The organism is Janibacter terrae NBRC 107853 (genome assembly GCF_001591405.1).
Lineage (GTDB): Bacteria > Actinomycetota > Actinomycetes > Actinomycetales > Dermatophilaceae > Janibacter > Janibacter terrae.
The window spans coordinates 1-54890 of record NZ_BCUV01000010.1 but is presented as its reverse complement, the minus strand read 5'-3'; the positions used below and the strand labels follow the sequence as shown (position 1 = coordinate 54890).

The window sequence follows — 54890 nt, the reverse complement described above, 5'->3', positions numbered from 1 at the left end:
CTCGGGGTCGGTGCCCGAGCGCTGGGCCGCTACAGCGGAGCCAGCAAGGTCGCCACGACCGCTCTCTCGCTCGGCGCCGACCCGCTCACCTCGGCCGCTGTCGGCGCCGCCGTCCACCTCGGGCGTACATCCACCACGCCCCGCGCTCCGCAGGTCCAGACACCCCGGCACCGACCTGCCCCCACTAGCCCCAACCCGACCACGGCACCCAGCTCACGTCCCACACCGACGCCAGCACCCAACTCGACCCCCTCACCGACGTCGCTGCCGAAGGTCAAAGCCCCTGACCTCAGCGAGCAGAAGATCCGAGACATCGACAAGGCCGACCGGCTCATCGCTGCCATGAAGGAGCGACAGGCCACCCGCAAGGAGCCCTTCGGGGCCTCCCACGGCGCTGCCCTGCGCCTGGCCGCGATCAAGGAGGCGTCATGAGTCGCCCCGGACCTCATCAAGGCCTCCCGACCGTGCGCCTCCGCCGCGGCCCGGTCGTGACCGCCCTCGTGTGCCTCGCGCTGCTCCTGACCGTGATGCTGCTGCTGGGACGCGGCGACGAGTCGGGGCCACAGCCGACCCACTCGGCGCAGCCGTCGTCGACCCCCAGCCCGAGCCTGGGACCATCGAGATCCCCCCCCCACCCCGGGACCTCAGAGCCGCCCCGCAGCGCCACCAGCCCGGCCAGCGGGCACGACCACGACCGGATCGACCCGTCGGCCGTCCAGTCAGCCAAGAAGTCCGCCCGAGGAGCACCCGAGCGGGCCGAGCAGGTCATGCGCCTGCTCGCCCAGTCCCCGCAGCTCGGGTACTCGACATGGTGGTCACGCACCGAAGGTCTGCTCTCAGCGCAGGGCCGCAACGAGATGATCGGCATCGACCCCGAGCGGGTCCCCTTCCGGAAGGTCACCGGCCGGGCCCACCTGATCCTTGGCGAGGACTCCGGCGCAGACGACGGGCACGGAGACGAAGAGGTCGCTGTCCTGGTCCCCACCGACGTCGGCCAGTGGACCGTCCTGCTGACCACGGACCGCGACGACGGCACCTGGCGGGTCTCCTCGATCCGGGCCCCCGAAGGCGTCCACTGATGCAGCCCAAGCACGTCGCGATGATCGTGGCACCGCTGCTCGTCGCCGTCGTGGCCGTCCCGGTCGGCATCGCCATGGCGGCCATGGCGTTCTTCAGCGCCTCAACGTCCGCGGCCCACGCGATGGAGGGCTGCGACACCGTCGGCCAGGACGTCGTCCTGGCCAGCGGCGGGCCCGCTCGAGCGCCCATCGCCGGCACCTTCCGGTACGGCTCGCCCTTCGGGCAGCGCTTCCACCCCGTCCTCCAGGTCTGGCGGCTGCACGCCGGCGCCGACCTGACCACCGTCCCCTCCGGCGGGAAGATCGTCGCCGCCAAGGCCGGCAAGGTCGCCACAGTGGTCCACGGAGACCCCGGCGCGGGGAACTTCGTCGAGATCGACCACGGGGGCGGGATCCGCACCCGCTACTTCCACCTGGCCAGCATCAGCGCAACGCAGGGCCAGCAGATCAGCGCCGGAGGAGCCGTCGGTGTTGAGGGCACCACAGGCCTGTCCACCGGCAATCACCTCCACTTCGAGGTGCACCGCGGCGGCCAACCCGTCGACCCCATCGCCTGGCTGAAGCAGCAAGGCGTGAAGATGCCCCCGCTAGGAGGGACCGCGACCGCAGCCTCCGTCTCGACCTCAGACCCAGACTCAGCTGCTGACATCGAGGTCGTCACCGCGGACGTCAGCTCCGGCGGCGAAGACCCAGCCGACGCACCCAAGGGCAACGCCCGATCCCTCGGCCGGTTCAACGCCGACCAGGTCAGGGTGGCCATGGAGATCATCCGCGCGGCCAACACCCGCGGACTCGACCAGTGGAGCGCCACCGTCGGGGTCATGACCGGCATCGGGGAGTCCGACCTGCGCGAGCTCGATCACGGCGACATAGCCGGCCCTGACAGCAGAGGGGTCTTCCAGCAGCGGACCAGCTGGGGGCCCCTCAACAAACGCATGGACGCCTACTCCTCGGCTCTCCTCTTCTTCGACGCCCTGGTCAAGGTCAAGGGGTACCGCGACCTCTCCCCGACGTTGGCCGCCCACCGCACCCAGGGCAACGCCGACGCCAACCACTACGCCAAGTCCTGGAACGAGGCCGTCACGCTGGTCTCGCAGATCACCGACGACCCGGCGCTGGCCGCCGCCCTGGCCAAAAGCGACGGAAGCGCTGCTGGCTGCGATGGGGAGCAGGTCGTGCGGGGAATGCCGGGCGCCCCCGGGAGCTGCCAGGCCTCCGGCAGCAGCGCCGAGAAGGGGCTCCAGCCCGTGGCGTTGAGGGGCCTGCGCTGCACCAGCGGGTCCTTCGACTGGGTCGAGACGATGTACGGGGTGGGGGAGCGGCAGGGACCTTCCGACCACGGGTCCGGGATGGCTGTCGACTTCATGATCCCCGCCTACAGCACGCCCGCCGGCCGGGAACGAGGCTGGCAGTTGGCGCAGTGGACCCGCAAGCACGCCCAGGAGCTCGGCGTGAAGTACGTGATCTGGGACGTCAAGATCTGGTCGGTCGACCGAGACTCCGAGGGGTGGCGGCCGTACACCCGCTACGCCCCGACCTCGGGGGACACCCTGCTCCACAAGGATCACGTCCACGTCAGCTACCAGTAGCCCGCCCCGACCCTACGAAGCCCCCGCCGGCGATCTGCCACGCGGGGGCTTTCGCGATCCCGGGGCGTTCTGCACGGCTCCGCATCTGCAGCCGCCTATGCCGTGCCATCAGCGCAGTCCTCTGCGTGAGCACCTGCCTGCCCCTCTGCGGGTACCTCTGAGGGTGCCTCTGCCGCCCCATCTGCCGATGCATATGCGACGTCATATTGGAGGGGGGAGCGAATCGACCGCTCCCTCGCGCGCGCCCTTCGGGCGACGTCGCAGCGTACGCGCCGATTCTAGTGACCCCAGGCAAGCAGTTTCTGGGATCGCCGACGATTCCTGCGGAGCGACTTCCAACATCGGCCACGGGCTGCACCTCTTCATCAGTGAGAGGAAAGGAGGCCCCCCGATGAGGCCCAACCCGCAGAGCAAGCACACGATCGAGCTCCCCTGCTCCCAGCAGCCGGACCTGTGGTTCTCCGAGCTGCGCCGCGACAAGCGCGCCGCGAAGAAGGCCTGCTCCGGGTGCCCGCTGCTCCAAGCGTGCGCCGAGTTCGCGATCCAGAAGCACGCGGACGGCGAGCCCGAGTTCGGGATCTGGGGTGGCACCGATCGGGACGAGCGGTCACGGGCGGTCAACCAGAGCGCGTCCTTCTCCCCGGTGGCGGCATGAATCAGGACGAGGACGCCACCAGCAAGCTGCTGCTGCTCTTCCTCGCGGTCTTCTTCCTGCCCGCGCTGCTCCCCTCTGTCCGTGCGGCCGTCCGGGGGTGGCTGCTCGAGAAGCAGGTCCTGGTCGGCGCCGAGGCGAGCCTGCTCCCGGTGCCATTCCTCGACGCGGGGCTGGACCTTCGCCGACTCGTCGTCGTGGCAGTCCTGGTGGTTGCCGGCATCTGGGTCGCGCACGCCCGCTCATCCCGAACCAAGGAGGCCCGCCGTGGCTGACGTCATCCACCTCGACCACATCACAGCGGAGGTGCTGAGCAGCGTCCGCCCGGTCAGCCTCGGGCGCGCGGCGGAGGTCAGCACGCGACCCGACGTGCTGCGTGTGCGCGCCGAGGAGAGCGACGACCTCGAGGTCGACGAGCTCCTGCTGGAGGACATCACCCTCGAGATCCACTCCGCCCAGACCCCCTTCGTCGTCGGCCTCGGTGCCACCGCCTACCTCCACCCTGGTGTGCGTGCAGGATCCGTCGTCGACGGTGGAGCAGCCGTGCTCGCCGACGGCGCCGGGGTCGACGACATCGACGAGCTAGCACTGGCTCAGGGCCGCATCACCATCGCGCCCTGGGTCGAGCACGGTGAGCCCCGATGAGCAGCCCCCGCGGATGGGACGAGCTCGCACAGCTCGGGCCGCTGACCGACCGGCTCGACGCCCGCTGCGAGATCTGCCAGGAACCCGCGCTGGTGAAGGCGCCCGAGCAGTGGCGCTGCGCGCAGCACCCGCCGCAGCCGGGGGAGTGGGGGCACGGCCTGAACTGGGCGCCTCGCACCAACGGCGGGACCTGCGCCCCGAACCGCTGCTACTGCAGCCGATGCCCCGAACCGGCCAAGGACCCTCAGCCCCGCGCGACCGAGAACGAACTGCTCCAGCGCCGTGCCCGCCGTCTCGAGCGCGAGCACCTGCGCATCGCGCTCTGAGCCGAAGGACCGGACGATGACACGACCTGCTCTCCTCCCCTACACTGGAAGCACATTCGAGTCCGAAGTGGCTCCTCCTCGGAGGAACCTTCCCGGACGCAGCGGAGACGCTGCGCTCCTCGGTCTCGGTTGGACAACGGCCGGGTGGTTCCGGCCAACGGCCGGGCGCGTGACCTTCACGGGTAACGCGCCCGGCTTCGTCCCAACCGCGAGCCAGAGGAGCAAGCCGTGAGCACCACCACCGCGCGCAAGTCGCGCTCCCGACGGGTCTATGACCCCGACAGGGCCAGCCTCGACCCCGGCACCAAGGCAGCCCGGCGGGTCGACGCCGACGTCAAGGCCGAACGAGACGCCCAGCGCGATGAGCTCCGGGCGATGGACCGAGAGATGTCCGCGACCCCGGGCTACGCGCCCTCGCACATCGACTCCCAGCGCCACATGCCCGCCTCGAAGACAGCGCCGCTGGGTCACCCGCGCAAGGAACGCAAGCTCCCCGAGCCCGGCACCCGACGCGAGCAGGTCAGCGGGTGGCAGAAGCGCCAGCGGCTCGTGGCCGCCAAAGAGGCACAGGGCGCGACACCCCGCACAGAGCTCAAGGCCGCCAGCGACCTGTCAAACCCCGACCGCTGGGCACGAGTCAACGACAGCCTCTCTGAGAAGACCGGAAACGCGCACGAGCTCAGCGCCGAGGACGAACGCACCGTGCGACGGGTGGACCGGATGATCCAGCGGGCAGAGCGGCGCAACGACCGATCGCACGTCGTCTACAGCAACGTGCTGATCCCCGGTGAGATCCCCGACGCCCGGACCTACGCCAAGTCCTTCGCCGAGGGGGAGGTCATCGACTTCGACCGCTACACACTGGCCGCGCACAACATCCACGAGACCGAGGACGAGATCATCGGACACGACAAGCTCGTCACCTTCGAGATCGCCACCCGCCGCGGCGCCTACGTCGGTGGCGGAGCCGCGAGCACGGACACCCACCACCTGCTGCCCCGCGGCTTGCAGCTCGTCGTCGTCGGCAAGGAGCACGTGCGGTACACCCGTCCAGACGGCAGCACCGGGCAACGAACCGTCGTCCAGCTGACCGATGTCCCCGAGTGACCCGAGCAACGACGAAGGAGTTGTCATGACCGAGAAGAAGCCGAAGAAGAAGCCTGAGCACGACGACGTCATCCCGATGCGCGACCCCAGTCGTGGCCGAGACTCCCGAGGCCGGCCCATGCTCGTCTTCCCGCGGAGTCTCCTAATCAACGAGGCCCCCCGCCGCTCGAGCCAGCCTCCGCCGGCTCAGCCTCCGACCGGCGCCTGACGGGCTGCGAGGCGAGTTGTGGTCTGCCCTTCCTGCCGTGCCGCTGAGCACGAGCGATGCGTCGACACCGAGCACCCGCACCTGACGTACCGGGGGTGCGTCTGCCAGCACCAACCCAAGCCCGCATCCCCGGAACAGGGGGCAAGCGACGCCACCACGAGGACCCAGGAATCTCCTGGCCCCTCGCGGGGTGGATCGGTAGCCTGAGGGCACTACGAATAAGCAGTGCGCGGAGGTGGTGGCGTCACGAACGCCGCCACCTTTCGTGCGCCCAGGCCCTTCCAGGAAGGCCTGCGAGGGGCACCTCTTCACGGGTATGAACCTCGTCGAGCGCTCCAGCGATGCCGACCAGTACGACCTGCTCCGCGAGCCGCCCCGCAACTACCGGCAGCAGGCAGGCCTGCTCGCCGGGGCCGGGGTGGCCGGCTGGGGGCTGCTGCCGATCGTGGGCTACCCGGGATGGGACGTCCCGGCGCTGGCCGGGGGCGCCGTCCTCGGGGCCACCACCTTCATCCAGGGTCGACGTTCCTGGGAGAGGCAGCGCGTCCGCGACTCGCTCGCGACGACTCTGGCGCCGCTGATCGGCGGGCCCTCCCGCAAGATGGTCAAGGTCGGGTACTCCGGCCGGGAGATCTCGACGATCACCCTGTCCTACGTCGCGCACCAGGCCGACTACGACCCCAAGTGGCGCGCCCGGCTCACCGAGGCCGTCTCGGCCCGTCTGGGTGAGCAGTTCGTCATCGAGAGCATCGACGGGCCCCGCCGTCGGATCCTGCTCGCCCCGACGCGCCTAAAGCCCGGTGCTGTCGACGAACGGCCTCGTGAGCAGCGCAGGCTCGAGGACGCGGTGCTCAAGCTCCTCGGTGAGACCGGCAGCATCGCCGGGGTCGCCTTCGACGAGGAGGGGCACCTGGTCGCGCTGGACGCCGCGCACGAGGACCCCACGCGCTTCGCTCAGCCGGCGATCCGCCGGGCCATCGAGAGCCGTGTGACCACGATCCAGCCCGAGCGCTGGCGGGCCAAGTGGGACCTCTCCGGTGACGTGGTTCGCTTCGAGCGCCGGCCCTCGCTGCCGACCAGCCTGTGGATCCCCCAGGACTCGCCCGAGGTGGGGGAGGACCTGCTCGCCGACTACGGCCGGGTGCGTTTTCGGGTCGGTATGGACGAGGATCAGAACATCGTCGAGTGGGCGCCGGCGATCTTGCCCCAGGTCCTGATCAGCGGCGGCACCGGCACCGGCAAGACCTCGACGATGCACGCGCTTCTGGCCGAGGTCACTCGTCACGGGTGGCCGGTGTGGATCGCAGACGGCAAGCAGATCGAGTTCCTTGCCTTCCGGGACTGGCCCAACGTGCAGATGGTGGCGACCTCCATCCAGGAGCAGGTCGCCGTCATCGACGCCGCCGAGCGCGTGATGAACGAGCGCTACACGCTGATCAAGTCTGGCCGGGCCAAGATCAGCGACTTCGAGCCTCTCGTCGTCGTCATCGACGAGCTGGCCGAGCTCGTGCAGAACCTGCTGGCCTGGTATCCCGATGTGAAGTCGGGCAAGGCGAACAAGCCGCCGACCCTGAAGCAGATCGGATCCCTGCTGCGGCTGGCTCGCACCGCACGCATCCACCTGGTCGTGGCGATGCAACGCCCAGACGTCGCGCTGCTCGGCGGCGGCGGGGCCGGCGGTGGTGAGGCTCGGTCCAACTTCGGTTTCCGGATGAGTGTGGGCCGCCTCGACCCACAGGGCGCGGTGATGATGTGGCAGAACGCAGCCACCGGCGTCGCGATCCCGCGCTCGATGCGCCAACGAGGCATGGTCACCGGCCACGAGGGGCAACCGGTGGAGGCGCAGTTCTTCCGCTTCCCCGATATGGATGCCGCCGACGGCACCCAGGAGCGCGCGCTGATCGACTCGGTGCGTCCCACCGAGCGACGACACCCGCGCCTGGTCATCGAGGTGCCTCGGCCCACCCTGGACCCCGAGACCGGTGTCGAGATCATCCCGACCTTCGACGACTACGTCAGCGCTGCCTGGCACTACGCCGACGAACGCCCAGACCTCGACCCTCTCCACCGGGGCAGCGAAGAGCCCGTCGATGGCCGCGTCGCGGCCTCCCCGGTCGCCGTGCTGAGGGTCGGTCAGCAGCGGATCCCTGGTGAGAGCGAGGCCGAGGAAGGGGCCCGAGCGCGCCGGCATCTGCACGCCGTCGGCGGGACCAGCGCGGATGTCGGTCCGGGCGAGGTCGAGCTCGACGAGTTCGCCGGCTACGCCGAGCCGGAGCAGGTGGCCGGTGCCTACGAGCTCAATCCCGGCGACCTCATCGAACTCGAGGACGGCAGCTGGGGTGTCGTGGAGGAAGAACCCTCGCCCGACCCCGACGACCCCGGTCTGGCGCTTATCGCCTGGCGTTCCAACGTCGGGGTCGACGACGGCACCGAGGCCGTGCCGGAGGACGAGCCGTTCATGGTGCGCAAGCCCATCCCCGTCGACGAAGAAGAGTCGATCTTGGGGGATCTGACCTGACCCGCGTGCTGGAGGTGAAGTGGCGCCCCCCACGCTAAACGCTCTAAAGTAGTGCGTAATGAGAGGTGGACCGAGATGACCAGCAAGGCCAAAGCGTTGACCCTGATCACCGCCGCGCTCACAGCGGTTGCGGTCCTGGGCCAGAGCGACTCCAACTGGACCCTCCCCAGGGACCTGGCGCCCACGCCATCGACGCGCGTCGACGCGCCGGCGATGAAGGGGTCGGCGGCCTCAGCGCTGGAGTCGCTCACCGAGCGCCGCACCGCGCGTCCGGGCTACCGCCCTGAGCACTTCGGTCAACGGTGGAGCGACGCCGCCACCGGGGTCTCGGGAGCCCGCAACGGGTGCGACACCCGCTCTGATGTCCTGCGCCGTGATCTGCAGGAGCTCGTGATCGACCCGGGCACCCAGGGATGCTCACCGGCCAGCGGTCGACTCCTTGACCCCTACACCGGGCAGCAGGGGACCTATCAGCGGCGCGGAGAGTCCAGCATCGACATCGACCACGTCGTCAGCCTTGCCGACGGGTGGCGATCAGGAGCGTGGTCGGCCGATCAGCACAGCCGGGAGAGGTTCGCCAACGACCCGTTGAACCTGCTGGCCACGCTGTCCTCGACGAACCGCAGCAAGGGCGACCGCCCTGCGCAGAGCTGGCCAGGAACGACCCCGATCGGGGCACTGGTCAGCGACACCGCGCGCTGCGACCTGGTCGCCCGACAGATCGCCGTCAAGACCAAGTACGAGATGAGCGTGACCCCGCAGGAGCGGGCGGCGATGCGTGAGGCACTGACCCGCTGCCCCGGCCAGGTGCTGCCCACCTCGGAGGAGAGCGCAGTCCCAGCTCCTGAACGCTGACACCACCGTCACCTACCGTTAGCACCATCCAACCGAGACGGGGACTGACCACCCCCACGCAGATCAAGGAGGAGCCGAGGATGAGCGATCAGAGCAACCCCACTCTCGTGCAGGCACTGCTGAGCCTCCCAGGCCGTACCCGCGAGCAGCTCTCCCACCTGAGAGTCCGCCCCGGGACCCCGCCACAGCTGACCTGCTACACCTCCGGCCCCGAGCCCGGCCCAGAAGGCCCACTGTCCACCACCCCCGACCTGCAGGCCCAGATCCAACAGCTGCGCGACCTCGGACTCCTCGGGGCCGAGCTCCAGGTCGACCCGGACGGACAGCACCTTCAGATCACCCTCTGGGCCGGCGAAGGGGAGCGGACAGCCTGGGAGCAGCGTATGGAGGCCGTCCGCGCGCACCCTCACGCCGGCGCCGACCTGCTTGAGCACGCAGCCCAGCTCAAGGCCACTCGCGCCCGCTACGACCACGCCCGAGCCGCTGCCTCTTCTCGCGCCGACCGGGCCCGCAGCGCTGGCCTGGACCCGAGCGTCATCAGCCGACTCCTCCAGGATGACCACGCAGGCGCCCACGTCGCTGCCAAGCCCCAGCCGCTCCAGGCTGAGGCCCAGCCCGAGCAGGCGCCCACCGCCACAGCGGAGTTCGTGCGGATGCCGACCGGGCACAGCGCGCCCTGTGCCGTGTGCGGAACCCCTGCCGTGAACACCCGAGCAGGCGTGCCGCTCCACCGCGGAGAGTGCGCCCGGCTCCACGACTACGACAACGCAGCCCCTGCGCCCAGCACGCCCGCCGCCGAGCAGCGGTCCGCGCCGTCCGCGGACGCCTCGCCCCACCCATCACCCAAGCCTCCTAAGAAGAGCAGCAGCAAGGGCCCGGACCGCTCACGCTTCGCCGCCGCCGTCGCCGCCTGGGACGGACAGGTCCTGTACCTGCCCGGAGGCCTTAGCTACGACCTGCCGCACATCACCCACCTCGGTGACCTCGCCCGGCTCGTGCCCACTCACCGGCTCGGCCACGGCGGCGGAGCAGCCAAGCCCGACCGCGGCGAGATCTTTATCTACCCGCCGGCGCTCGAGCAGATGGGCCTTCCCCTCGAGGTCGCCCGGGCCGGCCACGGCACCCGAGAGGCCAGATCCCGTGCCCGCGAGCAGATCTTCGGTGAGTTCACCTCGCTGCCGATCGTGCAGGATGCCCTGGCTGCTGGCTGGGAGCTCGACGAAGACCGCATGGACGTGCGCACCCGCCTGACCCACCCCGAGATCCTCCCGGCCGGCGCCGACCTCACCGTGCTGCCCTGGGTCACCTACCAGGGGAACGCGCTCTTCGTCGTCGACGAGCACGAGGGCCGCGACGACCTGGTCGATCCGGCGACGCTCGTCGACCGCCTCCAGGAGTTCGCCGACACTGTCGGGATGACCTGGAGGGTCAGCGGCGGCCAGACCGGCGTCGATCTCGTCGACGTCCTCCGCCCCCCGACCCCCCCGGACCGCGACCCCCGACCGGGCTACCTCATCCGGGGCTCCGACCCCGCCCAACCCGACTTCCTGCGCCCGCAGGTGCGCCGCAGCGACGCCCGCTTCACCGAGGGAGAGCGGGTCTTCAGCTGGTACCGGCCCTGGTCCCAGCTGCACAGCGACGAGCGCGAGCACCCCTTCGTCATGGCCTTCGACCACGGCTCGCACTTCCTCAACCCCTTCACCTCCCTCGAGCTCGGCGTCAGCGACGTCGAGCACTTGGTCGGCGATGACGCCCGCTGGGACGGTCGCGAGGTGCCTGGCTACTGGGTGGTCGACGCCTGGGAGGCCCCGCGCTGGGACATGCCCGATCCCGGTGACGCGGTCGGGATGGTCCCGGCCGAGGGGCTGCGGATCGTCACCGCGCACACCCTCAAGCAGCTGAAGCTGCTCGACGAGCACTTCCCCGACGGCCTGACCTACCGCGAGGCCTGGGTGTGGCGAGACCACGCCCGCTACCTCAGCCGGGTCGGGGAGAACCTCAAGCGGGCCAGGGCCGAGTGCAGCCCACCGGTAGCCGCGGCCGTCAAGCAGGTCTACGCCCAGATGGTGCAGAAGTTCGCGTCCCTGGAGTACCCCCCGACTCAGCGCCACCTGCGGCAGCCGGCGTTTCGGGACCACATCGTCGGCGCAGCCAGGACCGCGCTGCTCAGCGCCCTGGTCGACGCCAACACGCGCACCGGGGCCTCCCCGCTGGTCGTCTCCCGCGACACCGTCCTCTTCGCCGTCGACACCGACGACCCCGAGCAGGCCTGGCCCGGCAAGCCAGAGAAGTTCGGCACCGGCGCCGGCCAGTGGAAACCAGTGGGCGTTGCACCACTGGAGACCTGGGGGCCCGAGCACCTGCCGGAAATTTCTGGCGGTTCGCGACGCTGGAACTACGAGCGGGGCATGGGTGCCCTGCGACCGATCAGCCTGGGCGGTGAGGCATGACCCCGGACAACGGCGACGACAAGCCGATCTCCTTCAGCCTGGACATCGGAGATGACGAGCCCAAAGACGACGGCGCGATCGCTCCGATCGAGACCCCGGGCGCTCATCGACGCAAGGAACGCCGCGGCGCCACCCCGGAGGAGAAGGGCACACGCCATCTCTTCTCGGCCATCGCAGACAAGATCCCGCGGCCGCGAGCCAAGCGCCTGGTCGTCGAGACCTACGGCAAGGGCCCCCGGGGCGGACCAAACGTCACCGCGGCTGCCAAGGAGCTCGGCGTGCACCCTTCCACGGTGCGCCGGTGGATCCACTCCGGGAAGCTGCCGGCACGCTCCGAGGCAGGGGCGAAGCTGCGCAGCAACTGGGAGAACTCCCCAGCCGGCCGCAGGGCCAGCGTCAGTCCGGAGCGGCGGCGGGCGCTGCGCTCGGCGTCCCCCAACGCTGTGTTCAGCGGCGCCCTCACCGGGCACATCTGGGTCGACACCTTCGACTCCCGCAACGGCGACGAACGCAGCTTCAACTTCACCCTCAGCGCCGAGAAGACCCAGCAGCTCAACCAGGCGCTCATGGACGGCGATGAGGAGAAGGCACTGTCGATCCTGGAGAGCAACATCGACGGCTTCGGCAGCTCCGTGCAGATCGACCTGACGAACTTCAGCTGGAAGAACCTATGAGGGCGACGTTCTCGCCACCATCTCCGAGGGAAGAGGTGATCCTCGAGGAGCTGGGGGCGCCCACGCCAGCGACGGCAGACTTGCTGTGCTGGCTGTGGGCGGCGATCCCGCCGAAGGACGGCCGGCTCCACGTCGCGAGGGCCGCGGCCTCGCTGAAGATCTCCGACTCGACGCTGCGGCGCTGGATCAAGCTGGCGGACGCCACCGGGATGCCGCAGCAGGCGCGCCGTGCGCTGCCGCGGCTGCGTCAGCTGGCGGCGCTGCGGGGTCGCGGAGCCCTGCTGTGGCCACCGTTGGACAGGGCCTCCAGGGAGCGTCAGATCGCGTTGGTACGTGAGGCGGAGCGTGGCCTGGCGCTCATCATCGAGGACCCTGAACAGGCGCCGGCATCGTGGCGGGTTCCCCACACTCTCTACTTGGTGCACTACCCAGCCGCTCGGGTCTATGGGGTTGCCAGCGGGTCGACCGACGACACCGCCCGCAAGATCAGAGCCGCCAAGGGGGAAATCGTCGACACCCTGGTAGTGAGGAACAGGCACGCCGCGCGGCTGGCCAAGGCTGCTGTGCTGGAGCAGGTGCAGGACGCACGATGCATCCCCCCGCGGGCACTGGTGCCCACCGGGAGAACCGAGACGTGGCGTCAGGACGCCGGGCCCGTCCTGCTGTCCAAGGTCGTTGATCGTCGCCTGCGGCAGCCCGCCCGGAGCAGCAAGAAGAAGGGCACCTCCAAGGCCTAGAGGCTCGCCCTGCCGAGGTTGCCTCGGTCTTCTGCTTCCACAATCTCGGCCGGCGGCCACCTCTTCAGTAGTGAGGGCACCAAAACCAGGGAGCCCGTGGAGGTGAGGATCATGAGCCAGGCCATCGACGCGCCGGCGTGGCAGAACTGCGCCGGGTGCGGCGAAGTAGTCCCCGATCGTGACCCCGACCGTCCAGAGCTGTGCTGCCGCTGCGGTGGCCTGCCCGAGGTCGACTTCCACCCCGTGACAGCCCGGCCCCGTGCGGAGCGATGAGAGCTCCCCGCCCGGGGCCGGACACAACCCATCACCCACCCCGAAGAGAGGCGCTCCCGATGTACGTCAAGGACCTCAACACCCAGCGCGCGACTGACGCCATCGCCCGGTTCCTCGCTGGCGCCGACGAAGTCGACGGCATCTACGCCGACGAGGTGCGCATCGACGACGACAAGGTGGCGATCACCTTCGCCGACGACAACGGCGACACCGTCACCGCCCACGCCCAGGTCCTGAGCATCGACTTCTCCGAGATCGAATGAGCCCGCCCCTTTCGCTGCCGCAGCTCGTCGAGGACCTGCGTGACCTGGCGGCCCGCCACGGTGCGCCCGCCAAGGACACCGCCCTGACGGCGGCGAGCACCGCCGCGCTGTTCCTCGGCGTCGACCATGCAACAGGCGGGCCGCTCCTGCGCGCCCTGGCGGGCAGCCCGGATCTCGCCGCGGGGCTGCTGAGGATCTGGGGCCGGTGGGAGCAGTCCTTCCCGTACCTGCACGGCAACATCGGTCCGCTCACGCGCTGGCTGGAACACCCGGCCGAGCACCACCTCGCCGCGCTACGTGCTCAGCTGACCCACCTCACCCACTCGACCTACTCGCGATCGCGGAGGGGCCCTCAGTGCGCGGAGACCTGCTCGGGCAGATCCTCACCCTCATCGACGCACCCGGCGATCGCGCCGTCCGCGGCGCCTTCTTCACCCCGCCCTCACTTGCCGGGGCGCTCTCAACCCTGGCCGGGGTCACCGATCTGCCGGCGGGCGCCGTGATCACCGACCCCTGCGTCGGCGGGGGAGGCCTGGCTGTCGCCGCAGTCCGCGCGATGCGCGCAGCAGGCACGGCGCCGGAGGCCCGCCGCTGGATCCTGCAGGACATCGACCCCTTCGCTGTGGCAATCGCCGGCGTCGCGATGTCGGTCCACGGCATCCCGTGGGTGGAGCTGTCATGCTCCGACACCCTGGGCACCCCTCACCCAAGGGAGAAGCATTTCTCGCAGCCGGAACTGGCGATCGCGTGAGCACGAGCACCACGAGACGGACGCGGTTCACCTGCGCCGAGCCCACCCCAGGAGGCAACGTCCACTACGACGTCGCAGGGACCGGGGTCCTGACCGTGGGTTATGACCCGGGCGCACGCCCCGGTAAGGACGCCGAGCACCTCAGAGTGGCGTTCGGGCGGTGGGACGGCGAGGCCTCACTGGTTCCCCACCACGGGCCGCTGCCCGAGGCCCCGGTGCTCTTCGGGGTCGAGATCCTAGGATCGGCGCTCGTCGACGTCGACGACGTCGTGGAGTACCTCGCTTCCCCAGTAGACCGGCGATCGTCATGGTGGCTACGGGTCCAGCGTCGCCTCGGGGACGACGTCCGGGAGGTACCCGACGGCACCCGCACCCGCATGGCCGAGATCATCGCCGCGGTGGCGGAGGATTACCTCGACCGGCCCGACTCCGAGGAGCTCCTCACTGCCCACCGCCGACACCACGCCCCACGGCGAGCCCAGGAGCGGCAGGCGATGCTCGAGCGGATGGACCGCGAGGCCGCGCTGTGGGAGCAGATCCGCGGACACCAGGTAGCCCTCCTGGACTACGAGCGGGCCTGGGCGGAAGGGCAGGAGCCGACGGTTCCCCCCACGCCCCGCCTAGACGCTCGGTATCGGCCGCTGACGGCCGAAGGCGCCTACGCCTTGCGTCAGGTCGCGCTCGACCCGTCCTGGTGAGGCTCCAGGGTCCATCCCACCGGCCCGGCCCCCCGCAGAGCAGCACGTAGCAGCAGCGTGGCGCGGGTGTCGTCCTCGTTGTACTCGACCAACTTCTCCCACATCCCAGGCTGACCAGCCCGGGCCTGCTCGACCCAGCCGAGGGTGTCGGCGCCGGTCGCGCCCTCGGTGCGCCACCTCGCGCCGGCACCCGGCGCCAGGTGCTTCAGCCCGTACCCGGTAGGCGCGTAGAAGCCCGGACGGACGACATCGGCGAGCAGGTCGACCGCGCACCCGATCAAGGGCTGCGCGTCCGCCGCCGGCAGCAGCCGGGACAGGTGCGTGGTCTCGACGTGGCCGTAGTGGAACCACGACACCGATCGCCCGGTCGACTGTTCCTGGTCAAGGAGGTCGGTCAGCCAGGCGGCGAACTGCTCGGTGAGCGCGGTCTCGTCGACCTCCGCTGAGGCGTCTACGAAGTGCGTGTAGGCCGGTTCGTCATCGCCGCGGGAGACCAAGGCACCCCAGAGGTAGACCCGGCCCTCGGCGTCGAACTCGCAGTCGACGTCTATCTCGACGTCGGCCGCATCGGGGATGGCGGAGGAGTTGGTGCGGATCAGCAGCGGGTGCTGCTGGTCGGCGGCCACTCCCTCGGCCGCGGCAGCGTCGACGTCGAGCAGGCGCGCGACCAGGACATCAAGGCGCTGCCCCGTCTCGCTGGCCAGGATCCGGGCGCGCAACTGCTTGCGGATCGTGACGAAGTTGGTCGTGTCGAACTCGAGGTCGGCGAACTCCTGGGCGATCTCGGCCGAGAGGGTGGCGATCTCGGCGTGCAGCTCGACCCCTGGGTCGAAGGTGGGGATCGGCAGCTTCCACACGTGCTTGTCGATATCGCGCTCGTCCTTGCCGTACGACATCAGCGGTCGGACCAGCTCGGTGAGCACCGGCGCGCTGAGAATCCCTACGAGGTAGTGGCCCTCAGCCAGAGTGGAGACCGCGGCCCAATAGAGCTTGTGGTCGATGATCACGCGGGGGTCGTCAATCACTGCAGCGGAGACGTGCATACCCGCTTTGGCGTACACCACTCGGACCGGAGGACAAGGTACCTGTTGGGACAGCTTGCTCATGTGGTCAATCTGTTGATCCAGCCTCAACTTCGACTTGCCGTGTAGCTCCCATAGTTCTTCAGCCTTGCGGGTCCAATCGGCGAGCCCTGGGTAGCCGTCGATGCTGGGGTGGTCACCGCCGAGGACCTCGCCCTTCTGGGTGAGCGGGATGACGAACTGCTCGGGCTCGCGCATGACGAAGGGAACGACCTGCTCGCCGAGGGCCACCGGCCAGATGAACTGGGTCTCGACGGTCCCTTCCAGGTTGGGCAGCTCCTTCCACGGCTTCTTCTCGCTGACCGAGCGCTTGGACTGCACCGCCGCGCGGCCGCTGGGCACCCCGAGCGAGGTCGTTTTGGCTGGCTCGACCCGAAACAGCACCCGCGGCACAAGGTTCGCGCCCTGGCTGAACCGGGAGGCATAGGGCGACCTCTGGTCGTCCTCGGCGCCGATCGCCAGTTCGGCGACCTTCTGGTGGAGCAGGAGAGCCTCTTCGGTGCTGGCGTGGCGGCGCGGGGCTCGCCCGGTCCACACCAGGGCGTGGCCAGGCATAGCCCCCGGCTCGGCGGTGCGTGCGCCGAAGATGACCGCGGAGCCGCGGGGGAAGAGGTGGGGACGGATCCGGCGCAGATCCCAGCTGGCGGTGAAGGTGACCGCAGCGCCGTCGAACCGCCCGGCGCGGAAGCCCGACCAGTAGTCGCGGTCGATGACGGAGTTGGGGACGACGAAGCCGAGGTGGCCGCCGGTCTTGAGATATCGCTCGACGGCGCGGGCGACGAAGAGGCCGGCGAGGTCCTGGTGGGTGGCGGTGGTCTCGTTGTGCCAGAACCCCCGGTCCTTGGCCAGGGTCTTGAACCGCTTCTGCATCGAATCGGTCATGTGCCGGTAGGACAGCCACGGCGGGTTGCCTACGAGCACGTCGACGCGGTTCTCCTCGCGGGCGAGCCAGGCCGGGCGGGCGACGTTGCGGATGTAGTACGACCAGATGTGGTTCCGGTTGGCCTCGTGGAGCTCTTTGAGCCGGCGGAAGTTGGCGTTGAGGTCGGGCAGGTCGGTCTCGGTCAGCGCGAGCCGGCGGATAGTCCCCTCGGAGAGTTTGTTGGTCGCCTTGCCGGCGGCGCGGCCGGACTCGTCGACGAGGGTTTGGACAAGGTCGTCGAATGCTGCGGCGTTCTCCAGCAGGTGCTCCCCGAAGACGAGCTCGCCGGAGAGGAGCTGGTCGCCGACCTCGGTGGGGATGACGAGCTGGTCCTGGGTCAGCAGGTCCTCCCGCTGGTCCCACCCGAGCGAGTCACCGAGGTAGATCGGCACGGACAGCACGCCGCGGTCCTTCGCGTTGAGCCGGTCGCGGCCGAGCGCCAGGAGGTAGGTGGCCCGGGCCAGGGCGACGGCGACGGGGTGCAGGTCGATGCCCATGACGCGGGAGGAGACAAGGCCCATCGAGTCTGCGAGGGAAAGGCCCCCTTCGTCGGCCGCGTTCAGGAAGCGGCGTACCGCGTAGAAGATGAAGGTCCCGGACCCGCAGGACGGGTCGAGCACACGCTGGTTGAGCGGGTCGGTCACGACCTCGGAGACGACGCGGTGGGCCAGCCAGTCGGGGGTGTAGTACTCGCCGAGGGCCTTGCGGGTTTCGGGGGAGATGACGGACTCGTAAAGGACCTTCAGGACGTCGTGCTCGACGGCAGACCAGTCGAAGCGGGCAAGGCGCCGGGCCAGGGAGGTGACGAACCCTTCGCCGCCGGGTACCTCGAGGACCCAGTCGAAGAAGTCGCGGTCGACGACGCCGTGCAGGCCGGCGACGGCGAACTGGTCCCCGGAGAGCAGGGTCGCGGCCGAGAGCCCCTCGGCGTCGAGCCCCAGCACGAGGTGGGCGATGATCTCGGCGCTGTTGACCAGGAGCGTGTGCTCGAGGAAGAGCTCGTCGTCGTCGGTGAACTGCGTGCCCAGGGCGCTGCGCAGGAGGTTGGCCCACAGCTCGCGCTTGAGGACCACGGTCGGCAGGTCTCGGCTGTCGGCGTACAACGAGGCCAGTGTGGAGTAGTCCAGGGCGTGCGAGGAGCTCGCAGCGCCGAGGCGGTCCGCGATCTCGGTCGGGGTCGGCTTGACTGCCCGCTTGGTCGCCAGCACTCCCTCGAGCCAGCGCAGGAGTGCCGTGGCGCCGGCTACGCCGACGGTCGCGGTGTGACGGGTCGCTTCCACCAGCTCGTCGTCGACCTCGTGGAAGGCGATCCAGAGCCGGCCGTCGGTGAGGATCCCGACGTAGCGGCGACCCATCTCCTGGGCACGGGTCTGGACGTACCCCGCGAGCTGGGTCGTGGCGGCCGCGATGGTGGACGGGCTGGCCAAGGACTTCTTGACCTCGATGACCGTGCAGCCGATCTCGACGTCGATGCGCCGGCCCGGCCCGACCTGGGCCTCGAGGTGGACCTCCAGGTCGTCGTCTTCGAGACCGAGCTCGGGGTCGAGCAGCAGCATCCGTACGTCCGACTGGATCGTCGCCTCGGACCGCACCCCGCCAGCCTTGTTCACCAGCCGCTCGATCAGCGATGTACGGGTCGAGCCGGCCTTGGTCATGGACGAACGCTAACGGAGCCCCTGCCCCCGGTGCCCTGAGCACCGGGGCAGGGGCGGGGGTGTCGCTGCGTGGGTAGCGTCGGGAGTGTCCAACCGTGCCGGGTCTGACCAGCCCTGGCGACCGATGTGAGGAGATTCGTGATGACTGTTCTTCGTGGGGCACAGGCCCCGTCGAGCCCAGATCAGGACCAGGGTGGGGTGCTTCTGGACGCACAGTCCCAGGTGGCCTACGACCGAGCGCGTGACGTCCTGGATGCGTCGAGCGAGGCGCGGCGCACGGGGTACGTGCGCAGCGTGCGGGCGCTCGGGGTGCTGCTGGGCTCGGCTGAGCCTCGGGCCCACTGGCTGGTCGTCGGTGCGAGCGACCAGGACGACGGGTCGGTGCCGGTGGCCTGGCTCGACGAGTTTGGTACCCGGCAGCCGCTGGACCTGGCCGACGGGTACGCCGAGGCGGTTACCGACCTCTGCGCGACCCTGCCGTGGAAGTGGACGGGCGTGCAACGTCGCCTTCGCCAGGCCCGTGCGGAGCTGCAGGTCGGCGAAGCCGAGCACCGTGTCCTCCACGGTGAAGGCCAGCAGTACCTTCATCATCTTTCCGAGTACGGTCTCCGGACCGGGTGCTAGTGTCTCCTGCACTGCTAGGCCGGTTCGTCGAGGGTGTCCGCGAACAGCGCAACGGTGCTCATGATGTGTGACTCCACGGCGACCCGTGTGATGTCGCCGTTCCTGGACTTGATGGCGGTGCGGATGATGTCGTGATCGTGGTTGGCGGTCATGGCGCGAATTGGAGAGCGGCCCAGGGCGCGGGGGGCGCGACGACCGAGTCGATGCCGGCGCGGTGCAGAAGATGCGAGAGCATCAGGCCTGCGGGCCCGCCGGCGACGATGCTGACCTGGGTCCGGGTGAGTGCCATCAGGTGTCCGTCCTGTCGGTGAGGGGGACCTCGACGAGCTCCTGGAGATCGGAGAAGGCAATGCCGAAGAGTTCGCGCACGGCCACGCCCTGCGGCTCGAGGAGGAACACCCCGTGGTCAGTGTAGACACGGCTCACGCAGCCGACGCCGGTCAGCGGCATAGTGCACTCGGGCACCAGCTTGGACCTTCCGTCCCGGGTGAGCAGGCTCATCATCACGAACGTGTGCTTGGCGCCGATGGCGAGGTCCATCGCTCCGCCCACGGCCGGGATGGCGTCGGGCTTGCCGGTGTGCCAGTTGGCTAGGTCGCCGGTGGTGGAGACCTGGAAGGCTCCGAGCACGCAGTAGTCGAGGTGGCCGCCGCGCATCATCGCGAACGAGTCGGCGTGGTGGAGGTACGACGCACCAGGCAGCTCGGTGACCGGGACCTTGCCGGCGTTGATGAGGTCAAGGTCGACCTCGTCGCCGTGCGCCTCGGGACCCATGCCGAGCATGCCGTTCTCGGTGTGCAGGATGACGCCGGCTGTAGGGTCGAGGTGGTTGGAGACCTTGGTGGGCTGGCCGATGCCGAGGTTCACGAACGAACCCGGTGGGATGTCTTGAGCGACGATCGCGGCGAGCTGGTCGGAGCCCATAAGTTCCTCAGTGTTGCTCACTGACCCTCCTCGGGATCGTCGGGCGCTCGGACGGCACCTCGATCACGCGGTCGACGTAGATGGACGGGGTCACCACATGTTCGGGGTCGATGCCGCCGAGAGAGCGGATCTCGTGCACCTGTACGACCGTGGTCTTCGCGGCGGCGGCCATTATTGGCCCGAAGTTGCGGGCGGTCTTGCGGTAGACGAGGTTGCCGAGCCGGTCGGCGGCGTAGGCCTTGATTAGTGCGACGTCTGCGTGGATCGGGTATTCCAGCACGTAGTGGCGGCCGTCGATCTCGCGGACCTCCTTGCCCTCGGCCAGCGGCGTGTTGTAGCCGGTGGGTGTGAAGAAGGCGCCGATGCCGGCACCTGCAGCGCGGATCCGTTCGGCGAGGTTGCCCTGCGCGACGAGCTCGAGTTCGATCTTCCCGGTGCGGTACTTCTCGTCGAAGTGGTGGGAGTCGGACTGCCGGGGGAAGGAGCAGATGATCTTGCCGACCCGACCCTCGCGGATGAGCGCAGCGAGGCCGCGGTCGCCGTTGCCGGCGTTGTTGTTGACCACGGTGAGGTCCTTGGCCCCGGACTCGAGCAGTGCCTCGATCAGCTCCACCGGCTGACCGGCGGTGCCGAAGCCGCTGATCATCACGGTGGCTCCGGCGGCGATGTCGGCGACCGCCTCCTTGGCGGTCTCGACGAACTGGGTCTCGCTCACGCGACGGCTCCCCGGGTGCTCTCTAGGACGACGGCCAGGCCCTGGCCCACGCCGATGCAGATCGCGGCTACGCCCCAGCGTTCGCCGGTGGACTCGAGCGAGCGGGCCAGGGTGCCGAGGATCCGGGTGCCGGACGCGCCGAGGGGGTGGCCGATCGAGATGGCGCCGCCGTGCCGATTGATGATGTGGGGGTCGATGTCCCAGGCACGGATGCAAATCAGCGACTGGGCGGCGAAGGCCTCGTTGAGCTCGACTGCTGCGACGTCGTGCCAGGTGATGCCGGCGCGGCGCAGGGCGATGTTCGCCGCTTCTACCGGCGCAAAGCCGAAGAACTGTGGCTCGTTAGCGAACGCACCCCAGGCTGCGATTCGCGCCAGCGGCTCGGTGCCGATCTGCCGGGCGGCGTTGGCGCTGCCGAGGAGTGCGGCGGACGCCCCGTCGTTGAGGGGTGAGGCGTTGCCTGCGGTGACCGTCCCATCTTTGCGGAAGACCGGCTTCAATCCGGCGAGCTTGTCCAGCGTGGAGTCGGGGCGGATCGACTCGTCACGCGGGAGGTCCACGCCGGGGACGGCCACGACCAGCTGGTCGTAGAAGCCGCTGTCCCACGCCTTCGCCGCAGCCTGGTGCGAGCGGAGCGCGAACTCGTCCTGGTCCTCGCGGGCCACGCCCTCGCGCTCTCGGAGCTGTTCGGTGGCCTCACCGAGTGAGACCGTCCACTCCGTCGGCATCGCCGGGTTGACCAGCCGCCACCCCAGCGCGGTCGAGACCAGCTCCGCGTTGCCCGCCGGGTAGGGCCGCTCGGGCTTGGGCAGCACCCACGGGGCGCGGGACATCGACTCGACACCACCGACCAGCACCACGTCGGACTCCCCGAGCGTGAGCTGGCGGGCGCCGGCGATGGTGGCGTCCAGGCTGGAGCCGCACAGCCGGTTCACCGTCGAGGCGGGAACCGAGGGGGGCAGCCCGGCGAGCAGACCGGCCATCCGGGCGACGTTGCGGTTGTCCTCGCCGGCCCCGTTGGCGTTGCCGAACACGACCTCGTCGACCTGGCCCCCCTCGAGACCGGTCCGCTCCACGAGCGTGCGGATCACCAGGGCTGCCAAGTCGTCGGGGCGCACCGCCGCAAGCGCCCCGCCGTACCTGCCGAAGGGGGTGCGGACAGCGTCGTACACGAACGCGTCATTCATCAGGGGTCTCCAGGGAGTCGAGCGTCCCTTGTGCGACGGCGAAGGCGTGGTTGGCGGCAGGCACGCCGCAGTAGATGCCTGCTTGGATGATGACCTCGGCGATCTGCTCAGGAGTCAGCCCGTTGGTGCGCGCGGCGCGCACGTGCATGGCGAACTCCTCCCAGTGGCCGAGCGCGATCATCGCGGTGAGCACCGCGACGCTGCGGGTACGCCGGTCGAGGCCGGGGCGGGTCCAGACGCTGCCCCACGCGTAGCGGGTGATCAGCTCCTGGAAGTCGGTGGTGAACGGTGTCTTGTGTGCCTCGGCGCGGTCGACGTGCGCGTCTCCGAGCACCTCGCGGCGCACCCGCATGCCGTCGTCGTAGGTGTCGCTCATCGTTTCCCTCCGGTCGCAAAGTCGTTCAGGGCCCGGGCGACCGCGTCGGGGTCCTCGGCCGGCGGCAGGTGGCCACAGCCGGTGAACACGTTCATCGAGCTGTTCGGCGCACGGTCCGCGGTGATCTTCCGGGCGGTGTGCGGGGAGATCACGACGTCCTGGTCGCCTGGGGCGACGAGCAGCGGCACCGTGGCGTCGGCGAGCCGGTCCCGCACGTCGAAGTCGGCGAGCGCCTCGCAGGCCAGGGCGTAGGAGTCCTTGTCCGCGTCGGCCAGCGAGAGGAGCAGCCGGGTGCCGGTGGCCGGGTCGCGCATCAGGAAGCCGGGCGCGAACCAGCGCTCGGAGGAGCCGGAGACCATCACGGAGGTGCCGGCCTTGCGCACCAGGGCGGCCCGTTCATGCCAAGCAGAGGGCTCGCCGATCTTCGCCGCACTCGCGATGCAAGCGACTGCGGTGAACACGCCGGGATCGAGGGCAAGTTCCAGCGCGACGGCGCCTCCCAGCGAAACGCCGGCGTACGCCGCGGGTCGGTCGCCAGCGACGTCGGCGGCGAGGCGGCGCACCGCCGCGGCCAGCTCGCCGACCGTGAACGGCCCGGTCGCCGGCTTGCTGCGGCCGTGCCCAGGCAGGTCCCAGCCGACGACCTCGAAGTCATAGACGAGGCGGCGTGCTGTCGCCTCCCACAGTGCCTCGACCGAGGTGCCAAGAGATGGGCCGACGACCAGCAGCCGAGGTGACTCAGGTCCTCCGGCGAGGCGAGTCGCGGTCAGGTCCGGCTCAGCCATGCGCAGCCCTTCCCTCGGGCACGCGGGCGAGCACGGTGTCGATGAAGGCGTCGGTCGAGCCGAGGTAGTCGGCGGGCTTCCCCCCGCCACCCCGCTCGGACAGAAGTTCGTCGGCGGCGGCAGCCACACGGTCTCCCATCCGTTTCCCGTCGACCTCCAGCCCGGCGGTCAGCTCCGCGGCCTGAGACGCCGCGGTCACGCCCGCCTCCAGCAGCCGGACCAGCGCAGGCCACTCGGAGTGCCAGGCACCGTCCGGTCGCTCGTCGACCGCCTGGGCCGCGGCGAGATGGAGCTGGGCACCGAGCAGCGGTGCCTGCAGTGCGACGCTGCGGATCAGCACGCTGAGCACCGGGTTGCGCTTGTGCGGCATGGTCGAGGAGCCGCCACGACCTGCGACCGTGCCCTCGCGCAGCTCGCCGATCTCGGGCCGGGACAGCGTGGAGACGTCGGCGGCCACCACCCCGAGGGCGTCGCAGGTGCTCACCACGGCCGAGCCGATGCGGGTGATCACGGAACGGTTGGTATGCCACGGCACACCTGGCCAGTCCAAGGCCAGCTCGTCGGCGAAGGCCCGCGCTGCGGCGAGTGGCTCGTCGGTGAGCTCGCCGACCATGGCCAGGGTTCCCGCCGCACCACCGCACTGCACCGGCAGCGTCCCGAGAACGTCGTCGACCTGCGCCACAGCATCGAGGACACCGGCGAGCCACTGGGCGGCTTTCAGCCCGAACGTGATCGGCACTGCGTGCTGGGTGAGCGTGCGCCCGACCATGAGCGTCGAACGGTGCCGACCGGCGAGCGCCGCGAGCGCGCGCGAGGTGGCGGCGAGGTCGTCACCCATCCGCATCAGCGCGTCGCGGGCCAACAGCACCAGCGCGGTGTCCACAACGTCTTGGCTGGTCAGCCCGCGGTGCACGACCTGCGCGGCGTCCTGGCCCACGGCCTCCTGGAAAAGTCTCACCAGCGGGACGACGGCGTTGCCGGCGGACTCAGACTCCGCGGCCAGCGCCGCCATGTCGACCTCCCAGTCCTGCGTGACCTTCGCCACCTGCCCGGCGAGGTCGCCGTCGACGGCACCGACCCGAGCCAGCGCACGCAGCCAGGCAACCTCCACCTGGAGCATCGCCCCGACCAACGCGGCGTCTTCTAGGGCCCCGGCGCTGCGATGGGAGCCGGGGGTCAGCAGGGAGTAGCCCGTCATGCGTGCCCCGGAAAGGCCAGGAAGAGAGTCTCCCGGTCACCCTGCAGGTGGACGTCGAAGCGCAGACTCCCGTCGTCCTCGCGGACCACCATCAGCGTTTCGCGCTGCTCGGCGGAGAGCCCAGCCAGGAAGGGATCGGACCCGACCGCTTCACCGGGCAGGTAGGCCCGCGTGAAGAGCCGGTTGAGCAGACCACGTGCGAAGACCACGACCGCGAAGAAGGGCGCGCCTCCGTCGACGGCGCCGGGCTCGAGCGTCGTGAAGGAGTAGCGTCCAGCCGGGTCGGTGGCGCAGCGGCCCCATCCGGTGAAATCGCGGTCCCGGCGCCACGAACCCTCGAGCTGCGGGATGGTCCCGCCCGGGTCGGCCTGCCGGATCTCCAGCATCGCGTCGGGCAGAGGTGACCCGTTGCCGTCGTACACGGTGCCGCGGAGGCGGACCGCTCCCAGCGTGGCGGCCGGCACCAGTTCGTGGCCCCCCTCGTAGGGCAGCGCGTAGTGGAAGAAGGGGCCGATGGTCTGACCCGGGGTAGCGGGCAACTGCTCAGGCATCGTGGTGACCCTCTCGCTCCAGCGGGGTGGCGTGGCTGCCGGTGAGCACGATGTCCCAGCGGTAGCCGGTCGCCAACTCGTGTGAGGTGACGTTGTGGTCGTAGGCCGCCACCAGTCGGTCGCGCGCCGCCTGGTCGGTGATCGACTGGTAGATCGGGTCGAGTGCGAAAAGCGGGTCCCCGGGGAAGTACATCTGGGTGATCATCCGTTGGGTGAACTCGGTGCCGAAAAGCGAGAAGTGGATGTGCGCGGGGCGCCAGGCGTTGTGATGGTTGCGCCACGGATAGGGACCTGGCTTGATCGTGGTGAAGTGGTAGGAGCCGTCGGCATCGGTGAGGCAGCGGCCGGTGCCCGTGAAGTGCGGGTCGAGTGGCGCGGGATGCTGGTCACGCTTGTGGACGTAACGACCGGCGGCGTTGGCCTGCCAGATCTCCACGAGCTGGTGGCGCACCGGCCGACCGTCGCTGTCGGTGATGCGCCCCGTGACGACCATCCGCTCGCCGATCGGGTCGCCGCCGCCCTGGATCGTGAGGTCCGCCTCGAGTGGGTCGACGTCGGAATGGCCGAATACCGGTGCCATCAGCTCGATGCCCTCGGGGTCGGCGTGGTGGAGGCCTTTGGTGGGGTGCCGCAGCAGTGAACTGCGGTACGGCGGGAAGTCGATCATGGGCTGGGTCTCGCCGGCCGGGGCATCCGCGTGGATCTTCCCGATCTCCTCGCTGATGACCGACTGGGGCGCCAGGTCGGGACTCTGCGGTGTGCTCACGGTCCTCAAGGTAGACGTGCCCCACCTCTCTCAGCGACACTGAACTTTCGCTGAGCGAAAGACATGGATCAAATGGCAGGCAACACCTCCACACCCGGCGCCACCGTGGTCTCCCGGGCGCTCGCGCTGCTGTCCGCCTTTGACACCGCCCACCGGCATCTAACCTTGAGCGACATGGCCCGACGGGCCGATCTACCCACCCCCACGGCGTACCGGCTGGCCGGCGAGCTGGTGCGCGGGGGGATGCTCGTGCGCCGGCCGTCCGGGGAGTACGTCATCGGCCGTCGGCTCTGGGACCTCGGCCTGCTAGCCCCGCTGCAGTCTGGCCTCCGTGAGATCGCCTCGCCGTTCCTCAACGACCTGCACGCCGCCACGCTGGCGACGGTGCATCTCGCCGTCCGGGACCGCACGCAGGCGCTATACGTCGACCGGCTCTCCGGCCGCGCATCCGTGCCGGTGGTCAGCACGGCCGGATCGCGGTTGCCGCTGCACGCCACCGGTGTCGGCAAAGTGCTGCTGGCCCATGCACCCGCGCGGATGCAAGAACAGGTGCTGGGTGACCTGTCGCGGATGACGCCTTACACCATCACACAGCGCTCCTTGCTGTGCGGGCAACTGGCGCGGGTCCGCCGCGACGGCTACGCGATCACCGAGGAGGAGATGACCCTCGGTGCCTGCTCAGTCGCGGTGCCCGTACACCGCAGCGCAGCCGGCGGCGAAGTGGTCGCGGCCATCGGCGTCGTCGTACCCACACTCAAGCGGCACCGCCCCCGCCTGGTCGCGGCCCTCCAGGTGGCCGCTCAGGGTATCGGCCGGTCGTTGGAGGAGTTGAGTTAATCAGTCCGGCATGAACCCAGAACTCCTGACATGATTGCGTATCGATCCTGCGACCCGCGCCTACATCGAGCGACGGCTGGCCGAAGGCAAGACCAGCAAGGAGATCGGCCGCTGCCTCATTGGACGAGTATGGCCCGGCAGGCCAGGTTGGTCTGTTCGTCGGGAACGGCGAGGGACGGCCTCGATGTCTCGCCACTCGATGGCCTGTTTGAGCTGGTCGCCCTCGTCGTTGCCGGGTCCCCTGATCGGCGCGAGAGAGCAGCCCCGGTGAGGACCGAACAATGAGGATCCGACGGTCGGCCCGGCTCCAGCGGCGATGTCCGGCCGGGAGGTCAACAGATGTTCTGTGGATCGGACTGGGGCTCGACCGTGCACGCGGTGTGCCTCATCGATGACCAGGGCGCGGTTATCAAGAGATGGCTGGTTCAGCACACCGAGGACCAACTCATGAAGTTGTTCTGCGAACTTGCCGAGCTCGTCGAGGGAGGCGACGTGGCGCAAGTGCCGGTCGCGATCGAACGCGGAGAAGGCTTGGTCGTCGGCTTGATCGCTGGCGCTGGTCACCCGGTCTGGATGGTCGAGTCTGCCGCTTTCAAGGCCGCCCGTCCACGGTGGGGCTTGGCCGGTGCGAAGTCAGATCTCGTGACGCGTTCATGCTCGCCGACTACGCCAGAACCGACGGCCATCGGCTGCGCCGGGTCGAGCCCGTTGAGCAGGCGACTCGTGAACTCGCCGCGTTGGTGCGGGCACGAACGGCACTGGTCGAGGCGCGCACCGCGGCGTCCAACCAGCTGTGGGCTGTCCTGGCCGAGCACTGGCCCGGCGCCGCTGTGGTCTTCCAGAAGCTGACCTCTCAGATCGCGCTCGCGTTCTTGAGCGACTATCCGACACCTCAGGCCGCAGCACTGCTTGGCGAGCGGCGGATGGGTCAGTTCTGCCGTCGACACAGCTACCGCGGCGGCAAGTCCCCGGCAGAGCTCCTCAGCCGGCTCCGGGCGGCTCCTGCCAGCGCGAGCCCGCTCGCACCGAGGATCCTCGAATCAGTCGTCCATGGCTCGGTCGCTCAGATTGGGCTGCTCAACACCGAGATCACCCGTCTGGAACGCGACCTCGCCAGCGCGCTCGCGGCTCGCCCCAAGACGACCTTGCTCCAGACGCTTCCCCGTGCTGCCACGGTCAGCCTGGCAGCACTGATTGCGGAGATCGGGGCTCTGCTTGAGCGTTGCGACAACCCCGAACAGGTCGCCGCCATGTGTGGTGCCGTCCCCGTCACCCGCGCCTCGGGCAAGTCCCGCACCGTCGGGTTCCGCTACACCGCCAACAAGCCTGCACGCGTCGCAATCACCAGCTTCGCCGACAACTCCCGACACTCCTCGTCCTGGGCGGCCGACGCCTACCAACGAGCACGTGCGCGCGGCGCCCGACATCCTCACGCCGTCCGGATCCTCGCCCGCGGATGGATCCGAGTCATCTGGGCATGCTGGACCACCGACAGCGTCTACGACCCCTCGCGATGTCAACGGCGGCTGAAAATTGAGCAGGTTTCGACGGGTGAAATTTGAGCACCTGGTCGTCTACTTGTTGCCGTTCTTGGCGAGGAGTTCGCGTCGGGCGCGGGTTCTGTAGGACTCTCCTGACAGGGCGATGACCTCGGCGTGGTGGACGAGTCGGTCGATCATCGCGGCGGCCACGACGTCGTCGCTGAAGGCCTCGCCCCAGCGTCCGAATGGCAGGTTCGATGTGACGATGATCGAGCCTTGCTCGTAGCGGGTCGCGATGAGTTGGAAGAACAGGTTCGCGGCGTCGGTGTCGAAGGGGATGTAGCCGACCTCGTCGATGATGATGAGCTTGTAGCGGCGGATCTTTTTGAGCTCGGCGTCCAGCGTTCCGGCCTGGTGCGCGCCGGCCAGCCGGGTGATCCAGTTGCTCGCGGTGTCGAACAGCACGGAGTGGCCGTTCTGTGCGGCCTTGACGCCCAGCCCGATCGCGAGGTGTGTCTTGCCGATCCCGGGCGGGCCGAGCAGGATCACGTTCTCGGCCTTCGCGACGTAGGTCGCGGTGGCTAGGTGCGCGAGAATGTCGCGGCGCAGCGACGGCAGGTGGTCGTAGTTGAAGTCCTCGAGGGTGTTGATGGCCGGGAAGTGAGCGGTCTTGATCCGCATCATCGCCCCCGATGCCTCGCGTTCGCTGTTCTGGCGTTCCAGGACCGCGGCGAGGTACTCCTCATGCGACCAGCCCAGGTCGCGCGCTTGGACCGCGATGTCTTCCCACGTGCGGGCAATGGTGGGGGTCTTCAGTGCGCGGGCCAGGTAGGCGATCTTCGACGACACATCGGTGGCGATAGCGGTCATGAGGTGTGGACTCCTTGCAGGTCGGGGGTGTGGTGGAAGTCGACGCCGAAGAGGTCGTCGTAGTCGGGCAGGGCGCGTAGCGCGACGACGTGCCCGTCGCCGTGGGCGCGGGTGGTCTTACGTGCCGCCGCAGCAGCACGCGCCGCATTGAACGAGCCCCGCAGCTCCTTCGCCGTCGCGACGTGGTCCGGGTCGGTGATCGTGGCGCCGCTTCCCCAATGCCGGGCATGGGTCGCGACGATCCGGTCCTCGCAGGTGACCGCGACGACGTCAGGAGTCGCGACCACCTCGACGAACCTGCCGACCGCGGACGGGTCCACGGAGTAGTCGTTCGAGCCGATCCGCACGTAGTAGTCCCGACCCAGGCGGATCCTGTTCGTCAGCCCCACCGGCGGACTGAACGGTGGCAGGGCGACCATCGCAGACTTGTCGTCGTCCCACCGCTCACGCGGGGTGGCGCCGATCGCGCGCAGGTGGCGCCGGTTGGCCTTCGTGTCGATCCAGTCAGTGAACTGGTCGTTGAAATCGCCGGGGCCAGTGAAGGTGCGCCCGGGTAGGAACGAGGTCTCGAAGAACCCGTTGCGGCGCTCGACCAGGCCCTTGAACTCCGGGTCACGTGGCGGGGCGAGCTTGATCCGCACCCCCAGGTGCCGACGAAGGTCGCAGCACAGTGAGCTTGCCGGTGCCACCGATCGCCACTTCACGGTCCCACACCAGCGTCCGCGGGCTCGCGCCCCAGGCGCCGAGGATGGCCCACATGCCGGCCAGAATGTCGCCGCCCTGACGCGACGGGATCATCGCGCCACCCGTGATCCGCGAGTAGCCGCACGTCATCGCCAACACCGGCAGGATCTGTGCCTGACCGCCGCCGACAGGGATCAGCAGGGGCGGGAACCACAGGTCGCATTGAGCGACCTGACCGGGCTCGTACACGACCCGATCGGTCGGGTCGACACCGACGAACAAGGGCCGCAGCTCACGGACTCGTTCCTTGAGGATCGTCATCGAGTGCTGCCAGCCGACGCGCTCGGCGATCACCGTGGCCGGCATCTTCGGATGCTCCTTCAGCAGCAACCGGATCTGCGGCTCGACGGCGTCGACCAGCGACCCCTTCGGCGGCCGCACGTACCGCGGTGGCGTGTCGGTCTTCAGCGCCGACGCGACCGTGTTCCTCGCGATCCCCAACTCGCGTGCAATAGCGGACTGCGAGAGCCCCTCGGACTTGTACAGCCGACGAATCGGCCCAGTTCTCCAACGTGATCACACCCCAAGGCGTACTCGGGGTGCTCAACTTTCACCCGTCGATTACTGCCCAGTTTCACGCGTCGTCGACACGCGACACCGCGGCGAACGGCTCCTTGCCGCAGCGACTTGACCAAGAGAGCTCAAGCGCTACATCAGCCGGCAGATCTTCCGAACGCTCGCCGCAGCTTACCCTGGCCGCGAGGCCATGCCGTCAGCGGCTTGACGCGACAATGAAGCATCCTGGGTTCTCCATCGTTTGGAAACGAGGATGGATTCAGGCCGAAGGACACCACCGCGGGGAAGCCCGCGACGCGCCGCTACAGCCCGGATGGGAAGGCGGCCCGGATGAGAAGGCCGCTGCAGTGCGGATGGTCAGGACGCTGCGTGCCGAGCTGGGCGCTGAGCACCGCACGATCCAGCGCGTCGCTGTCGACAGTCGCAACCCAACTCGGGTGCGGCACACCGAATCGGTCCGGTCCTGGGTGCGTCAGGCCGACATCGACGGGGCTACTTGCCGGGGGTCAGCACAGCGATGCGGCGAAGATGAAGGCGCTTAAGCAGGAGAACCGTGAGCTCAAGGCCCGGCCACGTTGTCGCCGAGCTATCGGCCGACGAGCGGGTGTGCTTGCCCCGCCAGCCCATGCGTGGTCTACTGAGCAGAACGCGCCTCTGGTCAACAGAGGGGCAGGAAACGGCGATTGACTATAGGCCGCCCGAGGAGACTGATTCAGATGACCGACCAGACCGGCATGCTCGCCGATGTGCGGCGCGGGATGATCCCCGCGCACGTCTACAACGACCGCGAGATCTTCGAGCTCGAGAAGGAGCGGGTCTTCGCCCGTGCCTGGGTGTTCGTCGGTCACGAGTCGGAGATCGCCCAGCCCGGCGACTACGTGGTGCGCCGGGTGCTGCAGGACTCTTTCATCGTCACCCGGGACGAGGAGGGCGAGATCCGGGCGCACTTCAACATGTGCCTGCACCGCGGGATGCAGGTGTGCCGGGCGGAGATGGGCAACGCCTCGCACTTCCGCTGCCCGTACCACGGCTGGTCCTACCGCAATGACGGGCGGATCGTCGGCCTCCCATTCCACCAAGACGCTTACGGCGGCGAGGCGGGGTTCAAGCGCAATGGGCAGCGCCTACTGTCGGCGCCTAACCTGGCGACCTACAACGGGTTGATCTTCGTGTCGCTGGACCCGAACGCGCCACCCCTGGAGGAGTTCCTCGGCGACTTCCGCTTCTACCTGGACTACTACACCAAGCAGAGCGGCAGCGGCATCGAGCTGCGCGGCCCGCAGCGCTGGCGGGTCAAGGCCAACTGGAAGATCGGAGCGGAGAACTTCGCCGGCGACATGTACCACACGCCGCAGACCCACACCTCGGTGGTGGAGATCGGGCTGTTCCGGGAGCCCAAGGCCGAGAAGCGCAAGGACGGGGCCACCTACTGGGCGGGCGCCGGGGGCGGGACGACCTACAAGCTCCCCGAGGGCGACCTCGACGAGCGGCTGCGCTACGTCGGGTATCCGCAGGAAATGGTGGACCGGATGAAGCAGCATCTGTCGTCCGATCAGCTCAAGGTTATCGGCGACGACGGCTTCATGATCAGCGCGGCGTCTATCTACCCGAACCTCTCCCTCGTGCACAACTGGCCGCGGGTGGCCGACTCCGAGAACGTGCTGCCCTTCATCTCCATCCGGCAATGGCAGCCGATCAGCGAGGATGAGACCGAGGTGCTGTCGTGGTTCGCCGTCGACGCCGAGGCGCCGGAGGAGTTCAAGGCGTTGTCCTACAAGGCGTACTTGATGTGCTTCGGCTCGACAGGCATGTTCGAGCAGGATGACGTGGAGAACTGGGTCTCTCTGACCAACACCGCAGCTGGCTCCATGGCCCGCCGACTGCGGTTGAACAGCCGGATGGGCATCCTTGAGGACGACACTGAGGTGATCCCGCAGCTCACCGTCGAGCAGTTTCACGGTCCGGGGTCGGCGCACACCGGCTACAGCGAGTACAACCAGCGAGCACTGCTCAGCCGCTGGGCCGACGACCTGGAAACGCCGATGTCCATCGCGGCCACGGTCGAGGTGGGTGGACCGCGGGAGGGCGCCCCAGATGCCTCCGCAAAAATCTCGACCGCGGCCGGCGATGTCGCCGCCGCGTCGCACGGGACGGCCGCGCAGGCATGACCGACACTCATTCCGCGAGTTCTGTGCTCGGCAGGAACGCCTCCCGTGTTCAGCGGACCGGGCGGTCGCTGCCCTTCGGGGACCAGCGGCACTTGATGGCCCACCAGTGGCTGGTCGACGAGGCGTGGATGCTCGACGCCCAGTCCTACTCCGACTGGCTGGACCTTCTCACCGACGACATTCACTACCTGATGCCGGTGCGGGTCACAACCGCGCTGGGCGCCGGCTACGACACCTCTCCGGGGATGGCCCACTTCGACGAGGACAAGTACTCCCTGTCCCGGCGGGTCGCCCGGTTCCTCACCGAGCACGCATGGACCGAGGACCCGCCGTCCCGCCTGCGCCACCACCTCAGTAACGTGCGCGCCTTCGCCGCCGATCTGGACGGGCATCTGGTGGAGGACCACCTGGTGGTCGAGTCGGCGACCCTGCTTTTCCGCAGTCGTGGCGACGTCCGCGAGGGCTCGTTCGTCTCCGCCGGGCGCGAGGACGTCCTACGCCGCACTCCCGAGGGGTGGAAATTGGCCCGTCGCACGATCCTCGTGGACGACTCGGTCATGCGGATGCAGAACCTGGCGATATTCCTGTGACGCTGCACTGGGAGGGCGAGGAGGCTGATGCCCGGGCTGCGCGGCGCGCCGCAGCCGAGCGCGACGCGTTGCTCGCGGGCGTCCGCGGCGGCGCCACCACCATCGCGAACGAGTTCGCCGAGGTGCGGGTGGTCCGCGTCGATACCCGCAACGGTTCCCGGCTCCTGGTCGAGTCACCGAAGTCCGGGCAGTGGGTAGCGCTGGACCCCCTAGAGCTCGAGGCTCTGACTTGGCAGAGCACCGCCACCTTCTCGGCGATGATCGGCAACCCCTTCGGCTCGCTGGTCACCGACGGAACCGCCGGCATCTGCGAAGACGGCGCGGTCCCTGAGGGCGGCAACGAGCCGCCGCAGCACCCGCCCGGGGGTGGCAGCCAGTGACCGCCGGCTGGCTCGAGGGGCGGCGAGCGCTGGTCGTGGGCGCGGGCTCGGGCATCGGCCGGGCGGTTGTGGACGTCTTCCTCGCCGAGGGAGCGCGAGTCGCGGTCCTGGAGCGCGATCCGGACAAGAGCGCGGCGATCGGGGCGGCCCTGCCCGAAGTCCCGGTCACCGTCGGCGACGCGGTCACCCGTCAGGCCAACGACGCCGCGGTCACCGCGGCGGTCGAGGCCTTCGGGGGGCTGGACGTTCTGGTCAACTGCGTGGGGGTGTTCGACTTCTACCGCAGTCTTCTCGACCTCGACGCCGACGTGCTAGACGTCGCCTTCGACGAGATGTTCCGCACCAATGTGCTTTCCCACTTGCAGTCCGTGAAAGCGGCACTGCCCCATCTGCAGGCGTCGGGGCGCGGAGTGGTGCTCCTTACAGAGTCGACGTCCTCCTATTTCCCGGGTCGAGGCGGCGTTCTGTACCTGTCCTCGAAGTTCGCCGTCCGCGGGATCGTCACGGCGCTCGCCCACGACCTGGCGCCGGAGGTGCGGGTCAACGGGGTCGCACCGGGCGGCACGCTGGGCACCGACCTGCGTGGGTTGCCTAGCCTGGGAACTGCGGGGCGCAGCCTGGGCGACATCCCGGGCCGCGCCGAGGAAGTGGCGTCCCGGGTACCGCTGCAGGTCGCGCTGACGGCTGCGGACCACGCGTGGAGCTACGTGTTCCTAGCCTCCGACCGGTCCCGTGGCATCACCGGCGGGGTGGTCCACCCCGACGGCGGGATCGGCGTCTCCGCTTCCCCCAGGAAACGTTCCTGACCCACCCCCCATCGAACAAAAGGAGAGCTCATGCCCCGGTTGTTGGCCGACGTCAAGGCCTGTCAGGGATACGGCAACTGCATCACCGGCGCACCCGACGTCTACGACATCGACGACGACGGCAAGGTTGTGCTCCTGACCGAGGAGATCAGCGACGCCGACCGGCCGCGGGTCGAGGAAGCCGCGCGCAGTTGTCCGGCCAACGCGCTGAGCATCGAGGGCTGATGACGGATCCCCGGACCGTAGTCGTCGTCGGAGCGTCGGTCGCCGGCGTGCGGACGGCCCAGTCTCTGCGTACCGAGGGCTTCGGCGGTCGCATCGTCCTCGTGGGCGACGAGCCGGACCTGCCCTATGACAAGCCGCCGCTGTCCAAGCAATTCTTGACCGGCTGTTGGTCCGTTGAACGGATCGCGCTGCTGACCGCCGAGGCGGCGGCAGCAGCCGGGATCGAGCTGTGCCTGGGGGTCGCGGCGCAGCGTCTGGACGTCGCCGACCGGCAGGTGGTGCTGATTGATGGGAGCACGATCGACTACGACGCTGCGGTGCTCGCCACCGGTGCTGCCGCGCGCCCCGCCCCGTGGTCGGCCACATCGGGGGTGCATGTGCTGCGTTCCATGGCCGACGCACGCGCGCTGCGTGACGACCTGGAGGTCGACCGGCCAGTTGTGATCATCGGCGGGGGCTTTATTGGCGCGGAGGTGGCAGCCACCGCGCACGCCCTGGGCAGAGAAGTCACCGTCGTCGATCCCCTTTCCGCTCCGATCGGACGCGTCGTCGGCCGAGAGGTCGGAGAGTTGTTCGTCGACCTGCACACCCGGCACGGCGTGACCACGAAGTTCGGGGTGGGTGTCGAGTCGGTCGAGGGCGAAGCCGGTGACCTAACGGTGCAGTTGACCGACGGTTCGCAGTTGGCGGCGGGGACCGTCGTGGTCGGGATCGGCGCCGTTCCCAACGACGGCTGGCTGGCGGGCTCGGGCCTCCTCGTGGACGACGGCGTCGTCTGCGACGAGCACTGCCGGGCGGTCGACGCCGCCGACGTGTACGCCGTCGGTGACGTGCTGCGGTGGTTCCACCCGGGACACGGAGAGCATGTGCGAGTCGAGCACTGGACCAACGCGGTTGAGTCCGCTGCCGTGGTGGCACACAACATCGCCCACCCCGAGGAGCTGCGGTCCCACTGCCCGGTCGAGTACGTGTGGAGCGACCAGTACGACTGGAAGATTCAGATCGTCGGCCGGCCGGTTGGGGCGACCCGGCACACGCTGGTGGGGGACCTGACTAGTGCCCATCCCCGCGGAGCGGCGGTCTACACCGATGACAGCGGGGACCTGCGGGGAGCGGTCGCGGTTAACTGGCCCAAGGCGTTGCTGGTCTGCCGGAGGGCGGTGGGTGCGGGCGCGTCGTTCGACGACGTCGTCGCCCAGCTCGACCGGCTGTCGGCCGCGGGGGCGGCGCCGGCATGAGCGGTGGGTACGCCGCTGAGCGGCAGCTCGTCGCGGATGCATGTCGGGTCGCCGCAGCTCGTGGGCTGTCCGACGGGTTCCTGGGCCACGTCAGCCTGCGGATCGACGAGGAACGCTTGTTGATCCGCTGCCGCGGCCCTCAGGAGCGGGGCTTGGCCTGGACGACGGCCGCCGACGTCCACCTCGTTGACCAGGGCGGCGCCCCTGGAGCTCCGGGCGAGCTCGATGGATGGTCTCCACCGAACGAATTGCCGCTGCATGTGGAGGTGCTGCGTTCCCGGCCGGAGGCCGCCTCAGTCGTCCACGTGCACCCGCGGGCGGTAGTCGCAGCAGACCTGGCTGGCCTCGCGATCCGCCCCATCGTCGGTGCGTTCGACATCCCGGGCGCCAAGCTGGCCGCCGGCGGGGTGCCCGTCTACCCGCGTGGCGTGCTCGTTCGGAGCCGTGGCCTGGCCTTGGAGATGGTGGCGGCCATGGGTAAGCGGCCGGTCGTCGTGCTCCGCGGGCACGGCTTGACTAGCAGCGGTGGATCGGTCCAGGAAGCGGTCCTGCGGGCGATCAGCGTGGACTCTCTGGCCCGGCTGTCCCTCCAGATCGCCGCGGCGGGAGGGGCGCAAGCGGATCTGCCGGCCGAGGACTTGGCGGCGCTGCCCGACCTCGGACCGGGCTTCAACGAGGGCGTGGCGTGGCGGCATGAAGTCGCCAGGATGGGGTGACCGCCGGGGCGCAGGTCCTCGGCGTCGGTCCCTGCGCAGCAGACACCCCGTAGCCTCAGACCCATGAGAGCGATGTCGAACCTGCCGCCGACACCGGAATTTGGCTCGGCGCCGCAGTACCCGATCGAGTCGGTGGACAACGCACTCCGGGTGGTGCTGCTGCTGGGGGAGCACCCCAGCCTGCGGCTGACGGACGTCAGCAAGTACCTGGGGGTGGCATCATCCACTGCCCACCGGCTGCTTGCCATGCTCCAGTACCGCGGCTACGTCCGGCAGGATGCCGCGACGCGCAGTTACGTCCCGGGGCCGACCCTGGACTCGCTGGCCTTCGGTCTGCTGCGCCGACTCGACGCCCGAGACCGGGCACGGCCGGTGCTCGAGCGGCTCAACAACGATCTGGGGGAGACGGTGCACCTGGGCCGGCTCGAGGGGAACGAGGTCCACTTTATCGATTCCATCGAGAGTGATCGGGCCCTGCGAGTGGCCAACCGGCTCGGGCGCAGCATGCCCGCCCATTGCACTTCCACCGGCAAGGCGCTGCTGGCCATGCTGACTGACGATGAGCTACATCTGCTGTATCCCGACGAGCGGCTCATCCAGCTCACCCCGCATTCGCTAGGCACCCGGACCGAGCTTCTCGACGCGGTGCGCACGATCCGTTCCCGGGGGTTCGCGACGAGCAAGGAGGAGAGCGAGGAGGGTGTCGCCTCCCTCGCCGTCGCGCTGGCCTCGACCCGCTCTCCGCGGTTGGCGGTCAACGCCTCGCTGCCGCTCAGTCGCATGAGCTCGGCGACCGAGCAGGACATCCTCACTCGGCTGGTAGCTGCGGCGGAGGAGATCGACCACCTCCTGCTCTGATCGGCGTGGTCAGTCCGAGGTCGGCTGGGCCTCAGGCGGGACTGGGCTGCCCGCCGTCCCGGTCCAGCCGGTTGCCGGTCCCCTGGACGTGGCGCACAAAGGACCGCACCGCCGGGGCGATGCCTCCTTCGCGTGACCAGTAGATCCACAGCGGGGCGCTCATCGGGGTGTGCTCGTCGACCAGCGCTGGCCATCTCGCCGAGTCGTCGGCACTGAGGTTGTCGTCGGCGATGACGGCCACGCCCAGCCCGGCCCGGGCGAGCGCAACGAGTGTGGTGGCGTTGACGCTCTCCGACGTGATGTCGAGCCCGAAGCCCCCTGCCCGCAGCGCCGGCTCCAGCAGGCGCCGGGTGAGGCTATCGGCGGACCCGGTGAGCACCGGCTGGTCACGCAATTCAGCGACCGAGACGTGGCTCCGGCCCCGCCACGCGTGGTCGTCGGAGGTCACCACCGCCAGCCGCACGTCGCCGAGCTGGTGGCCCGCAAGACGCTGGTCGGCCTGCCCGAGGCCCGTCACGAGATCGACGTCCCCGTTAAGCACCTGTTCGATCGCGGGCAGGCCCGAGTACTCGTGGACGGCGACGTGGATAGCGGGATGCGCCGACCGGAAGGTGCCGATCAGGGGCGCGAGGAACCGTGGCACGTGCGGATATGCGCAGGCCACCGTGACGACGCCCGCTCGACCGCGAGCGAGTTCGTGGGCAAACTGGGAGACCGACTCCGCTCGATTCAGCAGGTAGTCGGCGCGGGGCAGCAATTGATTCCCGGCACCGGTGAGCTGTACTCCGCGGCCGGACCTCTCGAAGAGGGCGATGCCCAGCTCCGCCTCCAGCGCCTTGACCGAACGCCACAGCGAGGGCTGCGGCACGTCGAGGGTGGCGGCGGCGCGGAGGAACGACCCCTCGCGGGCCACCGCATGGAGATACCTGAGTTGACGCAGCTCCACGCATGGCTCCTAGTTACACCAGTGAATAGCTCGATCCCAGAATAGACCGTAGACAGCGCGTGATGAGGGTCATACGCTCCTACGTGTACTGCAAGGCAGAAAGTCGTCCTACCTTAAGGAGAATTGGATGTCGGAGTCTGGTGGAGGAACCGTGGCCACTGCGCGGCAGCGTCAGCTGGTCGAGCGGGCACTCGGTGAGTGGCAGGGCGAGGTGGCGGGTCGAGTCATCGTTGTCACCGGTGGAGCCCGCGGCATCGGCCGTTCCCTCTGCGAGGGACTGTTGCGCGCCGGCGCCAAGGTCGTTGCAGCGGACCTGACGTGGGACGACGCTGACGACTTCCGCAAGCAGCTGGAGTCGGACGGCAGCGGCATGGCCGTCGACATGGACATCACCGACGACGACGCCCTCGACGCCGCCCGAGACGCTGTAATCGACAGGTTCGGGACCGTCGACGTCCTAGTGAACAACGCGTCTCTGGTCTCCGAAACCCTCTTCCCGCCCACAGGCCACCGGAACACCCTTGACACGACCGACCGCGACTGGGAGGTGATGTTCGGCGTCAACGTGTTCGGCACGCTGAAGGCCATCCGCCGGTTCATCGAGCCGATGCGGGCCCAGCAGCGGGGCAGCATCGTCAACGTCGTCAGCAGTGGCGTCCTGGCCGTCGCCGCCGGCGGCGGCTACCACGGGCTGCGCCCGTGGACGGTCGAGATGCCTTACCAGGCCACCAAGGCCGCCGTGATGGCGCTGACCTTCTACCTCGCCGAGGAGGTGCGCGGCGACGGGGTCGCGGTTAACGCGATCATGCCGGGGCACACCCGAGCGTCGTGGTTCGACGCCACCGCCCGGGCCTTCAACGAGCAGGGCATCGCCTACTTCATGCGCCCGGCGATTCCCGAGCACCTGCTGCCGATCTCGCTCTTCCTCGCAGCCCAGGACAGCGCGGGGGCGTCCGGGCGCCTCTACTACGTGCCGGAGTGGAACTACGACCACGGCTACGGGGACTACGCCGCGTGGCAGGACCATGAGCTGCCTCCGGACATGGAGGAGATCTACAGCCGGCTGGAAGCCGCGACCCCGTCATACGAGCGGGCCGGCGTGGCCCACCTCCCCTTCGACGCGCAGGGCGCCCTGTACGCCGCGGGCATGGCTAACCTCGGGGCCCAGAACAGTTGGACCAGCAATGACAGCGCTCAGTGATACCGCAGACGCCCAGACGATCCGCTTACAGGTGGGCCGTTCGGGTCCGCCCTCCCATCTCACCTCACGCAACCCGTCAGACCCCGAGAGGACCCGATCATGACCAGCATTAGCGAACGCCCCGTTGACGTGGCCTCCGCAGGACTGCACGACCTGGTGAAGCCCGACGAGGGCGCCGTCAGCCGAACGGTCTTCGTCGACGAGGCAATCTACCGCAAGGAATTGGACCGGGTATTCACCAAGACGTGGTTGTTCATCGGCCACGAGTCCCAGTTGAGTGAGCCGGGCGACTACCTGACGAACTTCATGGGCGAGGACCCTGTGATCGCCACTCGCGGTGCGGACGGAGTGATCCGGGTGATGCTCAACTCCTGCGCCCACCGGGGCATGGCCGTGTGTAGCACCGACGCCGGGTCCTCGAAGTTCTTCCGCTGCCCCTACCACGGCTGGACCTACAGCAACAACGGCGATCTGATCGGTGTACCGCGCGCAGATACCGTCTACCATGGCGAGCTGGACAAGTCGCGGCTAGGTCTGAAGGCCGTTCCGCGGGTGGAGAACTACAAGGGCTTCATCTTCGCCAATTGGGACGAGGACGCCATCCCGCTGGTGGACTACCTCGGCGCTGACCAGCTCTGGTATCTGGACCTGGCCTTCGAGGCGCCGCTCGGCGGGCTCGAGGTGATCGGCCCCACGATGAAGTTCCGGATCAAGGCCAACTGGAAGCTGGCGGCGGAGAACTTCGCCGGCGACGACTACCACGTGCTCTACACACATGGGTCGGCCTTCCAGATCGGCTTCCTCCCCGATTACGACACGCTCGGCGACTACATCGCACATTTCGACCACGGCCACGGGATGGGCGACATCGGCAAGCCCGGCCGGGCCTATCAGAACGACGTCGGGATGGCTCAGTTCCTCGGGCCGGAGGCGATCGAGTACGTCAACGCCGTGCACGAGCGGCTCAAGGCCCGGGTCTCCCCGCTGCAGGCGGAGATGCACGGGCTCGGTCAGGGCAATATCTTCCCGAACCTGTCATGGATCAAGTTCGGCGTCTTCCACGTCTTCGGGCTCTTCCAATGGCACCCGAGGGGACCGGGTGAGATCGAGGTCTGGCAGACGGCGCTCTTCGACCGCGACGCGCCGCAGTCGGTCAAGGACGTCGCCCGCACCCAGATGTCCCAGGAGAATGCCGCGGCCGGGATCTTCGGCCAGGACGATGGCGAGAACTTCGAGCAAATCACCGAGTCCGCCCGCGGGGTGGTCTCCCAGACCCGGGATTTCAACTACGCGATGGGCCTGGGGCACGAGGGCGAGATCCACGAGGAGGGATACCCCGGCCATTTGGGGCCCCACTACTCGGAGCAGAACCACCGCAACTTCTATCGCTACTGGCTCGAACTCATGACCACCCCGGGAGAGCAGAAATGACCACTTCCCTCACCGATCTGCGCCGCGACGTAGAGGACTTCCTCTACAGCGAGGCCAAGATGCTCGACGAGCAACGCTACGACGAGTGGCTCGACCTGTTCACCGAGGATGTCCATTACTGGATGCCGATCACGGAGACCCGTGAGGTGCGGCAGCACCGGGACCACGTCCCCGGCGAGTGGTCGCTCATGGAGGAGGACGCCCGCTTCCTCGCCAAGCGGATGGAGCGCTTGGCCGGTGGCCTTGCCCACTCGGAGCAGCCGCGGTCGCGGACGCGTCGGTTCATCAGCAACGTCCTGGTCACCCCCGGGCCGGACGGCGACCTGGTAGCGGAGTGCAACTTCATCGTCTTCCAGTCCCGGCGGGCCAACTCCGAGCAGTTCTTCGTCGGCTCCCGTCGCGACCGGATCGTGACCTCCGGTGAGAACTGGAAGATCGCCGAACGGACCGTGCTCCTCGACCACCGGGTGCTGCCCCGTGCCATCTCCATCTTCTTCTGAGGCCCAGGCGGCTGACCTCGACGGCAGTCGGGACGTCGGGGCTGATGGCGCACCAGAGCCGAGTTCTTGGCTGCGCACCGGCTCTGCCGACGGCGAGCTCGTAGTCAGCAACGAGTTCGCCCGGGTGCGGGTACGCGCCGACCGAGACGGCAACGACCTTCGCCTGGCCATCCGTAGCCTGCGCACCGGCCGCGAGGTCTTCCTTGACGCGCTGCAGCTGGAGAGCCTCACTTGGCTCGACGAGAGGGCCTACACGACATTGCTCACCGAGCCGTTCGGACCGGAGTGACCGACCATCCCGCACCGGCCGCACGGCCGAACAGAGAGGAGCCTCAACGTGACGAGCGCTGAAGGGGGAACGGCCCAGCCCCAGGGGAACTCGTTCTGGGTGGACCTGCTGGGAACCGAGGTCCGGTACCGCCAGGCGAGCTCTTACCGCACCCGCAGCATCGAGGCAGGCGCCGGTGAGCCGGTAGTCCTGCTGCACGGCGTGAGCGGGCACGCCGAGACCTGGGTGCGCAACGTCGCCGTCCTCGGCCGGGACTTCCGCGTGCATGCCATTGACATGCTGGGTCACGGCTTCACCGACAAGCCGCAGATCGAGTACTCGATCCGCGCGCTCGCCGAGCACGTGCTCGGCTTCCTCGACGAGATCGGCGCCTCGCGAGCCCACCTGGTCGGGCAGTCTCTCGGTGGCTGGGTCGCGGCGTTTCTCGCCGTCCACCACCCCGAGCGGGTCGCCTCGCTCGTCAGCGTCACCGGGGCGGGGCTGCAGGTGGACGCCGACGGTGCCACGCTGACCGAGAACGTCGGCCGACAGGTCGCGGAGGCCACCACCAAGGCTCTGGACACCCCGACCCGGGAGAAGGTCCGGACTCGGCTGGAATGGCTGGTGCATGACCCGTCCGTGGTCACCGACGAACTGGTGGAGACCCGGTACCGGATCTACGCCAGCCCGGACTTCGCCGCCACCGCCGGTGACATGGTCGCCGCATTCACCTCCCGGCCCCGGCCGGAGGAACTGCTGACCGCCGAGCGGCTCGCGACGATCAACTGCCCGACGCTCGTGCTGTGGACCCGGCAGAACCCGACCATGCCGTGGCCGGTGGGGGAGGCGGCCAGCCGGATCATTCCCGATGCAACGTTCCGTCTGATGGAGGACGCTGGTCACTGGCCGCAGTTCGAGAAGCCGGCGGAGTTCCACGCTGTCGTCGGCGGTTTCCTGCGTTCGGTCACCGCGGGGCGCCGAGGTGGGCGCACCGACGGCGACGGCGACGGCGGCCCCACGGATCCGGCCACCAACCGGCAACGGGCGGCCCGCTGATGGGCAGCCTGGTAGGTGCGTACGCGACGTCCCACACGGCGATGATGATCCGAAAGTTTCAACCGGACAACGACGTGCACGCCGCAGTCCATCAGGCCTTCGCTCAGGTGCGTGCGGAGGTTGACCGGCTGTCCCCTGACGTGCTCGTCGTCGTCAGCAGCGAGCACCTAAAATCCTTCAGCTACGACAGCTTTCCGCAGATATGCGTCGGAATCGGAGAGATAGCCACCGGTTGGGGCGATGGAGGAGTGGCCAGCGCCGAGGTCCCACTTGCTGGCGCCTTCGCTGCCCAACTGCTCTCCGAGGGGGTGGCCACCGGGTTCGACCTCGCGTTCTCCGCCAACCCGAAGCTCGACCATGCGTTCATGGCACCATTGACCCTCATCCGACCAGAGATGGACATCCCGGTGGTCCCGGTGTTCCAGAACGCCAACACCGAGCCTCTGCCACCCCTGTGGCGCAGCGCCCAACTGGGGAAACTGCTGCGCGACGTCATCACGCGACGGCCCGCAGCCGAAACAGTGGTCGTGCTCGGGACCGGCGGGCTCTCCCACTGGGTCGGCACGCCGGAGATGGGCCAGATCAACTCCGCCTTCGACGAGCGGTTCCTGCAGCACGTGCGCGCAGGGGACCTCGGCGCGATCCTCGTCATGAAGACCGCCGACGTCCTCGCTGAGGCCGGCAATGGTGCCCCGGAGATCCGCAACTGGGTCACCGCGATGGCCGCCGCGTCCAGTCAGGAGGGCTGGGGAGTGTCGGAGCCTGAGCGGAGGCCCAGATCGGGGGGGGAGCCGACGGCCCGTGGGCCGAGAGGGGTCGTCCTGGCCTACGAGTCCGTCCCGGACTGGGCGACCGGGATCGCGCTGGCTCGGTTGGCCCCCGAGGAGGAACCGTGAACTTACCCCTGGACCAGGTCATCCGCCGGGTCATCCGGGATCCGGAGTTTCGTTCCATTGCGGAAGAGTCGGGCCAGCTCGCGGCCGACCTCGCAGGCGTACGGCTGGCCGATCTTGCGGCCGTCCTGGAGGGCGACCTGGTCACCCTCCATCAAAGGGGCGCCCACCCACTGCTGATCATGCAGCTGGCCGGTGCGCTCAGGATCGATCCGATGCGGCGCTTCGCCGCCGAACAGACTGCCCATGACCTAACCACGGAGGCGACGATGAACATCACGGTAGACCACCAGCGGTGTGAGGGCTTCGCCTCGTGCGTCGTGACCGCGCCCGAGCTCTTCGACCTCGATGACGAGCGCAGCGTCGCCGTCGTTCTGGAGCCTGTTGCCGGTGGCCCCCGCACCCACGCCTTAGCGCTCGAGGCCGCCGCAAGCTGCCCGGTGCGGGCCATCACCGTCCTCGACCCCCCGGTGGAGGAGCCATCGCTGCACGAGGCGCGGCCGGTGACCGACGGAGTATCCCCGGACGCGGTGGCAACCGCGGTCGAGGACGACTCCATGAGGCGGAGGTGACCGGTACGCCCTGTGCCCCGGTTCATGACGTGCTACCGCCGATGTTGGCGGCCGGCTACGCCGTTCAGCAGGTTCTCTCCGCTCGCGCTCTCGAGGGCGGCGCGGGCAAAACGACGACCGCCACGCACCTCGCCCGGGCTTACCAACTCGACGGGTTGAACACGACCCTGATCGACTCCGACCCGGAAGGGTAGCGCGCGCGACTGGGCCGCGGCATCCGAAGGCAACCCGGTGATGACTGTCGGCATCGACCGCCCCACCTTGGATCGCGACGTCCGCCGGCTCACAGCCGACACCGCGTCGCAGCTCCCGCACTGAACGAGCGGCGCCGACCGACGCCGCTCCCTGAGAGAAAGAAGCACACAATGTCAAACTCGCTCGATGGCAAGGTCGCACTCGTCACCGGTGGTGGCGGAGGGATCGGGCGCGAGACCGCGAAGGTCCTCGTCGACCATGGCGCACGGGTCGTCGTCGCCGACCTGTCCGAGGATGCCGGCAACGGGACGCTCGAGTACATCGACGGCGGAGACGCCGTGGCGTTCGTCCGGGCGGACGTGACCGACCTCGCGTCGATGCAGCACCTGGTCCAGGCCGCGGTGGACCGCTACGGCCGACTCGACATCGCGCACAACAACGCCGGCATCGAGGTCACCGGCCCCGACCTCGCCGACGTCACGGTGGAGCAGTTCGACAAGGTGATCGCCGTCAACCTCACCGGAGTGTTCATCAGCATGAAGGCCGAGATCCCGCAGATGCTGGCGCAGGGCGGCGGATCCATCATCAACACCGCCTCGTCCCTCGGGCAGGCCGCCATCGCCCACCAGTCCGCCTACGTCACGTCGAAGCACGGCGTCATCGGCCTCACCCGAGCCGCCGCGGTGGAGTACTCCGACAAAGGCATCCGCGTGAACGCAGTGCTGCCCGGGGTGATCCAGACGCCAATGATAGACGCGCTGGAGGAGACCTACCCCGGCTTCAAGGACGCGCTGCTGACGAAGCACCCGATCGGCCGACTCGGCACGCCGCACGACATCGCCGAGATGGTCGCGTGGCTCGGTTCCGACGCGGCCGCCTTCGCGACCGGCTCGCAGTTCGCCGTCGACGGCGGGTACCTCGCGATTTAGGCTCTCCTGACTGATCCGTGGGTCATTTCCGGCCTGGGAGGACGGGTCGGTGGCCGCCGAGGTTGAGCATGGCGAGGGCGATGAGGGCTTCGGGGGACTTGAAGCCGAAGGCGACGCGGGTGATGAGTCGGATCTTGGTGTTCACGGATTCGATGCGTCCGTTGGACAGGCCGTGCTCGATGGCGGCGAGGATCGAGGCCTTGTGCTTGACGATGCGGCGTTGGAGCTCGACGAAGGCGGGGATGCGGCAGCGTCGGGCCCAGCCGATCCAGCGTTCCAGGGCCGTCTCGGCCTCGTCGGCGGGTAGCTGGAAGACCAGGCGCAGTCCTTCCTTGAGCAGGTAGGCCCGGTGCAGGCGCGGGTCGGTCTTGGCGACCCAGGCGAGCTTGGCCTGCTGCCGGGTGGTGAGGTTCTCGGGGTTCTTCCACAGCGCGTACCGGGCGTGCTTGAGCGCCTTGGCGTGCCCGCTGGCCCGCCCGGCCCGGCGCTGCCGGACGGCGCCGCGGGCTTCGTTCCACGCCTGGCGACGGACCTCGTCCAGGGCGTCGGTGGCCCACTTGACGATGTGGAACGGATCGGCGCAGCGCACCGCGTTCGGGCACCGCTGGGCGACCACGGCGGCGATCCAGTCCGCCCCGTCGGCGCTGACGTGGGTGATCGCGGCGCACCGGTCGGGCCCGAGGGCCTCGAAGAACCTCGCCAGGGTGGGCTTGTCCCGGCCCGGGGCGGCCCAGACGAGCCGGCCGGTGTCGTGGTCGACCACGATCGTGAGGTAGCGGTGGCCCTTCTTGTAGGAGATCTCATCGATGCCGATCCGTCGCAGGCCGGCGAACCGGTCGCCGAGGGCCTCCACGTCGGTCCAGACCCGGGTGATGATCGCCCCGACGGTGCGCCAGGCGATGCGCATCAGCTCGGTGACCGCGGACTTGGAGCACTGCGTGGCCAGCCAGGCCACCTGCTCGTCGAAGACCAGGGTGTGGCCGGCCCCGTGCCTGGCCCACGGGACGGCGGCCACCGTGGGGCCGTGCTGGCGGCAGGCCACCCGCGGGGCGTCGGCCTCGAGGTAGACCTGCACCGTGCCCAGATCCAGGGCCCGCCACCGCCGCCGACCCTCGCCACGGTCGTACCCGGGCGACCTGCGCCCGCACCGTCCGCACCGGCCACGCACCCGAGCCCGGGGACGGACATGAGCCACCAGCAGCTGGTCGTCCTCATCGAACTCGATGTCCTCCACGACCGTCTTCTCGACGCCCAGCAAGGACCGCCATAGGCTTGCGTTCCGCACGCCGTTCTCCGCTCTTCAGGTAACTGACCTCAACAGCCAGAAACCTAGGCAGAGAGCGGCGTGCCCTCGTCAACGGCTCGCGAAAACACCCACGGAAGCGTCAGGAGAGCCGCGATTTAGACGAGGTGGCCACGACGGACGGGAGGCACGGTGTCAGCTGGCACCGTGCCTCCCGTCCGTCACCGGTCGCGCCGCCGTCGACGCTGTAGTTCTGTCCGGTCACCCAAGAGGACTCGTCGGAGGCCAGGTAGAGCGCCATGTACGCGATGTCCTCGCCCGTGCCGGGGCGTTGAATGAGCGCGTTGCCGACCTGCCAGGCCTTGCCCTCCGCGTCCACCGTCTTGTCCGTCGCCGGTCAGCGTTCCCGGACCAGGCCACCGCCTACCGGGCCGTGTTCCGGTGGGCGAACCGCTACAACACTCGCCGGCGCCACTCCGCGATCGGCAACATCAGCCCGAACGCCTACGAAGCCGCGCGCTCCGCTACGCTCGCGGAAGCGGCATAACCGAACCGACACCGTGTCCACGATCAAGGGCCAAGGCCCGACGACGGGTGGGTCGGTCTCGGATCGGGTCGGTCTACCCGATGACGGACGATCCGCGGGGCCCCACGGGAGACGAAGGGGGAAGCGCTCCGCGCTCCCCCCTCACCCGGTGCTCCCACCTCGCCACGGCGAGAACACCACCGTCAGCTCCTCGAGCATCACGTCCCACGCCAAGCAGCAGCCATGCACCGACGGCGGCCGCCTGCTCGGCGCTGATCCCGGCGCAGCCGTGCTCGAGGGCGTGAGTGACGATCTGCGCTTCGCCGCTCCACGAGATCCTGGGTCGGTCCGAGGTAGAAGCGGTCCACGGCGGCGGCACCGGTGAGTTCGAGGACGACGTAGTGCTGCCGGGTCGGGGTCGTGCTCGGGGTCGACGGGGCACCCCGCCACCGGTTCGGGGTCCGGGTCAGAGAGCCCGGCGGATCGGCTGAACGATGACCACGCGGTCGGGGTCGGTGGGGCTCTCGAAGCGGACCGGGCGCAGTGTGCCCGAGGCGGAGAGGTGGACCTCCTCGTCGACCAGGGCCTTCAGCGCGGCCGTGAGATAGCGGCTGTCGGGGCCTGACCCCGGTTCTTGGACACGCTGAATCCAGCACGTGGTGCTGGGGAAGCGAGATGATCCGAGAATCATGGCTAGGAAGAACTATTCCGAGGAGTTCCGTCGTCAGGGCCGTCGACTTGTACGAGTCCACCCCGGGTGCCACGGTCCGCGGCATCGCCGAGGACCTCGGCATCGTGCATGGCACGCTGCGGGGTTGGCTCGAGGTCTACGGGACCGGCAAGAAGACCGCTGCTGACGGGACGTTGACCTCCAGCCCACTGCAGTCCAGGCCGTCGAAGAAGAACTCCTCGGCGCCTGAAGGTGAGACGCCGGAGCAGAAGATCGACCGACTGGAGGCCGAGAACGCGGCGCTGCGGGCCGAGACCACCAAGCTCACCACCGAGCGGGAGATCCTGCAGCGGGCGGCCAAGTATTTCGCCGGGGAGACGCGCTGGTGAGTCGCTTCCAGTTCGTCGCCGACAACTCCGCCACCTTCGAGGTGAAGCGACTGTGCGAGCTCGTCGAGATCGAGCGCTCCTCCTGTCAACGGCGAGTGAACTGGTCGTTGAAATCGCCGGGGCCAGTGAAGGTGCGCCCGGGTAGGAACGAGGTCTCGAAGAACCCGTTGCGGCGCTCGACCAGGCCCTTGAACTCCGGGTCACGTGGCGGGGCGAGCTTGATCCGCACCCCCAGGTGCCGACGAAGGTCGCAGCACAGTGAGCTTGCCGGTGCCACCGATCGCCACTTCACGGTCCCACACCAGCGTCCGCGGGCTCGCGCCCCAGGCGCCGAGGATGGCCCACATGCCGGCCAGAATGTCGCCGCCCTGACGCGACGGGATCATCGCGCCACCCGTGATCCGCGAGTAGCCGCACGTCATCGCCAACACCGGCAGGATCTGTGCCTGACCGCCGCCGACAGGGATCAGCAGGGGCGGGAACCACAGGTCGCATTGAGCGACCTGACCGGGCTCGTACACGACCCGATCGGTCGGGTCGACACCGACGAACAAGGGCCGCAGCTCACGGACTCGTTCCTTGAGGATCGTCATCGAGTGCTGCCAGCCGACGCGCTCGGCGATCACCGTGGCCGGCATCTTCGGATGCTCCTTCAGCAGCAACCGGATCTGCGGCTCGACGGCGTCGACCAGCGACCCCTTCGGCGGCCGCACGTACCGCGGTGGCGTGTCGGTCTTCAGCGCCGACGCGACCGTGTTCCTCGCGATCCCCAACTCGCGTGCAATAGCGGACTGCGAGAGCCCCTCGGACTTGTACAGCCGACGAATCGGCCCAGTTCTCCAACGTGATCACACCCCAAGGCGTACTCGGGGTGCTCAACTTTCACCCGTCGATTACTGCCCAGTTTTCAGGCTCTCCTGACGCTTCCGTGGGTGTTTTCGCGAGCCGTTGACGAGGGCACGCCGCTCTCTGCCTAGGTTTCTGGCTGTTGAGGTCAGTTACCTGAAGAGCGGAGAACGGCGTGCGGAACGCAAGCCTATGGCGGTCCTTGCTGGGCGTCGAGAAGACGGTCGTGGAGGACATCGAGTTCGATGAGGACGACCAGCTGCTGGTGGCTCATGTCCGTCCCCGGGCTCGGGTGCGTGGCCGGTGCGGACGGTGCGGGCGCAGGTCGCCCGGGTACGACCGTGGCGAGGGTCGGCGGCGGTGGCGGGCCCTGGATCTGGGCACGGTGCAGGTCTACCTCGAGGCCGACGCCCCGCGGGTGGCCTGCCGCCAGCACGGCCCCACGGTGGCCGCCGTCCCGTGGGCCAGGCACGGGGCCGGCCACACCCTGGTCTTCGACGAGCAGGTGGCCTGGCTGGCCACGCAGTGCTCCAAGTCCGCGGTCACCGAGCTGATGCGCATCGCCTGGCGCACCGTCGGGGCGATCATCACCCGGGTCTGGACCGACGTGGAGGCCCTCGGCGACCGGTTCGCCGGCCTGCGACGGATCGGCATCGATGAGATCTCCTACAAGAAGGGCCACCGCTACCTCACGATCGTGGTCGACCACGACACCGGCCGGCTCGTCTGGGCCGCCCCGGGCCGGGACAAGCCCACCCTGGCGAGGTTCTTCGAGGCCCTCGGGCCCGACCGGTGCGCCGCGATCACCCACGTCAGCGCCGACGGGGCGGACTGGATCGCCGCCGTGGTCGCCCAGCGGTGCCCGAACGCGGTGCGCTGCGCCGATCCGTTCCACATCGTCAAGTGGGCCACCGACGCCCTGGACGAGGTCCGTCGCCAGGCGTGGAACGAAGCCCGCGGCGCCGTCCGGCAGCGCCGGGCCGGGCGGGCCAGCGGGCACGCCAAGGCGCTCAAGCACGCCCGGTACGCGCTGTGGAAGAACCCCGAGAACCTCACCACCCGGCAGCAGGCCAAGCTCGCCTGGGTCGCCAAGACCGACCCGCGCCTGCACCGGGCCTACCTGCTCAAGGAAGGACTGCGCCTGGTCTTCCAGCTACCCGCCGACGAGGCCGAGACGGCCCTGGAACGCTGGATCGGCTGGGCCCGACGCTGCCGCATCCCCGCCTTCGTCGAGCTCCAACGCCGCATCGTCAAGCACAAGGCCTCGATCCTCGCCGCCATCGAGCACGGCCTGTCCAACGGACGCATCGAATCCGTGAACACCAAGATCCGACTCATCACCCGCGTCGCCTTCGGCTTCAAGTCCCCCGAAGCCCTCATCGCCCTCGCCATGCTCAACCTCGGCGGCCACCGACCCGTCCTCCCAGGCCGGAAATGACCCACGGATCAGTCAGGAGAGCCAGTTTTCACGCGTCGTCGACATGTGGTTCGGCGCATCTGGTAGAGGATCGCCGATCCGGGCGGGCGTCGACGTTGACGATGCAAAGGTTGCTTGGGTTGGCCCACACCGATGCTCCGCTTCCGCGAGATGAACGACTCCGCCCTCCCTGGCATTACCGCCCTTAGTGACCACCCGGGTTGAGCGCTCGAAGCAGCTCAGCGGCCTGCGGTGAGATGGCAGGCGGGGCAACGGTGGTGGCGTCTCCGGTCGTGATGACCGCGGAGCGGAGGGGCCGCAGGGTCTCGTCAGGTGCGCCTCGATGGAGTCGCGCAGGCGCGCGAAGACGGGTCTGGCTGGTCCTCGAGCACGGACCGACCGCCGGCGGGCAGACCGTCCCCACCCCGGACCCTCGACCACGGACCGGCCGGCACCCTCACGACCGACCCCACCCCCAGACCGACCCCAAGGGCCCGCCGGGGCGGGCCCCGGCCGAAGGCCGGCGGGCAGCGCGGAGCGCTGCCCGCGGAGAGGAACGGGTCAAGGCCCAGCAGGCCCTCTCACGCACCGGATGGTGGCTCCTCGACAGCGACGACACCATCGTCGGGTTCACCCGCACACCGCGCCGCGGGCAGCGCCGCAGACCCACCACGAGACGGCTCAAGTCCCAGGCCCAGGTCGCGCGAGCTCACGCCGACCTCGCCGAGCGCCGCGCCACGACCCAGCACGCACTGACCAAGCGCCTGTCCACCTCCCACGACGTCGTCGCGATCGAGGACCTCAACGTCGCCGGGATGACCCGCACCGCCAGAGGCACCCTCGAGCAGTCCGGCAGCAACGTGCGCGCCAAGGCCGGCCTCAACCGTTCCATACTTGACGTCGGCTTCGGCGAGATCCGCCGCCAGCTCACGTACAAGGCAGCTTGGTACGGGTCCCGCCTGGCCGTCATCGACCGGTGGGAACCGACCAGCAAGACCTGCTCGACCTGCGGCACAGCAAGAGCCACGCTGCCCCTGGCCGAGCGGGAGTACCACTGCACCACGTGCGACACACGGATCGACCGGGACCTCAACGCAGCCCGGAACATCCTCGCCGCCGCGGTGATGCTCGACGACGCCCGCGGAAAGCAGGAGTCACGAAACGCCCACGGAGGCCCAGGCGCGGACACGTCCGCGACAAGCCGCAGATGTGAGGAAGGCCAGGACCCCCCGGGTACCGGCCACCCCGACCGGGGAACCGGTCGGCCACCCCCACAAACCCAGCCTGATACGGCCGCACCCGCGGCATAACCCCAGGTCACGAAGCGTCCGCTCCGCGCGAGCGGGGGTGGTCCCGAGGCGGAACTGACCGCCATCGTGCGGGCCCTGTCCGCTCCGCGCGAGCGGGGGTGGTCCCCCGCACCAGCCCGAGCAGCTCCAGCAGGCCAGTCCGCTCCGCGCGAGCGGGGGTGGTCCGTTCATCGACCAGATGATGCGCGGCACCCTTGAGTCCGCTCTACGCGAGCGGGGGTGGTCCCTGATGATGCTGACCTACCTCAGCGCGAAGGCAGTCCGCTCCGCGCGAGCGGGGGTGGTCCGGCACAGCGTCAGACACCGACCCCGACGACGTCGATACTGAGGGCCAGGACGAGGAGGACGACCATGGCTAAGCACGCTCGTAAGGGCGCATCGGTGACGAACTCGAGGGTGCAGACCAAGTCCGGTCGGTTCATCTCTGCCAAGACTCAACGCGCGGCCGCGAAGGTCTACGTCAAAGCGAGCGAGAAGGCCGGCGAGCCGGTATCCCAGCGCATCCGCGACCTCGCATCAGGACGACCCTGACCTCAGCTGCGCCGAGGGGCTCGCTCAGACCGGCACGACCTGCGCTCAGATCTTCCGCGCGCGGGGTTGGACCTGTCAGTCGTTGATCTGGTGCACGCGGGCCAGGGAGCCGGTGCGTAGCTCGGAGGTGCTGACCCGACCGAGCGTCGAGGTCCAGGCGTGGTCGCCGGGGCGCCCGGGCAGCCGACGTCGCTTCGTGGTCGACCAGGACCGGTCGGTGAGGGTGGCCAACACCCGCCGGCCCAGCACGGCGGCATCTCCGGCAGCTAGGTTGACCAGGGCCATCTCGAGGGACCCTGGCTGCTCGACCGTCACGACGTGCGCGACGTCGTCGACCAGGCCGGCCTCGTCGGTGGAGAAGACCCAGGCGAGCATGTCCATCCCCGCCGGCCCCGCCAGGGGACTGTCGTGGAAGACGAGGTGCTCTCCCGGGGACAGGCGCGCCGGCGCCGACGTGCGTGTCTGCGCGAGCCGGCCCGCCGGCAGGTAGTACACCGCCGCCTGCGTCAGGGCCAGGCCGACCGCGGCCAGCTGCCAGCCCGCGTGGGCAGCGCTGGCATCACCGCGAGCGCCGCGGACTGCGCCCTCTTCTAGTCCGCGTCGGGCGATCTCGAGAAGGTTCATCCGCAGCGCGTGGGCGTGACCGGGGAGGAGGTTGAGCATGGGGTGGGGGGTGTCGCCGATCACCGAGGAGATCTGGGCGTCGCGCAGGGTGTGGTCGACGAGGTGCTCGCGGATGGTGTCGTGGTTCGCTGCTGTGCTCGAGGTCAGGCTTAGCCGGTCGGTGGCCAGCTGCATGCGTCGGTTGAAGACCCGCTCGGCGTCGGTTGCGGCGCGGTCGTGGTCCATTCCGAGGGCCTTGACCTGGGTGCTCGAGCGGCGGAAGCCCAGAGCCGGTGCCGGGTTGTCGGCGTCGGGGCCGATCGCCATGGTGTCGCGCAGGACGGTGTCGCGGCCGTCGGGGCCTTGCATCACTTCGGTGACGCGGAGCTGCACTCCTGGGGTGTCTCGGGCTGCCATCTCGAACCCGGTGAGCATGCGTCGGGTGCTCTCCTCGTCGGCGCGGTTGCCGACGGCCATCGCCGCGTCGCGCAGCTGCCGGGTGCAGTCCATGAGGCGATCAGCCAGAAGCTTCAGCTCGTCGACGTCGACGTCGTCGGTGCTGCGCTGTTGTGCGACCAGCCGGGACAGCTCGGTGCAGAACGCGCGGGCGCGCTCGGCGTCGGTGTTGTCGACGGCGCGTCGCAGTGCCTGCAGGTGCATCGCCCCGCAGGTCTGCTCGAGGTCCTCTTCTTGATCGCCGCGGTAGTGCGCCAACCCGGTGGCGACGGAGAGCAGCTCTACGGTGTCCTGCACCATCTGCTCGTGGGGGGACCAGACGAGCTTCTCTTGGGCCGAGCCCGTGGGGTCCTTGGGGGTGAAGCGCTCCGACAGGGCGTTGTACCAGCCCATGAAGTCCTCGAAGAGGCGCTCTGCGGTGTCCGGCGTCTGGGTCATCGCTGCTCAGCCACGAAGTCGTCGACGGCGGCGAGGTCGGCTTCGCCGCCGAGGTCATGCATCGACCCCGACCAGATCGGTGAGGCGTAGGTGCGGGCTCGCTCCGAGTCGTTGGTCTCTTCATCCCATGGGGAGCGCAGCAGGGCGCAGCGGCCGGTCTTGCTGTTCTGAGGACTGATCTCGTATGCGATGAGGTGCCCGGTGGAGGCGTTGAAGCGCTTGCGGGCGAAGGTGAGCAGCCACCCGCCGTGCGGCATCCCGCCGGGCGGACCTTGTCCGCGCAGGCGGAAGCCCCAGTCGCTCTCGGCGGGAGCCCCTCCGGTGCGGTCGTCGGTGCTCGGCTCGAGGACGGGCAGGCCGATCGCGGCGGAGAGCTCGTCGAGGGAGTCGTAGATCTTCATGCGGGGCGTCCTCCTGTGCTGGGTAGGTGGTCACACGGGTCAGCGGCACGGTCGGGGAGTCGTGTTGCTCTCACGGTGCCGGGTCGGACTGACATCGCCAGTAGCCCCCGCGGGGTCGGTGTGATCGCTCGAAGCAGCGCCGAGCAGGTCCTGGTCCGTCCCGGTGCGACGTTCGGCATGAGGGGCCGGCGCTGCGAGAGCCCGACACGATCGGCGGCCACCGCAGGTGCGTCCTGCACGTCGATCGCCGCCCCATGCGCTCGACCGTAGGTGCCCCGGCGAGAGGGCGCCACCGCGTGGCATGCGCCGCTGGGATGTCACCACGCTCGCCTACCGTCATAGGCAGACGAGGGCAGAGAGGTGGTCGACATGTGGTGTCTGTGCTGGCGAACCGGCCGTGACCAGGGTGGTCGCCTGTGACCCTGGTGATCGCTGTGCTCGGCCTGGTCCTGTCCGTCGTCAACACCGCGTGGCAGGTACGTCAGCACGCCCTGTCCGGAGCGCGCGTCGCCGTCGAGCTCCACTGGGGAGCGATGGGTCAGGGACGTGTCGCGTCGGCACCCATCACGGGCAGCTTGGAGAACTTCCGGCACGCAGGAGTCGACACCCCGATCTTCGTGGTCACGGGAGCGAACGGCGGCCGCTCACCCATCGACGTCACCGGCTTCTACATCGACCTCAAGGGAGGAGGCTCCTATTCGGTAGCGGGCGCCGGGATCAACCCGCAGCTGCCGCACCGGCTTGAGCCCGGGTCTTCTGTCTCCTTCTACATCGTGATCGACGAGGTCGAGCGCCTCATCACAGCGCTCTCGATGACCTACGGAGGGACCATCCGGGGAAGGCTCAACTTGGCGGTGGGCGACGCGAAGACCAGCGACTGGGTGGCGTACTCCGTTGCCGACCACGGCCCACCACCGGCTCAGGAGCCCCAGCGCCGGCTGCGACCTTGGGCAAGGCGCGGCTGACCGAGCACTCGGTCTCACCTTGCCTCGCCGTGTAGGCGCGAGCCGCGGTGTTGTTCGCCCCTTAG

Annotated in this window: 59 protein-coding genes, 5 pseudogenes and 1 CRISPR repeat array (1 of these 65 running past the window's edge); of the genes and pseudogenes, 44 read left to right on the top strand and 20 right to left on the bottom strand. The window is 69.2% G+C overall.

The window, feature by feature from the left end; translation table 11 throughout:
• The 18 genes from JT1_RS17115 to JT1_RS17035 form a co-directional block, all read left to right on the top strand.
• Positions 1–432 carry the 3' end of a hypothetical protein gene (locus tag JT1_RS17115; protein ID WP_169702099.1) on the top strand. Its footprint begins 1791 nt before the window's first position, so the window shows 432 of its 2223 coding nt (coding positions 1792–2223); its start codon lies off the left edge, out of view; the stop codon is at positions 430–432.
• Positions 429–1079, top strand: a complete 651-nt coding sequence (locus JT1_RS18555) for a hypothetical protein (RefSeq protein ID WP_169702098.1) — start codon at positions 429–431, stop codon at positions 1077–1079. The genes JT1_RS17115 and JT1_RS18555 overlap by 4 nt, the downstream gene beginning before the upstream one ends.
• A complete protein-coding gene (locus JT1_RS17105) occupies positions 1079–2668 on the top strand; it encodes a M23 family metallopeptidase (RefSeq protein WP_068329817.1) in 1590 nt (529 codons plus the stop codon). Before JT1_RS18555 ends, JT1_RS17105 begins: the two co-directional genes overlap by 1 nt.
• A gap of 391 nt (positions 2669–3059) precedes the next feature.
• Complete coding sequence (locus JT1_RS18550) at positions 3060–3323, top strand: WhiB family transcriptional regulator (protein WP_068329814.1); 264 nt, start codon at positions 3060–3062, stop codon at positions 3321–3323.
• Complete coding sequence (locus tag JT1_RS17095) at positions 3320–3595, top strand: hypothetical protein (RefSeq protein ID WP_068329811.1); 276 nt, start codon at positions 3320–3322, stop codon at positions 3593–3595. Before JT1_RS18550 ends, JT1_RS17095 begins: the two co-directional genes overlap by 4 nt.
• Positions 3588–3965 (top strand): hypothetical protein, encoded by a 378-nt coding sequence (locus tag JT1_RS17090; RefSeq protein WP_068329808.1) that lies wholly within the window; start codon positions 3588–3590, stop codon positions 3963–3965. Before JT1_RS17095 ends, JT1_RS17090 begins: the two co-directional genes overlap by 8 nt.
• Entirely contained in the window at positions 3962–4291 is a 330-nt protein-coding gene (locus tag JT1_RS17085) for a hypothetical protein (RefSeq protein WP_068329805.1), read from the top strand. The genes JT1_RS17090 and JT1_RS17085 overlap by 4 nt, the downstream gene beginning before the upstream one ends.
• Before the next feature lie 228 nt (positions 4292–4519).
• Positions 4520–5398 (top strand): hypothetical protein, encoded by an 879-nt coding sequence (locus JT1_RS17080; protein ID WP_068329801.1) that lies wholly within the window; start codon positions 4520–4522, stop codon positions 5396–5398.
• Positions 5399–5423: 25 nt separating this feature from the next.
• Positions 5424–5606, top strand: coding sequence for a hypothetical protein (locus JT1_RS18545; RefSeq protein ID WP_169702097.1), 183 nt, complete (start codon positions 5424–5426; stop codon positions 5604–5606).
• Positions 5607–5922: 316 nt separating this feature from the next.
• The gene (locus JT1_RS17075; RefSeq protein WP_068329798.1) at positions 5923–8124 is read left to right on the top strand and encodes an FtsK/SpoIIIE domain-containing protein; all 2202 of its coding nucleotides are present in this window, start codon (positions 5923–5925) and stop codon (positions 8122–8124) included.
• A 75-nt stretch (positions 8125–8199) separates the two neighbouring features.
• Positions 8200–8979, top strand: coding sequence for an HNH endonuclease family protein (locus JT1_RS17070; protein ID WP_068329795.1), 780 nt, complete (start codon positions 8200–8202; stop codon positions 8977–8979).
• A gap of 80 nt (positions 8980–9059) precedes the next feature.
• On the top strand, positions 9060–11429 hold the full coding sequence (locus JT1_RS17060) for a hypothetical protein (protein ID WP_169702096.1): 2370 nt from the start codon (positions 9060–9062) through the stop codon (positions 11427–11429).
• Entirely contained in the window at positions 11426–12103 is a 678-nt protein-coding gene (locus tag JT1_RS17055) for a helix-turn-helix domain-containing protein (protein ID WP_068329786.1), read from the top strand. Before JT1_RS17060 ends, JT1_RS17055 begins: the two co-directional genes overlap by 4 nt.
• A gap of 35 nt (positions 12104–12138) precedes the next feature.
• Complete coding sequence (locus JT1_RS17050) at positions 12139–12840, top strand: hypothetical protein (RefSeq protein ID WP_068329783.1); 702 nt, start codon at positions 12139–12141, stop codon at positions 12838–12840.
• 111 nt (positions 12841–12951) lie between these two features.
• Positions 12952–13113, top strand: a complete 162-nt coding sequence (locus JT1_RS18540; protein ID WP_169702095.1) for a hypothetical protein — start codon at positions 12952–12954, stop codon at positions 13111–13113.
• Positions 13114–13172: 59 nt separating this feature from the next.
• Positions 13173–13376: a hypothetical protein gene (locus JT1_RS17045; protein ID WP_068329780.1), complete on the top strand. Its 204-nt coding sequence runs from the start codon at positions 13173–13175 to the stop codon at positions 13374–13376.
• A gap of 355 nt (positions 13377–13731) precedes the next feature.
• Entirely contained in the window at positions 13732–14127 is a 396-nt protein-coding gene (locus JT1_RS17040) for an N-6 DNA methylase (protein WP_068329776.1), read from the top strand.
• Entirely contained in the window at positions 14124–14825 is a 702-nt protein-coding gene (locus JT1_RS17035; protein WP_068329773.1) for a hypothetical protein, read from the top strand. Before JT1_RS17040 ends, JT1_RS17035 begins: the two co-directional genes overlap by 4 nt.
• Here JT1_RS17035 and JT1_RS17030 read toward each other — a convergent pair.
• Positions 14798–18484: a ribonuclease H-like domain-containing protein gene (locus tag JT1_RS17030; RefSeq protein ID WP_169702094.1), complete on the bottom strand. Its 3687-nt coding sequence runs from the start codon at positions 18482–18484 to the stop codon at positions 14798–14800. The genes JT1_RS17035 and JT1_RS17030 overlap by 28 nt on opposite strands.
• 198 nt (positions 18485–18682) lie before the next feature.
• Between JT1_RS17030 and JT1_RS18535 the strand changes: the two genes are divergently transcribed.
• Positions 18683–19108 carry a hypothetical protein gene (locus tag JT1_RS18535; RefSeq protein ID WP_068329770.1) on the top strand — a complete coding sequence of 142 codons (426 nt, stop codon included), beginning with the start codon at positions 18683–18685 and terminating at the stop codon, positions 19106–19108.
• Positions 19109–19122: 14 nt separating this feature from the next.
• Here JT1_RS18535 and JT1_RS18530 read toward each other — a convergent pair whose 3' ends face one another.
• The 10 genes and pseudogenes from JT1_RS18530 to pcaH all read right to left on the bottom strand — a co-directional run bounded on the left by JT1_RS18530 (position 19123) and on the right by pcaH (position 25610).
• Positions 19123–19260: a hypothetical protein gene (locus tag JT1_RS18530; RefSeq protein WP_169702093.1), complete on the bottom strand. Its 138-nt coding sequence runs from the start codon at positions 19258–19260 to the stop codon at positions 19123–19125.
• A gap of 38 nt (positions 19261–19298) precedes the next feature.
• A pseudogene (locus JT1_RS18525) lies at positions 19299–19397 on the bottom strand (FAD-dependent monooxygenase); the annotation flags it as partial.
• Positions 19397–20032 (bottom strand): 3-oxoacid CoA-transferase subunit B, encoded by a 636-nt coding sequence (locus JT1_RS17020; protein ID WP_068329768.1) that lies wholly within the window; start codon positions 20030–20032, stop codon positions 19397–19399. The pseudogene JT1_RS18525 and the gene JT1_RS17020, both read right to left, overlap by 1 nt.
• A 7-nt stretch (positions 20033–20039) precedes the next feature.
• Complete coding sequence (locus JT1_RS17015; RefSeq protein WP_068329765.1) at positions 20040–20747, bottom strand: 3-oxoacid CoA-transferase subunit A; 708 nt, start codon at positions 20745–20747, stop codon at positions 20040–20042.
• Positions 20744–21934, bottom strand: a complete 1191-nt coding sequence (locus tag JT1_RS17010) for a thiolase family protein (RefSeq protein WP_068329762.1) — start codon at positions 21932–21934, stop codon at positions 20744–20746. Before JT1_RS17010 ends, JT1_RS17015 begins: the two co-directional genes overlap by 4 nt.
• A complete protein-coding gene (gene pcaC, locus JT1_RS17005) occupies positions 21927–22310 on the bottom strand; it encodes a 4-carboxymuconolactone decarboxylase (protein ID WP_068329759.1) in 384 nt (127 codons plus the stop codon). The genes JT1_RS17010 and pcaC overlap by 8 nt, the downstream gene beginning before the upstream one ends.
• Positions 22307–23095, bottom strand: coding sequence for an alpha/beta fold hydrolase (locus JT1_RS17000; protein ID WP_068329756.1), 789 nt, complete (start codon positions 23093–23095; stop codon positions 22307–22309). The genes pcaC and JT1_RS17000 overlap by 4 nt, the downstream gene beginning before the upstream one ends.
• Positions 23088–24293: a lyase family protein gene (locus tag JT1_RS16995; RefSeq protein WP_068329753.1), complete on the bottom strand. Its 1206-nt coding sequence runs from the start codon at positions 24291–24293 to the stop codon at positions 23088–23090. Before JT1_RS16995 ends, JT1_RS17000 begins: the two co-directional genes overlap by 8 nt.
• Positions 24290–24844 carry a protocatechuate 3,4-dioxygenase subunit alpha gene (gene pcaG, locus JT1_RS16990; RefSeq protein WP_068329749.1) on the bottom strand — a complete coding sequence of 185 codons (555 nt, stop codon included), beginning with the start codon at positions 24842–24844 and terminating at the stop codon, positions 24290–24292. Before pcaG ends, JT1_RS16995 begins: the two co-directional genes overlap by 4 nt.
• Positions 24837–25610 carry a protocatechuate 3,4-dioxygenase subunit beta gene (pcaH, locus tag JT1_RS16985; protein ID WP_032491514.1) on the bottom strand — a complete coding sequence of 258 codons (774 nt, stop codon included), beginning with the start codon at positions 25608–25610 and terminating at the stop codon, positions 24837–24839. Before pcaH ends, pcaG begins: the two co-directional genes overlap by 8 nt.
• 72 nt (positions 25611–25682) lie before the next feature.
• On the opposite strand from pcaH, the gene JT1_RS16980 reads away from it, so the two are divergent.
• From JT1_RS16980 to JT1_RS16975, 3 genes and pseudogenes are all read left to right on the top strand, one after another.
• The gene (locus JT1_RS16980; protein WP_068329746.1) at positions 25683–26447 is read left to right on the top strand and encodes an IclR family transcriptional regulator; all 765 of its coding nucleotides are present in this window, start codon (positions 25683–25685) and stop codon (positions 26445–26447) included.
• Positions 26448–26786: 339 nt separating this feature from the next.
• Positions 26787–27026 (top strand): annotated as a pseudogene (locus JT1_RS19205) (IS110 family transposase); the annotation flags it as partial.
• Positions 27027–27100: 74 nt separating this feature from the next.
• Positions 27101–28009: a transposase gene (locus JT1_RS16975; protein WP_082807792.1), complete on the top strand. Its 909-nt coding sequence runs from the start codon at positions 27101–27103 to the stop codon at positions 28007–28009.
• Positions 28010–28021: 12 nt separating this feature from the next.
• On the opposite strand, the gene istB is transcribed toward JT1_RS16975, so the two are convergent.
• Positions 28022–28798, bottom strand: a complete 777-nt coding sequence (istB, locus tag JT1_RS16970) for an IS21-like element helper ATPase IstB (protein ID WP_068329743.1) — start codon at positions 28796–28798, stop codon at positions 28022–28024.
• Positions 28795–30062, bottom strand: a pseudogene (gene istA / locus JT1_RS16965) (IS21 family transposase). Before istA ends, istB begins: the two are co-directional and overlap by 4 nt.
• A 221-nt stretch (positions 30063–30283) precedes the next feature.
• Here istA and JT1_RS18075 point away from each other — a divergent pair.
• The 9 genes and pseudogenes from JT1_RS18075 to JT1_RS16925 all read left to right on the top strand — a co-directional run.
• Positions 30284–30682, top strand: a pseudogene (locus JT1_RS18075) (hypothetical protein); the annotation flags it as partial.
• A 92-nt stretch (positions 30683–30774) separates the two neighbouring features.
• Positions 30775–32226, top strand: a complete 1452-nt coding sequence (locus tag JT1_RS16960; protein WP_068329740.1) for a Rieske 2Fe-2S domain-containing protein — start codon at positions 30775–30777, stop codon at positions 32224–32226.
• A complete protein-coding gene (locus tag JT1_RS16955) occupies positions 32223–32816 on the top strand; it encodes a 3-phenylpropionate/cinnamic acid dioxygenase subunit beta (protein ID WP_068329738.1) in 594 nt (197 codons plus the stop codon). The genes JT1_RS16960 and JT1_RS16955 overlap by 4 nt, the downstream gene beginning before the upstream one ends.
• Complete coding sequence (locus JT1_RS16950; RefSeq protein ID WP_255218357.1) at positions 32813–33196, top strand: hypothetical protein; 384 nt, start codon at positions 32813–32815, stop codon at positions 33194–33196. The genes JT1_RS16955 and JT1_RS16950 overlap by 4 nt, the downstream gene beginning before the upstream one ends.
• Complete coding sequence (gene hcaB, locus JT1_RS16945; RefSeq protein WP_068329736.1) at positions 33193–34002, top strand: 3-(cis-5,6-dihydroxycyclohexa-1,3-dien-1-yl)propanoate dehydrogenase; 810 nt, start codon at positions 33193–33195, stop codon at positions 34000–34002. Before JT1_RS16950 ends, hcaB begins: the two co-directional genes overlap by 4 nt.
• A 30-nt stretch (positions 34003–34032) precedes the next feature.
• A complete protein-coding gene (locus JT1_RS16940) occupies positions 34033–34227 on the top strand; it encodes a ferredoxin (protein WP_068329734.1) in 195 nt (64 codons plus the stop codon).
• Positions 34227–35465 carry an NAD(P)/FAD-dependent oxidoreductase gene (locus tag JT1_RS16935; RefSeq protein WP_068329732.1) on the top strand — a complete coding sequence of 413 codons (1239 nt, stop codon included), beginning with the start codon at positions 34227–34229 and terminating at the stop codon, positions 35463–35465. The genes JT1_RS16940 and JT1_RS16935 overlap by 1 nt, the downstream gene beginning before the upstream one ends.
• Positions 35462–36181, top strand: a complete 720-nt coding sequence (gene phtC / locus JT1_RS16930) for a 3,4-dihydroxyphthalate decarboxylase (protein ID WP_068329729.1) — start codon at positions 35462–35464, stop codon at positions 36179–36181. Before JT1_RS16935 ends, phtC begins: the two co-directional genes overlap by 4 nt.
• 63 nt (positions 36182–36244) lie before the next feature.
• Positions 36245–37039, top strand: coding sequence for an IclR family transcriptional regulator (locus JT1_RS16925; protein ID WP_207084496.1), 795 nt, complete (start codon positions 36245–36247; stop codon positions 37037–37039).
• A gap of 31 nt (positions 37040–37070) precedes the next feature.
• Here the strand turns inward: JT1_RS16925 and JT1_RS16920 are convergent, their stop codons facing one another.
• Complete coding sequence (locus tag JT1_RS16920; RefSeq protein WP_068329723.1) at positions 37071–37985, bottom strand: LysR family transcriptional regulator; 915 nt, start codon at positions 37983–37985, stop codon at positions 37071–37073.
• Positions 37986–38136: 151 nt separating this feature from the next.
• Between JT1_RS16920 and JT1_RS16915 the strand changes: the two genes are divergently transcribed.
• The 9 genes from JT1_RS16915 to JT1_RS16875 all read left to right on the top strand — a co-directional run bounded on the left by JT1_RS16915 (position 38137) and on the right by JT1_RS16875 (position 45030).
• Entirely contained in the window at positions 38137–39186 is a 1050-nt protein-coding gene (locus tag JT1_RS16915; protein ID WP_218005631.1) for an SDR family NAD(P)-dependent oxidoreductase, read from the top strand.
• A gap of 99 nt (positions 39187–39285) precedes the next feature.
• Positions 39286–40617 (top strand): aromatic ring-hydroxylating dioxygenase subunit alpha, encoded by a 1332-nt coding sequence (locus JT1_RS16910; protein WP_032491530.1) that lies wholly within the window; start codon positions 39286–39288, stop codon positions 40615–40617.
• Positions 40614–41117: an aromatic-ring-hydroxylating dioxygenase subunit beta gene (locus JT1_RS16905; protein WP_032491531.1), complete on the top strand. Its 504-nt coding sequence runs from the start codon at positions 40614–40616 to the stop codon at positions 41115–41117. Before JT1_RS16910 ends, JT1_RS16905 begins: the two co-directional genes overlap by 4 nt.
• Complete coding sequence (locus JT1_RS18520) at positions 41095–41406, top strand: hypothetical protein (protein ID WP_169702089.1); 312 nt, start codon at positions 41095–41097, stop codon at positions 41404–41406. The genes JT1_RS16905 and JT1_RS18520 overlap by 23 nt, the downstream gene beginning before the upstream one ends.
• 48 nt (positions 41407–41454) lie before the next feature.
• Complete coding sequence (locus JT1_RS16900) at positions 41455–42441, top strand: alpha/beta fold hydrolase (protein WP_032491532.1); 987 nt, start codon at positions 41455–41457, stop codon at positions 42439–42441.
• On the top strand, positions 42441–43337 hold the full coding sequence (locus tag JT1_RS16895) for a DODA-type extradiol aromatic ring-opening family dioxygenase (RefSeq protein WP_068329717.1): 897 nt from the start codon (positions 42441–42443) through the stop codon (positions 43335–43337). Before JT1_RS16900 ends, JT1_RS16895 begins: the two co-directional genes overlap by 1 nt.
• Entirely contained in the window at positions 43334–43906 is a 573-nt protein-coding gene (locus JT1_RS18760) for a ferredoxin (RefSeq protein ID WP_032491534.1), read from the top strand. The genes JT1_RS16895 and JT1_RS18760 overlap by 4 nt, the downstream gene beginning before the upstream one ends.
• A 41-nt stretch (positions 43907–43947) precedes the next feature.
• Positions 43948–44100 (top strand): nucleotide-binding protein, encoded by a 153-nt coding sequence (locus JT1_RS19200; RefSeq protein ID WP_345914401.1) that lies wholly within the window; start codon positions 43948–43950, stop codon positions 44098–44100.
• 171 nt (positions 44101–44271) lie between these two features.
• Positions 44272–45030: a glucose 1-dehydrogenase gene (locus tag JT1_RS16875; protein ID WP_068329714.1), complete on the top strand. Its 759-nt coding sequence runs from the start codon at positions 44272–44274 to the stop codon at positions 45028–45030.
• Between the two features lie 22 nt (positions 45031–45052).
• On the opposite strand, the gene JT1_RS16870 is transcribed toward JT1_RS16875, so the two are convergent.
• A complete protein-coding gene (locus JT1_RS16870) occupies positions 45053–46315 on the bottom strand; it encodes an ISL3-like element ISTesp2 family transposase (protein WP_032491516.1) in 1263 nt (420 codons plus the stop codon).
• A gap of 100 nt (positions 46316–46415) precedes the next feature.
• On the bottom strand, positions 46416–46652 hold the full coding sequence (locus JT1_RS16865) for an SDR family oxidoreductase (RefSeq protein ID WP_068329709.1): 237 nt from the start codon (positions 46650–46652) through the stop codon (positions 46416–46418).
• A gap of 836 nt (positions 46653–47488) precedes the next feature.
• Between JT1_RS16865 and JT1_RS16855 the strand changes: the two are divergent.
• A pseudogene (locus JT1_RS16855) lies at positions 47489–47941 on the top strand (transposase); the annotation flags it as partial.
• A 117-nt stretch (positions 47942–48058) separates the two neighbouring features.
• Here JT1_RS16855 and JT1_RS16850 read toward each other — a convergent pair.
• On the bottom strand, positions 48059–48520 hold the full coding sequence (locus JT1_RS16850; protein WP_218005640.1) for a hypothetical protein: 462 nt from the start codon (positions 48518–48520) through the stop codon (positions 48059–48061).
• Between the two features lie 359 nt (positions 48521–48879).
• Between JT1_RS16850 and JT1_RS16845 the strand changes: the two genes are divergently transcribed.
• The gene (locus JT1_RS16845) at positions 48880–50142 is read left to right on the top strand and encodes an ISL3-like element ISTesp2 family transposase (RefSeq protein ID WP_032491516.1); all 1263 of its coding nucleotides are present in this window, start codon (positions 48880–48882) and stop codon (positions 50140–50142) included.
• A 275-nt stretch (positions 50143–50417) separates the two neighbouring features.
• On the top strand, positions 50418–51431 hold the full coding sequence (locus tag JT1_RS18515) for an RNA-guided endonuclease InsQ/TnpB family protein (protein WP_169702090.1): 1014 nt from the start codon (positions 50418–50420) through the stop codon (positions 51429–51431).
• 16 nt (positions 51432–51447) lie between these two features.
• Positions 51448–51718: direct repeats of the CRISPR family, unit length 28 nt; unit sequence GTCCGCTCCGCGCGAGCGGGGGTGGTCC.
• 9 nt (positions 51719–51727) lie between these two features.
• On the opposite strand, the gene JT1_RS19035 is transcribed toward JT1_RS18515, so the two are convergent.
• The 3 genes from JT1_RS19035 to JT1_RS16830 all read right to left on the bottom strand — a co-directional run bounded on the left by JT1_RS19035 (position 51728) and on the right by JT1_RS16830 (position 53860).
• Entirely contained in the window at positions 51728–51853 is a 126-nt protein-coding gene (locus JT1_RS19035) for a hypothetical protein (RefSeq protein WP_255218356.1), read from the bottom strand.
• Positions 51854–52037: 184 nt separating this feature from the next.
• A complete protein-coding gene (locus JT1_RS16835) occupies positions 52038–53459 on the bottom strand; it encodes a hypothetical protein (protein WP_068329697.1) in 1422 nt (473 codons plus the stop codon).
• On the bottom strand, positions 53456–53860 hold the full coding sequence (locus tag JT1_RS16830; protein WP_068329694.1) for a hypothetical protein: 405 nt from the start codon (positions 53858–53860) through the stop codon (positions 53456–53458). Before JT1_RS16830 ends, JT1_RS16835 begins: the two co-directional genes overlap by 4 nt.
• A 416-nt stretch (positions 53861–54276) precedes the next feature.
• Between JT1_RS16830 and JT1_RS16825 the strand changes: the two genes are divergently transcribed.
• Complete coding sequence (locus JT1_RS16825) at positions 54277–54825, top strand: hypothetical protein (protein WP_068329691.1); 549 nt, start codon at positions 54277–54279, stop codon at positions 54823–54825.
• Positions 54826–54890 lie beyond the last annotated feature (65 nt).

What these genes read in the sequence shown, in the direction of transcription:
- JT1_RS17070 (WP_068329795.1), top strand. Translation starts at nt 8,200, where the DNA reads ATGACCAGCAAGGCCAAAGCGTTGACCCTGATCACCGCCGCGCTCACA.
- JT1_RS16975 (WP_082807792.1), top strand. Translation starts at nt 27,101, where the DNA reads ATGCTCGCCGACTACGCCAGAACCGACGGCCATCGGCTGCGCCGGGTC.
- JT1_RS16980 (WP_068329746.1), top strand. Translation starts at nt 25,683, where the DNA reads ATGGCAGGCAACACCTCCACACCCGGCGCCACCGTGGTCTCCCGGGCG.
- JT1_RS17010 (WP_068329762.1), bottom strand. Translation starts at nt 21,934, where the DNA reads ATGAATGACGCGTTCGTGTACGACGCTGTCCGCACCCCCTTCGGCAGG.
- JT1_RS16875 (WP_068329714.1), top strand. Translation starts at nt 44,272, where the DNA reads ATGTCAAACTCGCTCGATGGCAAGGTCGCACTCGTCACCGGTGGTGGC.
- JT1_RS17045 (WP_068329780.1), top strand. Translation starts at nt 13,173, where the DNA reads ATGTACGTCAAGGACCTCAACACCCAGCGCGCGACTGACGCCATCGCC.
- JT1_RS17075 (WP_068329798.1), top strand. Translation starts at nt 5,923, where the DNA reads ATGAACCTCGTCGAGCGCTCCAGCGATGCCGACCAGTACGACCTGCTC.
- pcaG (WP_068329749.1), bottom strand. Translation starts at nt 24,844, where the DNA reads ATGCCTGAGCAGTTGCCCGCTACCCCGGGTCAGACCATCGGCCCCTTC.
- JT1_RS16960 (WP_068329740.1), top strand. Translation starts at nt 30,775, where the DNA reads ATGACCGACCAGACCGGCATGCTCGCCGATGTGCGGCGCGGGATGATC.
- JT1_RS17085 (WP_068329805.1), top strand. Translation starts at nt 3,962, where the DNA reads ATGAGCAGCCCCCGCGGATGGGACGAGCTCGCACAGCTCGGGCCGCTG.
- JT1_RS16905 (WP_032491531.1), top strand. Translation starts at nt 40,614, where the DNA reads ATGACCACTTCCCTCACCGATCTGCGCCGCGACGTAGAGGACTTCCTC.
- JT1_RS18545 (WP_169702097.1), top strand. Translation starts at nt 5,424, where the DNA reads ATGACCGAGAAGAAGCCGAAGAAGAAGCCTGAGCACGACGACGTCATC.
- JT1_RS19200 (WP_345914401.1), top strand. Translation starts at nt 43,948, where the DNA reads ATGTTGGCGGCCGGCTACGCCGTTCAGCAGGTTCTCTCCGCTCGCGCT.
- JT1_RS17020 (WP_068329768.1), bottom strand. Translation starts at nt 20,032, where the DNA reads ATGGGCTCCGACCAGCTCGCCGCGATCGTCGCTCAAGACATCCCACCG.
- istB (WP_068329743.1), bottom strand. Translation starts at nt 28,798, where the DNA reads ATGACCGCTATCGCCACCGATGTGTCGTCGAAGATCGCCTACCTGGCC.
- JT1_RS18550 (WP_068329814.1), top strand. Translation starts at nt 3,060, where the DNA reads ATGAGGCCCAACCCGCAGAGCAAGCACACGATCGAGCTCCCCTGCTCC.
- pcaC (WP_068329759.1), bottom strand. Translation starts at nt 22,310, where the DNA reads ATGAGCGACACCTACGACGACGGCATGCGGGTGCGCCGCGAGGTGCTC.
- JT1_RS18530 (WP_169702093.1), bottom strand. Translation starts at nt 19,260, where the DNA reads ATGACCGCCAACCACGATCACGACATCATCCGCACCGCCATCAAGTCC.
- JT1_RS18555 (WP_169702098.1), top strand. Translation starts at nt 429, where the DNA reads ATGAGTCGCCCCGGACCTCATCAAGGCCTCCCGACCGTGCGCCTCCGC.
- JT1_RS16935 (WP_068329732.1), top strand. Translation starts at nt 34,227, where the DNA reads ATGACGGATCCCCGGACCGTAGTCGTCGTCGGAGCGTCGGTCGCCGGC.
- JT1_RS16910 (WP_032491530.1), top strand. Translation starts at nt 39,286, where the DNA reads ATGACCAGCATTAGCGAACGCCCCGTTGACGTGGCCTCCGCAGGACTG.
- JT1_RS17095 (WP_068329811.1), top strand. Translation starts at nt 3,320, where the DNA reads ATGAATCAGGACGAGGACGCCACCAGCAAGCTGCTGCTGCTCTTCCTC.
- JT1_RS17000 (WP_068329756.1), bottom strand. Translation starts at nt 23,095, where the DNA reads ATGGCTGAGCCGGACCTGACCGCGACTCGCCTCGCCGGAGGACCTGAG.
- JT1_RS18540 (WP_169702095.1), top strand. Translation starts at nt 12,952, where the DNA reads ATGAGCCAGGCCATCGACGCGCCGGCGTGGCAGAACTGCGCCGGGTGC.
- JT1_RS18515 (WP_169702090.1), top strand. Translation starts at nt 50,418, where the DNA reads ATGACCGCGGAGCGGAGGGGCCGCAGGGTCTCGTCAGGTGCGCCTCGA.
- JT1_RS16955 (WP_068329738.1), top strand. Translation starts at nt 32,223, where the DNA reads ATGACCGACACTCATTCCGCGAGTTCTGTGCTCGGCAGGAACGCCTCC.
- JT1_RS17060 (WP_169702096.1), top strand. Translation starts at nt 9,060, where the DNA reads ATGAGCGATCAGAGCAACCCCACTCTCGTGCAGGCACTGCTGAGCCTC.
- JT1_RS16925 (WP_207084496.1), top strand. Translation starts at nt 36,245, where the DNA reads ATGAGAGCGATGTCGAACCTGCCGCCGACACCGGAATTTGGCTCGGCG.
- JT1_RS17030 (WP_169702094.1), bottom strand. Translation starts at nt 18,484, where the DNA reads ATGACCAAGGCCGGCTCGACCCGTACATCGCTGATCGAGCGGCTGGTG.
- phtC (WP_068329729.1), top strand. Translation starts at nt 35,462, where the DNA reads ATGAGCGGTGGGTACGCCGCTGAGCGGCAGCTCGTCGCGGATGCATGT.
- JT1_RS16830 (WP_068329694.1), bottom strand. Translation starts at nt 53,860, where the DNA reads ATGAAGATCTACGACTCCCTCGACGAGCTCTCCGCCGCGATCGGCCTG.
- JT1_RS17055 (WP_068329786.1), top strand. Translation starts at nt 11,426, where the DNA reads ATGACCCCGGACAACGGCGACGACAAGCCGATCTCCTTCAGCCTGGAC.
- JT1_RS16940 (WP_068329734.1), top strand. Translation starts at nt 34,033, where the DNA reads ATGCCCCGGTTGTTGGCCGACGTCAAGGCCTGTCAGGGATACGGCAAC.
- JT1_RS16895 (WP_068329717.1), top strand. Translation starts at nt 42,441, where the DNA reads ATGGGCAGCCTGGTAGGTGCGTACGCGACGTCCCACACGGCGATGATG.
- JT1_RS17105 (WP_068329817.1), top strand. Translation starts at nt 1,079, where the DNA reads ATGCAGCCCAAGCACGTCGCGATGATCGTGGCACCGCTGCTCGTCGCC.
- JT1_RS16835 (WP_068329697.1), bottom strand. Translation starts at nt 53,459, where the DNA reads ATGACCCAGACGCCGGACACCGCAGAGCGCCTCTTCGAGGACTTCATG.
- JT1_RS19035 (WP_255218356.1), bottom strand. Translation starts at nt 51,853, where the DNA reads ATGAACCGACCGGACTTGGTCTGCACCCTCGAGTTCGTCACCGATGCG.
- JT1_RS16995 (WP_068329753.1), bottom strand. Translation starts at nt 24,293, where the DNA reads ATGACGGGCTACTCCCTGCTGACCCCCGGCTCCCATCGCAGCGCCGGG.